Source organism: Streptomyces sp. NPDC096136 (assembly GCF_044763325.1).
Taxonomy (GTDB): Bacteria; Actinomycetota; Actinomycetes; order Streptomycetales; family Streptomycetaceae; genus Streptomyces.
In genome coordinates this window covers 441,918-498,592 of the sequence record NZ_JBIWFZ010000001.1, presented here as the reverse complement: position 1 = coordinate 498,592, position 56,675 = coordinate 441,918, and the positions used below count along the sequence as shown (strand labels likewise).

Genomic DNA, 56,675 nt, shown 5'->3' with positions numbered 1-56,675 from the left:
AAGGTACCGACCGATGCTCCAGCTCCCGACCCATCGCGCCACGTCCGTCGCCCTCGCCGCCACCGCGGGCGCGGCCGCCCTCTCCTTCGCCCTCCTCGCCGGCACGTCGGCCACGGCAGCCGCGCCGCCGTCCGTCTCCGGCAGCCCGGAAGGGGCGTTCACCCGGATCGCCGACTTCTACGGCGCCTACATCGACGCGGTCTACGACGGCGACGGCCGCACCGCGGACCAGCTGCGCTCCGCCTACCTCTCCGAGCCGCTCCAGCGGGAGCTGAGGCAGTGGGAGGAGGCCAACCACGCCGACGGGGTGCTGCGCGCGCAGAACGTTCCGCTCCGGTGGAAGGTGACCTCGGTCGACAGCGGGATGGGCAAGACCAACGCCGCGGTGGCCCTGACCTGGAGCGGCACCACCACGACCACGGTCCACGTGCAGGCCGACCTGCGGACCCGGAAGATCACCTCGATCGGGGACTGACCCCGGACGCACCGGTGGGGCCCGCCTGCGGCGGGCCCCACCCCTGTCTCACGCGCCGCTCGCCCCGAGCATCTCCTCGCGCTCGACGATCTTCACGCGCTCACGGCCCTGCGGCTCGCCCAGCGCCTTCTCCGCGGCGTCGAGCCGGTACCAGCCGTCCCAGGTGGTGTACCGGACCTGCCGCTCGGCGAGGAAGGCCTCGACCGCCTCCGGCTCGGGGGCGGCGGGGGTGAGCAGCCGCCCCTGGGCGTGGTCCTCCAGGAGGTTGGCGACGGTCTCGTTGGCGTCGCCCTTGGTGTGCCCGATCAGGCCGATGGGGCCGCGCCGGATCCAGCCGGTGACGTAGGTCGACGCCATGTGCTCGCCGCCCTCGACGACGCGGCCGCCCTCGTCCGGGACGGTGCCGGACTCGACGTCCCAGGGGAGCTTGGGCAGCTCGTCGGAGAGGTAGCCGACGGCCCGGTAGACGGACTGGACGTCCCAGGTGGTGAACTCGCCGGTGCCCTTGACGTTGCCGGTGCCGTCGAGCTCGGTGCGCTCGGTGCGCAGGCCTACGACCTTGCCGTCCTCGCCGAGGATCTCGGCCGGGGACTCGAAGAAGTGCAGGAAGAGCTTGTGCGGGCGGTCGCCGATGTCCCGGATCGCCCAGTTCTCCAGGGTCTTGGCCACCATGTCCGCCTGCTTGTTGGAGCGGCGGGTGGTGATCGAGCCCTCGTCGTAGTCGATGTCCTCGGGGTTGACGATGACCTCGATGGTGGGCGAGTGGTCGAGCTCGCGCAGCTCCATCGGGCTGAACTTCGCCTGTGCGGGGCCGCGGCGGCCGAAGACGTGGACCTCGAGCGCCTTGTTGGCCTTGAGGCCGTCGTAGACGTTCGGCGGGATCTCGGTGGGCAGCAGCTCGTCGGCGGTCTTGGCGAGGATGCGGGCGACGTCCAGGGCGACGTTGCCGACGCCGAGGACGGCGACCTTCTCGGCCTCCAGCGGCCAGGTGCGCGGCACGTCGGGGTGGCCGTCGTACCAGGAGACGAAGTCGGCTGCGCCGTACGAGCCGTCGAGCTCGACCCCGGGGATGCCGAGGGCGCGGTCGGCGGTGGCGCCGGTGGAGAAGACCACCGCGTCGTAGAAGGAGCGCAGCTCGTCGAGCGAGATGTCGCCGGGGTAGTCGACGTTGCCGAAGAGGCGGACCTGCGGCTTGTCGAGGACCTGGTGCAGGGCGGTGATGATGCCCTTGATGCGGGGGTGGTCGGGGGCGACCCCGTACCGGATCAGGCCGAAGGGGGCCGGCATGCGCTCGAAGAGGTCGATCGAGACGCCGGGGTCGGCGGCCGCCTCCGACTTCAGCAGCGCGTCGGCCGCGTAGATACCGGCGGGGCCGGCGCCGACGATTGCTACCCGCAGAGGGCGAGGCATGACTGGGTTCCCTTCGACCGACAATCTGACTGATCAAGGAAACCCTAAACTAAGGCCACCCTAACCCCCTACCCGCCTCCCGTTTATGACCTCATAAGCCGATCTTATGACTTACCAAAGCCTGACTTCTGCCTGACGGTACCCCCACGCGGGCACGGCGCCGGCCGGGTCAGCCCGCGTACTCGGTGAGGTCGATGCTGTGCAGGGTGACGGGGGCTCCGGTGGCGGGGTCGGCGGTGTCGCCGTCGTGGGCCATGCCGAGCTTGCGGATCACGTTCGCGGACTCCTCGTTGCCGACCCGGTTGACGGCGACGACCCGGTCCAGGCCGCGGTCCTGGAGGGCGAACTCCAGGGCGGCCTGGGCGGCTTCGGAAGCGTAGCCCTGGCCCCAGAAGGGCCGGCCGAGGCGCCAGCCGATCTGCACCTGGTGCCGGGTCTCGGGCAGGTCGTCGGCGGCGGACAGCCCGACGGCGCCGATCAGCTCGCCGGAGGCGAGGAGCTCGACGGCGAAGACGCCGAAGCCCTCGTCGTCCCACTCCTCCTCCCAGAGCTCGATGGCCTCGGCGGTCCCGTCCAGGTCGAGCACGGATCCGTCGCCGATCCAGCGCATGACGTCCGGGTCCGAGGTGATCTCCGACAGGGGCACGAGGTCGTCGTCGGACCAGCGGCGGAGGAGGAGGCGGGGGGTGCGGATCTCGGTCATGCCCCACATCCTGCCGAACCGGGCCCGACCAGGGGTAATCGGGGGCGGCCCGGGCCCGGGCCGGCTCAGCCGACGCTGATCTGGTCGAGCTTCGCGCGCAGGTAGGCGTGCGAGTCCACCGGCTCGTGCGCCACCCGGCCGACCGGGGCGGGCAGGGACTCCACGCGGGTGTGGGCGTCGCACTCGTAGAAGTAGACCAGCGAGACCAGTTCCTCCGCCGGGGCGTGCGCGGGCGGCGGCAGGACCCGGTGGCGGCCCGCCCGCCAGCGGTCGCCGGTCCAGCGGGCCAGCAGGTCGCCGATGTTGACGGTGAGCGCCGCCGGGTCGTAGGGGGCGTCCTGCCAGCCGCCGGCGTCGGTGTGGATCTGGAGTCCGCCCGCGCCCGGCTCCCGGTCCAGGACGGTGACCGTGCCGAAGTCCGTGTGCGGCCCGATGCGGAACTGTCCGGGCAGCGGCGTGCCGACGGTCTCGGTGCCTGGGTACCAGTTGACGTTGAAACCCCAGGTGGGGTGGCCGGTGTGGCGCGTGAAGTGGTCCGCGGGCAGGGCCAGGGCCGCCGCGAGCAGCTCCAGCAGCTCGTCGCAGAGGGCGCGCATCGCCCGCAGGTACGCGGTCACCGGCGCGCGCAGGCCCGGCACCTCGGCGGGCCAGGTGTTCGGCCGGAACCACTCGGCGTCCACCGGGGGCACGCCGGTGGGCTCGTCGGCCGCGAAGGACCAGGACTCCTTCAGGTCGGGCGGTGAGGCCGTCCCCTCGGCGTAGCTGTTGGCCTCCGCGCCGGGGCCGAGCCAGCCGCGTCCGCCGACGCCGACCGCGTAAGGCTGTTTGGCCTCGGGCGGCAGCCGGAAGAAGGAGCGCGCGGCCTCCCGGATCCCGGCGGGCAGCGACGGATCCACCCCGTGCCCGGCGACCAGCAGGAACCCGGCCGCCTGGAGGGCCCGGTCCACCCGGCCCGCGATCCGGGCCCGGTCGGCGGGGCCGCCGGTGCGCCACGCTCCGAGGTCGACGACGGGGACGACGGGGACCTGGGGGCTCTCCATGGGGGCCTGCCTTCCGCGGGGATGTGACGACAGTAGGGCCTCGGGGGCGTTCGGGGCAGGTACACGGCGGCGCGTGGTCCGGACGGGGCACTCCGCGCCCGTCGCCGGGACGAGGTCACCCTCGGCCGGCGGCTCCCGCGCAGGCCGCCCGGGCCAGGGCCACCGCGCCGTGCAGGCCGTCCCGCACCGGGTACGGCGCCAGGCCCCATCCGCGGACCCGGTCCGTGAAGCGGTCGAGGAGGGGGCCGCGCGGCCCGAGCAGGCCCCCGACCGTCACCAGGGGTTCGCCCGGCCGCGGCCGCAGCGCCGCGGTGCTCTCGGCCAGCAGGTCCGCGGCCTCGTCGAGGATCCGCCCCGCCACCGCGTCCCCGTCCGCCGCCGCCCGGACCACCAGGGGGCAGTGGCGGGCCAGCCGGAGGGGGTCGGCGGGGGCGAGCGCCCCGTCGACGAGGGCGAACCGCACCGACGCGGGGTCGTCGGCGGGCGCGCCGAAGGCCTCGGCCAGGCGGGGCGCCAGCAGGGTGGCGGGCCCGCGGCCGTCCACCGCGCGCAGGGCGCGCCGCACGCCTTCGCGGGCGATCCAGAAGCCGCTGCCGTCGTCGCCGGTGAGCCAGCCGCAGCCGTCGGCGGTCGCGGCCAGCCGGTGGCCGCGCATCCGGGTCGCGGCCGCGCCCGTGCCGGCGATCACGGCGAGGCCGTCCGGCGGGCAGCCCGGGGCGGCCGCGAAGGCGATCTCGGAGTCGGCGGCGACGCGGAGGTGCGCGGGCGCGCAGCCGTGGCGGGCCAGTGCCGCGCGCAGCGCCCGGACGGCCAGGCGCTGCCCTCCGTCGCCCGCCCGTCCCGGGACCCCCGCCCCGGCGAACCCGGCGACGACGGAGACGACGTCCGCCGGGCGCCCCGGCGGCAGCACCCGCCCCACGACCCGGGCCAGGCGCTCGGTCAGCACCGGCTCGGGCACCGACCGCACGTTGGCCGCCCCGGCCTTCGCCGTGGCCAGTGCGGGCCCCCCGCCGACGGCGGCGACGACGGCCCGCAGTCCGGACCCGCCGCCGTCGATCCCCAGGACCAGGCCCGGCCCCCGCCCCCGGCCCTGCGGCCCCTCGTGGCGCACGGTCAGCGGCCGCCGTCGCGCCGGTACGGCCGGACGGCCTCCACGGTGGCGGCCATCGCCTCGGTCGTACGGTCGTAGGTGCGCTGCGCCACGGCGACGTAGAGGACGTCGAGGACGGCCATCTGCGCGTGCCGGGCGAGGACCGCCTCGGCCCTGAGGCCGGCCGCGTGGACGCTGGTGGCGAGGACCAGTTCGGCGTGCACGGCGAGCGGTGAGGCGGGGGCGTTGGTCACGGCGATGGTGGTGGCCCCGCGCGAGGCGGCCTCCGCCAGCACCTCGCGCGGCTCGCGGGTGCCGCCGCTGTGCGACAGCACGAGGGCCACGTCGCCGTGGCCGAGGACGGCGGCGCCGGTGAGCGCCACGTGGGTGTCGCTCCACGACCAGACGGGCAGGCCGATGCGGTACAGCCGCTGCTGGAACTCGGCGGCCATGGTGGCGCTGCCGCCGACGCCGAAGAGCTCGATCCGCCGGGCGGCGGCGATCCGTGCGGCGGCGTGTTCCACTACGGCCAGGTCGAGGCCCTCGACGGTGCGGGTGACGACGTCCGAGACGGTCGCGGCCACCGACGCCGCCACCCGTGTGAGGGAGTCGTGCTCGCCGATGTCGGTGCCGATGTCCTCGCGCCAGGTGCCGCGGGCGTCGCGGTCCGCCCCCGACGCGGCGAGGGCGAGGCGCAGTCGGGAGTAGCCCGGCAGGCCGAGGGCGCGGCACAGGCGGGTGATGCTGCCGGTGGAGACCCCTACGGCTTCGGCCAGTTCGAGGATCGTCCGCGCGGCGGCGGCGTGCGGGTCGCGGAGTATGAACACGGCGAGGGCGCGCTGCGCTTCGGGCAGCTCAGGCTCCAGGGCGCGGAGTCGGTCGACTGTCTGGCTCACGGAGAACAATTCTTCCCGAGGATGGCGCGTTCCTGTCAAGGGTGCTTGACGGTCCGGCCGCACGGGCCCCACATTGCTGCCGCGGCGGACAAAAATGTTTCCCCGCAGGAGAGTTCACCCTACTTCGGAAAGCAGGGAGAGCCATGTCCTCATCCTCATCCTCGGGCGGCGGGGCGTTACGGCGCCTCGGTGTACTGGCCGCGGTCCTGGGCGTGCTGGCCGCCCCGTCGGCCGGAGCCGCGTGGGCGGGTCCCGGGGCGGGCCCGGGCCGCGGCGCCCCCCTCCCGGCGGGGGCGCCGACGCCGACGGCGGCGGACGCGCTGGCCGCCGCCGTCGACGCGGCGGCCCCGGCGGGCTACGGCGACACCTACGCGGGGGTGTCGGTCGACGCGAAGGCCGGCCGCGTGACGGTGTTCGCGACCGACGTGGGCCGGGGCCGCGCCCTGGCGTCGGCCGCGGAGCGGTCCGCGCACGCCGGCGGGCGGGTCCGCGTGGAGGTGAAGGCCGCCAAGTACAGCAGGCAGCGGCTGGAGGCGGCCCGTACCGAGCTGGAGGGCGCGGCCGACGGCTGGCGCGCCTCCGGACCCCGGATCACGATGATCTCCTTCGGCGCCGAGGGCGACGGTCTGCGGGTGGCCGCGGACGATCCCTCCCGCGCGGCCGAGCTGAACCGGGCCCGGCCCGTCCGGCAGGGGGCGGGCGCCGGGATCGATCCCGCCGACGTCCGGTTCCTGTCGGCGGCGCCGGCGGCGTTGGTGGACCGGGACGACGACGGCGCGCCCCACTGGGGCGGGGCCACGATCACCTCCTCCTCGGGCCAGTGCACCACGGCCTTCGCCATGGACGTTCCGGGCTGGGACCGGTACGTGGTGACGGCCGCGCACTGCGGCGGTCCGGGAACGCACTTCACCAGCGGCAGCCGCGACTACGGCACCGTCTTCAACACCCTGCCGGACATCGACGCGGGGATCATCAAGACCGCGGGCGGCTCCAACTCCGGCGTGTACATCGGCACCGAGGGCCGGTACTACGCGGACTGGGTCTGGTCCCGGGTCGGCCAGGAGGTCTGCCAGAGCGGCTCGGTCACGCGCTACCGCTGCGGGATCTTCGTCACGGGTGACTCCCACACCTACGAGCACGGCATCTGGGTCCAGGGCGGCATCGAGGCCTGCACCCGCGACGGCTCGACCGCCGGACGCCACGGCGACTCCGGCGGCCCGGTGTTCAACTGGCGCGCCGACGGGAAGATCACCAGCCGGGGGGTGATCAGCTACGGGTACTCGACCAGCGCGTCGAGCGGAGGGTACGACTGCATCGGCTGGTCCCAGACCGGTCATGTCCTGGCCTCCTGGCAGGCCTCCCTCGTGACGAGCTGACCACCGCCCTCCCCCGCTCCGCCGCACCCCCCTCCGGGCGGCGGGGCGGGGCCGTCGCCTACTCCGGGAGCTCCGTCCCGCAGCGGGAGCAGTAGCGGGCCGCGGTGTCGGTGGCCAGGCGGCCGCAGGCGGGGCAGACCCGGTGGAGGAGGCAGGCCGGTTCCCCGCCCTCGGCGGGGGTGGGGGCGGCGGGGCCGATGCCGAGGCCGGGGCGGCGGGTGTGGACCGTCAGGTACGCCAGGCCGTCCGGACCCGCGGTCAGGGAGCGCCGGGTGCCGCGCGGGAGCCAGCACGCCGAGTGGGCCCGCAGCGGGTGCGTGCCGTCCGGGGTGTCGAGGCGGCCGCCGCCCGACACGACGAGGAGCAGGACGTCGAGGAGGGGCTCGGCATGGTCCGCGATGGCCGTGCCGGGACGCAGCCGGATCAGGTTGGAGTCCAGGGCGCGTCCGGCTCCGGTGAGCCGCCAGAGCGCTCCGGTCGCGTCGGCGGGGGCTTCGGCGATCACCGTGTCGAGGTCCGTCGGGACCCCGGCGGGATGCGGGTGCGTCATCGTGGGTGCCGTTCCTTCCTGCCTCCGGCGTGCTTCGCCGTCCTGCACACGATCACGTCCGGGCCGGCGCGGCGGTTCGCCCGCCGTCCGCTTCGCCGGAACCCGGCGCCCGTCCGTGCGCGCATGGCCGATACACTCATGTCCGGATCGCGTCGGCCGCACACGCGCCGGCCGCGCGGCCCCGCCTTCCGGTCGACCACCGCGAGGGGTGAGGCCGCCCGCCTCCCTTCCCCGGCCCCGCACCGAAATCCTGCTCCCGCATGCCTACCGCCACCACCCGTACGCCCGACGCGCCCCCGGCGCCCGTCACGGCGCCCGGCGCCCCGCCCCGGCCCAGCGCCCTCGCGGCGTTCCACAGCATCAGCGCCGTCACGACGGTGCTGCTGGCCCTCGTCGCCATCGGCGCGGCGATCCACGAGCCGGTGCTGATACCCCCGCTCGCCGCCAGCGCCGCGCTGGTCCACAGCGCCCCCACCCTGCCCCTGGCACAGCCCCGCGGGGTGATCGTCGGCCACCTGATCGGCGCGGCCTGCGGCTACGTGGTGCTGGCGGCCGCCGGCAGCTCCGCCTGGGCGGCGGCCTTGGCGGCGGGGCTCACCCTCGCCGTGCTGACCCTCGCCCGCACCCCGCACTCGCCCGCCGTGGCCACGGCGGTGATCACCGTGCTCCAGACGCCGGAGCCCGCGCGGTTCGTCCCGCTGCTCTTCGGCTCGACCGTGCTCCTGGTCCTCACCGGCTACGCCGGCTCCCGCGTCCGCCGCACCGCACCGAGGTACCCCGCCTACTGGTGGTGATGACCTGCGGGCGCGCCTGCGCCGCGCGGAGGGGGCCTGGGCGCTACTCCTTGTGTCGTGGAGATTTCGACGAAGGACGTGTTCGGGGCCCCCTGCTGGGTGAGTCTGATGGCCCGCGACCTGGAGGCGTCCCAGCGCTTCTACGGAGCGGTCGTGGGCTGGACCTTTCGTCCGGCCCGGTTCGGCTCGGCCTTCTCGATGGCCGTGCAGGACGGGGTGCCGGTCGCCGGGATCGGGGCGCTGGCGGGCGACCTGGCGGTGGCGGTGGCCTGGACCCCGTACTTCGCCGTCGACGACGTGGACGTGGCGGCGGCCCGGATCCGCGAGCGCGTCGGCACGGTGGCGGTGGGCCCGGTCTCCTTCCCCGGCGGCGGGCGGGCGGCGCTGGTCGCCGACCCCGACGGGGCGGTCTTCGGCATCTGGCAGGGGCCCGTCACCGCGGGCTGGCGCGTCGGGCGGGGACCGGCACCCGCCTGGCTGGAGCTGCGCACCCGCAACGCCTTCGACGCGGCCCTCTTCTACGGGGAGGTGCTGGAGTGGGCGACGGGCCGCGTCGGCTGCTGCGAGGTCGCGTACGAGGAGGACCAGGTCGTCCTGCGGCAGGGCGGGGAGCCGGTCGCCCGGCTGGACAGCGGGCCGGTGGAGGTGGGCGCCTACACCCCGCACACCCGGCCGCGCTGGCACGTCCACTTCCGCGTCCCGGAGCTGGAGCCGGCCGTGGAGGCGGCCCTCGACCTCGGCGGCCGCACCGTCTCGGTGGTCACCTCGGACGGCAGGGAGCGCTCGATCATGCTCCGGGACCCGGACGGGGCCCTGTTCACCCTCACCGAGCGCGTTTCCCCGCCGGAGGGGGACGACGACGCCGACTGATCCGCCCCACCCCCGAAACCTTGCCCCCGACTCCCAGCGCCGTTACCGCACGTCTGTCACCTCGAGCACGTCAGGCCGCATGTCCGATGTCGGTCAACGGCAGCACCACCGTGAAGCGTGCGCCCCGGAGCGTCGACGGCACGGCGTCCGAGGGCAGGGCTCGGATCTCGGCGAAGTCCGGTCTGACGAGCTGGAGAATCTTCATGACGCGGGCCAGGCCGGCCCCCCGGCCCGCACCGCGCGTGGAGTATCCCTCGCGGAACACCACGCGTTCCCGTCCGCGCACTTCGGCGGGCAGGCCCGACCCGCTGTCCCGGACGTCGACAACCGCGTAGTACGCCTCCAGGGCCACGTCGACCCTGATCGTGCCGCCCTGCTGAGCCGTGAGAGCCTCGGCCGCATTGTCCAGCAGCTCGTGGAACACGACCCGGAGGGCGGCGTCGTCGACCGAGACCCAGGTGTCTTCGGGACAGCGCACGTCGACGTGCACGTCAGGGTGGACGGAAGGCAACTGCGCGGCCAGGGAGGTCAAGACGGTGTGCAGCGCGGCCGTGCCGACCGGGACGTCAGGGTCGGAGGCGGCCGTCTCGGCGAGGACGGCGCGGGCCCGGTCCAGGAGTTCCTCGGCTTTCACGCTCCCCGTCTCGGCCAGGCGCTGGAAGAGGGGATAGGAGGGTGCCAGAAGGTGGCGGTTGGCCGGCCAGCCCGTGAGCATCGCGACTTCCGGGGCGACGGCGCACTCGGCCTGGGCAGCCGTCTCCGCGGGGATCCGCTCGACGGCTTCGGCCAGTTCCGCGTCGGCCCGCTGCCACAGACGCCGCTCCAGACCGGAGTTCCGCAGCGTCAGCTCTCCCTGAGCGGCCCCTCGGAGAATGCCGTTGGCGAGCAGGGCCTCGGTGCCGGCGGCGATCGGGGCGTCGACGTTCCGGCCCTCCGCCACCGCTTCCGCGATGACCCGCATGTCCTGCGCCGACGTCGTGCCGTCCGGCCCCGCGACGACCAGCGCCGCCCAGAACGCCGCCTCGGTCTGCGGATCCGTACAACGGCCGAGCAGTTCCCGTTCCAACGCCTCGACGAGCTGGGGCTGGTCTTCCCAGGGTTCGACGCGGCGCGACCCGGACGCGGGGCCGGGCCATGCCCCGTCCGGTTTCACGGCCGCGTGCAGCATGACGAGCAGCAGCCCGGGGTCCATCCCCGTGCAGCCGGCCATGGCGTCGGCCGCGCCCGCGTCCCCGGCGCCCGTCAGGTCGAGGATCCAGCGCAGCGTCTGCCATGCGACGTCCCGGTCGGTACCCAGGACGCGCTGGAAGTCCTGGGCCGTCGGGCCCGTCAGCGCGGTGACGGGCCACTGCCGGGCAACCCGCCGCAGCAGCAGGACGGCGCGCCGCTCCCGTACGGTGGCCAGCCGCAGCAGATCGCGCAGGGTGACCACGGCCACGTTGGTGCGGCCCAGGTATCCGGAGGGCTCCAGGTCCGGGCCGATCGCGACGCAGGGCCGCTGCCCGGCGGAGTCCACGAGATCCACGGGAACGTCCCGCGTCTCCGGCCGCGCGACGAAGAGATCGATCCGTCCGGAGGTGTGGAGCCGGCGCAGCGGGAACTCGGCGAAGAGCCCGTCCAGCGAGGTGAGGAATCCGTCACCGTACGGACGGCGGTCGGCTCGGGGCACCGGGCCGCCCGAGCCGAGGAACCCGGCCAGCGCGGCGGCGAAGTCCGCCGCGGAGCGCTCGTGGTTGTGCTCGAGTCCGGCGTAGGCGTCGAGCAGTTCACGGCCGTGCCGATCGACCGGGTTCCACCGGGCGAACCCGGCGTCCCGTTGAACCGTCTCGTCGCGGATCAGTTGCAGGACGCGTTCCGGGGTGAGCTTGCCCCACTGTGCCGGCCGCAAGGACGGCACGGCCTCGGGGAACAGGGCCCCGGCGGGCTCGTGGGCGAGTCGGGAGCGCACGATCTTCAGCTGGCCGGCCTGGAGCAGCTCCTCGAGGTCCGAGCTCGTCCCGTCGGGTACCGGTGCATCGGCCTCCCCGTCGGCGGACCTGGCGGCGATGCGGGCCCGCAGTATCCGTGCCTCGTCCTCGATCGCCTGGTCGATGGCCTCGGCCCGCTCCTCCATCAGCCGCTGGGCCTCCGGCCGGCGACGACGGGCGACGACGGCGAAGCCGTCCACCTCGTCCTGCCCCATCTCCAGGCCCGCCGCCTCGGCTCGGCGCACGAGCTCCTTGCCCTCCAGCCGGACGGCGGCGTCGGCCCGCTTGCGGGCGGCCTCCAGTGCGGCCCGTCGTGCCTCGGCCGTCTCCGCCAGCTCCGCGCATGCCTGGAGCATGGCGTCCGCCGCCATGAACTCCCCCTCCTGGAGGAGGCAGTCGAACACGTCGTCGGGTCTACGGCCGCCGAGCGCGCCCAGCAGGCCGTCGCCCAGCGTCTTTCCGTCGGGGTCGGCGGTTCCGTCGGCCAGCGCGATCAGCACGGCCGGGTGACGGAAACGGCCCGGCCAGCTCGCCAGCAGGTCACGCAGCGGTGTGGTCATCGGACTCCTTCAGGGATCTGCTCAGCGGCCGCAACTGCTTGAGCAGGGCCAGGGCCGGAATCCGGTGCGGATCTCCGAGGGCTTCCGCCTCGATGAAGAGCTGATTCCAGTGTGTCGTGACGAACGCGGCCAGGGGCAGGTGACCTTCCGGAGCCGCTCTCCAGGTACTCCCCTGGTCCTCCAGCCCGGTGGTCTCCAGGATCAGCCGGCGGGCGTCCTCGACGATGCCGGCGAGCCGGTCGGCGTAGTTCAGGTGCCGGCTCCACTGGATCTGCTGCCGCTTGCGTGGGCCCGGGAGCCGAGGCATGTCGGCGACGATCTTGTCGATGTACGCCCTGATGTCCCGGTCCGGAAACAGGGCTGCCAGCTCCTCGCGCGCACGCGCCGTGCCCCCGCCGGCCAGTCCCACGCTGGTGATCCCGTGCAGGAAGCCGTCCGGAGCGCACAGCGTCTCGTGGGCGTACCGTCCGGAGGCGAAGCCGAAGCTCTGCCGGGAGGAGGCGAAGTTCTGGGCCCGCGCCGCGAGTTCCTGCCACTGGCGGGTGATCCGGTCGGCCGTCGAGAACTGCTCCTCCTCCCCCGCCAGCAGGGTCAGCGGAAGCGCCGTCAGCGTGTCCTGGTGGTACGCCACGGCCAGTTCGGCGAGTTCCGACCAGGTCGGCGGGATCCCCTCCATGGCGTCGTCGCCACCTGTCAGCTCGGTGTACGCGAGGACCCCGGACTCGCCACCGCGCAGCAGCAGCTCGGCGATCGTGCCCACCAGGGCGACGGCCCGCTCCCCCGGCGAACCTTGGCGCAGTTCGTCCACCGCGAAGAAGAGCAGCTCGCCGACGGGTCCGTGCTCCACGGGTACCGCGGCGGTGGTCAGCGCCGGTGACAGCGCGGCCGACCGTCCGATCCGGGTCGCGAGAAGGTGCGCCTCCATGAAGGCGTTCCGCCGCCAGGCGTCCCTGAGCAGCCAGTTCGCCCAGGTGTCCCAGTCGGGCCCGGGGTCGGGGTTCTCGCGGAGCGTTCTGGCGATCTCGGCACGGAGGGATTCGGGCGGGCAGAGCGGATCCCGCGCACGTGCTTCCAGGATCTTCCAGGGGAGCCGCGCCGCGGCGTCGGCACCCCTGTCCGCGGTCCGCGCCGTGGGGCGGGCGGCCGAGGCCGCGCGTTCGCGGCTCGGGAGGGTGTCCCAGTCGGGGATGCCCAGGGTGCGGGTGAAGGCGACGGCGAAGTCGGCGCCGAGAATGTGGAGCCCGATGTGTCCGCTGTGCGGATTCGACACCGACCGGGCCGTCGGCCGGCCGAGCGGGGAGTAGCTTCCGGTGAGCACCTCGTGGTCGCTGACGACCGCGCGGGCCGCCGCGCGGCCCTCGCGGTAGGTCCGTTGCCGACGGAGATCCGCGAGGAGATCGTCGTACTTCCCGGGGGCGGACACCGGAGCCGGGAGGGCGGGATGGTGGAGATGGAGCACCGCCCCGGCGTCGATCCGGGCGCGCAGCCGGCGGGCGAGGAGGTCTCCGCACACGATGCGGTCGGCGCGGTCGTCGGTGACGACGAGCCGGTCCATCGTTCCGCCGAGGGCCTGGTGGACGGCGTCTCCGTAGTCGGCGTCGTCGGTCGTGCGGACGATGGGGTCGCCGTGGTGGAGCGCGGCGACCGCGCCGACGATCCGACCATGGACGTCCTCCCACTCGGCGGCCCACACGGCGCGCGCGGCGACCTGGTCCGCCTCCCAGTTCTCGGCCGGGACGGGGAGCCGGTCCGGCACCATGACCGCCGGCGCCGGGGCGGCCACCGCGGTCTCCCGCGTCCGGCCGAAGTCCTCGTGCCGGAAGGCGATCCGCCTGCTGTCGGAGCGGTACGGGTAGACCCGCCGGGCCCACAACAGCAGGTCGACGACGCAGCGGGCGGGGCCGGCCGCGTCCGGGGCGGCCTGGACGAGGACGCTGCTGCCCGGGTCGAAGTCGAGGACGCTGCGGGTTCCGACGAAGGCCCGCTCGTCGTCCTGGACCAGGACGCAGGCCCGGGTGCTGGAGCTCCGGTCGGCGAGCAGGACCTGTTCCGGATGCCGTGCCTGCAGGTCGTAGAGCGCGTTCTCCACCTTGGAGGGCAGGGTGGCCGTGGGATCGGTCCCCCAGACGAAGACCAGGGTGACGCCCCGCGCGAGGGCCGCCTCCAGCTCGTGGAAGACGTCGTTCAGCGCCGAGTAGTCGACGGTGGGGACGGACAGGACGAGTTGGTGCCGGGCCCGGCGGATGAGCTCGCCGCGCCACCAGGTCACGTCCTCCCCCGCGGCGACCGGAGTGGCGGCGGCCCGGAAGCCGGAGAGCTGGTGGACGCGTTCGGCGATCTGTCCGGCGACCTCCGTCAGCTCCTCGTTGCGCGCGGCCATCGTCGCCGGTTCCGCGTCGGGGGCCTCCGCCACCAGGGCGGCGAGCCGGTCGGTGAGGTGGGCGAGATCGGTGCGCTCGGGGCTGGCCGGCTCCGCCTTGTTCCGCAGGGAGGTGACGAAGGGATCGGCCGGACTGCGCTCTGCGAGTGCCGCGATCTGGCTGCGAAGCCGGTCCCGGGCCGAGCGGTTCCAGCCAGAGGCCTCCGCGGGGTTCAGCGCGAGCCGGCCCGTCTCGGGGTCGATCTGGACGGTCCCGCTCACGGCGAGCCAGCGAACGCCTCCGTCGGTGCTCAGCAGCGGGTTGCCGAAGGAGACGTCGAGGATGTTGCTCCGCAGCCCCTGGTCACGCTGCTCGTGCCGGACGGTGGCGCGCACCGCGCGCAGCAGCTCGCCGCGCGGCAGGTCGTCCGCGCCCACCCCCTGGGTGATCGGGACCTCCAGGCTGTCCGGGGGCGGCTTGAGCAGGGACCGCTCGAAGACGAACACGCACCCGGACAGCGGTTCGAAGACAAACTGGCGCTGCTCCGTCTGGGTGGAGGCGTCCTCCAGGCCGCCTCCCGCCGCGATCAGGTCCCTGGCGGCGTCGGTCAGTTCGAGAAAGCCGTCGGAGAAGTCGATGGAGATGTAGCCCTTGGTCCACAGACCGTGGATCACGTCCAGCATCACGCGGTGCGGCAGGGAGAACAGGTGGGCCAGCCCTTCGACCGTGCGCCGGCCTGCGACGATGCCGCGTACGACGAGGCCCTCCAGGGTGGTCGCCCCGGCTTCGGGTCCGAGCACCAGGTTAAGGGTCACGACGTGGCAGGGCACCGCGATGTCGACGGTCCCGGTCATGCGTCCCCCGCCTCCTCGGTGCCGAGGAACGCGGGCGCGGGCACGATCGCCTTCTGGTTCCGGAAGACGTCGATGACGGTCTGCCAGTCCCTCCCGCCGTGCTTCTCGAAGTGCCGCAGGTCACCGACCACGACGAGGAGCTGCCTGGCCCGTGACAGCAGGACGTTGACCAGCTCCGGCTGGGCGACGTGGCCCACGTTCTGCCGCGGGTGCGGTCCCTGCTCGACGGAGCGCACGAGGGAGATGACGACGAGATCCGCCTCCTGTCCCTGGAAGGAGTGCACGGTGTGCACCTCGTCCTGGAGGCCCCGCTCCTCCAGGCGCTTGCGCAGCAGCTTCTTCTGCTGCGCATAAGGCGTGAGCAGGGCCAGTTCACGGGGCGCGGTCCGCTGTTGCCGCAGGGTGACGACGAGGTCCCGGATCACTGCCGCCTCGCCCGGGTTGCTCCAGTAGGGCCGGTCCTTGCAGTCGTCCCGCAGCGAGGTGTCGAGCCAGACGAGCGGCATGTCCCGCAGGAAGTCCGGCCGGCGGAGGCCGTGCAGCCTCTTGTCCGGAGTGGGGGGCGACTCGAGGAAGCTGACGGGCAGTCCCTTGTCATCCTTGATGATCTTGCCTCGCTCCGTCCGCTGGTAGAAGGTCCGCGCCACCGGCTCGGCGATCGACGGGTGCATCCGGAACTGGCTCACGAGCCGGTTGAGGGGGCGGGGTTCGACCGGACTCCGCGGCTCGGGCGCACGCCGGGGCGGGGGTGCGGGCGTAGGCCGGGGCCGCGGTTTCACGGCGCCCGCCTTCCGCGGCGTGCTGTCCCCGCCGTTCCCGTCGTCCTGGCCGGTGGCGTCCCCGGTCGGCTCCGCGAAGAGGGACCCGAAGAGTGCCATGTGGCGCAGGTATCGGTCCGTGGCCTTCACATGGCGCACGATCTCGTCACTCTTGTTCGATGCCAGTCCCGCCAGGAAGCCGGCGAGGTCCGTCGCACGGTGTGGCCCGAGCTGCCGGTGGTCGCCGATCAGGGTCCAGCGCACGCCGAGAACGAGCGGCATCATGATCTCGGTGGGCCAAGCCTTCGCCGCCTCCTCGATGATCACCCAGTCGAAGACGTCGTTCGCGTCACGGAGGCCGTCGTTCAGGGTGCCCGCGATGGAGCAGGTGGCGAGAACGATGTTGGCTCCGGCCTTGATCCGGTCCGAGATCTCGAGCTCGTTCCCGTTCACGAGCCGCGCCCACTCGTCCCTCAGGTGCTGCTCCGCGTCATTGAGCTCGGTATCGTCTTCCGCGGGGGCGGCGGTGTCGCGCGCCGCGTCGATGATCTTCGTCTTCAGCTGCTCCGTCAGCGTGGACAGGGTGTACGGCCGCAGCGCCGGCGGAAGTTCACCGGGGCCCCGGCTGTCCTGGAGTTCGCGCAGGAGCAGTACCTTCCCCTCCTCGATCTCCTCCCGCAGCTGCTCGGCCAGGCGGATGCCGAGGTGGTCGAGCGCATGGTTCGACTGAGCACTCACCAGCACCCGTGCTCCCGGCTCGGCTCGCAGGTACTGCTGTACCGCGTGGGTGGCGACCGTGGTCTTGCCGGTACCCGGGGGTCCCTGCAGCGCGTAGAAGGGGTGATAGTCGAGCATCTCGCCGATGACGCTCGTGGCGTTGCCCTTCAGGTGCTTGGTCCGTTCCTCGTCCTCGTGGCTCCACTGGCCGCGACTGAGGCGGATCGAGGACGGACTGTGCAGCGCGCGCATCAGGCCGTGCTTCTGCCGCAGCGCTTCGACACCGCGTGCCATCCGGCGCAACTGGATCTCGGTACCCCGGTCCCCTGCCGGGCGGATCCATCCCCGTTCGGGCAGCGGCTGCCCGTTCAGCGCGATGACCGTCACGGAGTCCGCGTCCGCCCTGCCCTTGATCCTGACCTCGAAGGAGTCACGGCCGAAGTGAGGTTTGCCGCCTTCGTCGCGCACCACGGTGAGCGTGCCGCCGCCCTCTTCGTGGAGCAGCGCGTCGGCGAAGTCCCCGAGGGACGGTCGGCGCGCGCGATTCCCGGCGTACGCGGTGAGCAGCGGTGAGTTGTTGATGCGTTCGCGGTCCCGTTTGGGATCGTGCTCCAGTACGTACGTCCCGCCCTCGGGGGCGTCGTCGGGCAGTCGGTAGGCGTACTGGCGGGCCCGGTGGATGACTCCCTGGTACTCCAGCATGAAGTGCATGGACTGGAGGAGTTCCTTGTTCTCCGGGTCGGGAGGTGCGCTCGCCGCCTTCACCGCTTCGGTGATCGGCACCCAGGACGGCCGGTCCCTGTGCACATCGTCGCCGAGGGCCTGCCCGATCTTGTACGGGACGAGGTCCATCCGGCCGACCCGGCGGCGCGGCCGGGCGGCGAGGACCTCCGGTGCGAACCTCCGGTCGACCACGTACTTGATCACCAGGGTGTCGTCATGGGTCTTCTTGATCTCTCCGGTGAGCTTCTCGTCGTACAGGAAGGCGCAGAACCACACGGCCCGTTCGCCGATCAGCACCCATTCCGCCTGGGCGAGCCGCTCCTCCCGCCCGGCGTACACGTAGCCCTTGGCTCCGCCGGACACCCATACCAGTTCGGCCTGTCGCAGCTCCCTTTCCAGGAAGGCCTGGAGCTCCTCCCTGCCGGCCTCGTCGACGGGGCTGCGAGAGATCCAGTGGCGCTGGCGGTAGAGGGTGTCGACCGATTGCACGGGCATGAAGGCGACGAGGTAGGGCCTCTCGGTGTCCCGCTGCCGGGACCACACCGAGCTGATGGCCTCCCAGTTCTCCTCCAGCGCCCGGGCCGCCTCGAAGGAGGAGCACCGGCCGCGCGGTTCGGGATCGAGCATGCTGAGGAGCACGTTGCGCAGCTCGCGCGGCACCTGGGCGGCGGTGTGCACGTTCAGGTGCGCACGCATCTGGGCGTGCAGTTCCCGCAGCGCCCGCGGCAGTTCCGCCGGCGCCGCCGCGGCCACGGAGGCGTACGCCTCCGGAAGGTTCTCGGCCAGCGGGCTGCAGAACAGCTCCCAGCCGAACACCCCGAGCCCGAAGACATCGGTGCTGGCCCAGTCCCGGCGCGGCGGCGCGTTGTCGGAGAAGAGCGACGGCCAGGTCTCCGGGGCGAGGTACGCCAGGTGGTGGGCGGGCTCGATGCCGTCGTGCGCCTCGAGGTACAGGTCGTTGACGAGGCTGCGGTAGTCGCTGTCCCGGGAGGGCGCGTACATGGACTGGACGAGGTTGCCCAGGAGGGCGCTCATCTCGAAGCGTCCCAGGGCGAAGGAGTAGCGGTCCTCGCTGTCGGTACGGCGGATCGTGATCGCGGCCGGTGTGACGTTGCGGTGCATGATGCGGGCGCCGTGCAGCTGGCTGAGGGCGTCGACGAGCAGGCTGTACTGGTCGAACACGACGGCCTGGTTCTGCGCCGCCCAGCCTGGGAAGTCGCCCTCGTGCCACTCCTCGCTCACCCGGTTGCCCGCCTGCCGCGTCAGGGTGAACGCCGCGCCGACTCCTTCGTCGTACCGTCCGTCGACGAATTCGGGCAGTGCGGGGTGTCCGAGCGCCTGGAGGCGCAACAGGCTGCGCACCTCGTGCTCCCACAGCTCGCCGACGATGCTCGTGACGTTCCGGAACACGCACACGTCGAAGCGTTCCGCGCCGTCGCCGGGCCGGGTGAGGGTGGCCCGGACCATGCGCCCGCCCGCGACCACGACCGGGGCGCCGTGGATGACGTACGGACCGAAAGGGGCACTGTCCCCGGTGAAGAGCGAGTCGAGGACGTCCTCGGGGGTCTCGTCGCCCGGTTCGGTCATGGTGACTCCTTCTCCCCTGGGTGGGTCCCCGGCGGGTCGAGGGCCTCCACCACGATCACTCCGTCGTCCAGTACCAGCGCGGCACGGCCGCGGTCGAGTACGGCCCGGTCGCGCAACCGGGCACCCAGTCGGTCCGGCAGCTGCGGCGGGCTTCCGGGCAGTGGCGCGGGCCTGACGTCCACAGAAGGCCGGTCGGCCCCGTCGGACGCCGCGCACACGCGCCACGTGCCGTCCGGGAACCCGAGCCGCAGGAGCTCCTCGCCGTCGGGACCCAGTGCGCGGTCGACGCCCGTCGCTCCGGCCAGTGCCTGATCCGGCGGGCCGCCGGGGGTGTGCGAGGCGCCGGGCGGGTGCGGGCTCCAGAGTCGTACGGCGCTGTCGCGTCGGGCGGCGGTGACGGGCATCGGCATCCCGTCCGGTCCGACGAAGGACTGGATCCGGACGGTCCGGGCGGACGCCCCCTCGCGGAGCACCGCGGTCCGCGTGCGACGGTCGGGGTCCCACAGGCACAGGGATCCGTCCCGGGCCGCCGTGACCAGCTGTGCGCCGCCGTCCGGCACGGTGATCGCGCCGATCGAGGTCAGTGGCGTGTCGCCGGTGTACAGCGGCTCGCCCTCCTGGGCCAGGCCGTCCTCGGTGAGGGTCCAGAAGGTCACCTCCGCCGCGGCCTTCGCATCGCCCGCCGTGTCCTCGGTGTGCGCGGAGACGAACCGCACGGCCCCGGCCGCACCCGGCAGCAGGGCGAGGGCGGTCGGGGGCGTGGCGGGGCGATGGGAGACGAGGCTCCTCGGCGCTTCGCCCGAGGCGTCCCAGAGCCTGACGTACCCGCCTTCGTCGACGGTGACCAGCCGGCGCTCCGGCACTGCGACGATGTCGCGCACGCGTCCGCCCGGCTGATCGCCCGACCGGGGCTTGCGCTCCGGCTCCGTGAGGTCCCACAGGGCGACGTAACCCTGTGTGCCGGCCAGGGCGAGCTTCGGCCGCGGTCCGGGCACGGCAGCCATCGCCGTGAGGATCGCGGGCACATCGGTCTCCGTGTGGACGGCGGGCGTGTTGCCGAGGTCCCAGACACGTACCCGCCGGTCGTTGTGGGCCACGGCGAGCCGGACGCCGTGGGCGTGGCCGGACGGGAGCGCGGCCATGGCCAGGAGGCTCGTGCGCAGGGGGGCGGGCACCGCCACGACCGGCTCGTGCCCGACCCACGGGCCCCATAGCAAGACGGTGCCGTCCTCTGCCCCGCTCGCGAGCAGGGGGATCTCCGCCCCCCAGGAGACGAGGTCCTTGACGGGCCGGACGTGGCCGTCGAGCGGCAGGTGCGGGGAATGCCGCTCCAACCGGCTCCAGCAGAGCCGCCATTCGGCGTCCGGTCCGGCCCCGGTGTGCCGACCGGTGGTGCGGGCCTCGCCGAGTTGACGCAGACCCGGCCTGTCGCCGGGTCGCGACGCGCGGATGAGGTGGGCGGAGGCGACGGTGCCCAGCACGGCGCCGGGCAGTTGTCCGGCGTCTGCGGCTGCGGAAGTCAGCGACATCCCTGCGGAGAGGACGTCCGCGGCGAGGGCGGGGAGGCCGATCCGGTCGAGCACACGGTGGTGGGCGGCCAGCTCCCGCCAGCCGACGGGACCGGTCGCGGCCGCGTGCCCCGACAGATGCCGGGCGAGGTAGCCGGGCAGCGGGGCGTCGGGGGCGTCCTCGATCCGGCGCTCCGCGAGACCCACGAGCGCGCGCAGGACGGCCTCCTTCTCGCGCGCGGCCGACCGCTCCAGGAACCGGTCCGCGAAGGTACGGTGCGCGAGCCGATAGACGGTGTGCCCGTCCTCGCCGTCCAGGAGCACGTAGGCGGCGGCACGGTGGAGCAGCAGGGCGATGTCGGCGTCCCCGGGGGCCTCCGCGCCGGGCTCGAGTGCCGCGGCGACCGTGGTCCACACCTGGCCGGCGCGGGGCAGGCCGCGCCCACGGGTGTGGGCGAGTGCCGCCAGCAGCGCGTTGGCCTGCGGGAAGCCTTCGGAGATCCGTTCCACGGCGGAGTTGTACAGGCCTCGCTGGTCGTGGGCGAGGAGCTGGTTGAGGTCGGCGAGCCGGTCCGGGCGGAGCAGCTCCGGGCGCTGCCGGATCTCCTGCACGACGAGCGAGGCCTGGAGGAACTCCCAGTCCCCGGTCGCGACCCTCTCGCGCACGATGTCGGCGACCCCGTCGACGGCCACGGCGGCGCGCCCCGCGGCCGGGGGCTCCCCGGGAGCGGTCTGGCGCAGACCTCGGGCCACGTAGCCGCGTACGGCCTCGGCGTCACGCTCCAGGACGTGCACCCGCGCATGTCCGGTGGTGCGCCCGAGTGCGTCGAGCAGTTCTTCCGAGGCCGCGGGGGCATGGCGTCCGGGAGTCGGCACCGCGTGCGTTCCGGACTCGGCCCGCGACTCGTCCGCGCGGACCGCGCCGCCCGGTGACGGGGGGCCGCTGGGGAGGGTGGATGCGGTGGGCCGGGTGGCGACGAGGAGGCGTACGCCGGACAGCGGGGCCAGCTCTCTCAACAGGCCGGCGATCAGAAGGGGTTCGCGGGCCTCGTCGAGTGCGTCGACCATGACGAAGGTGCCGGCCCTGGTCTCGACGGCCTTCCGCAGGGCGGCGATCCGCTCGTGGAGGGCGAGCCCTGGCTCCGGGAGGGCGATGCCCAGCAGGGTGGGGAGTCTGTCGACCACCTCGTCCAGGGTGGAACCTGCGAGGTGGAGTACGGCGTCGACGGCGGGGAGCCCGAGATCCGGATCAAGGCGGTCCGCGAATCCCGCGGCGTCCAACTCCTCGCCGACGGCGGGGTACGCGTGCAGCAGCAGGTTGCCGAGGAGCGCCGACTTCCCCGCCCCTGGGACGCCGGTGATGATCAGCATGCCCGGCGCGTGCGGGTCGGCGGCCCAGCGGGCGATGTCCCTGCGGTCGGCCTCCCGGCCCACGAAGCCCCAAGAGAGTTCGCTGAGACCGGTTCCGATCCCCCTGCGCAGCAAGTGCGCCATCGCACTGTCCGTCTGGGTGTCGAGGAGCCGGTGGAGCCGGTCGTAGTCCTCGACGGTCGCCGTCACGGGCAGCGGGTGTGCGGCCCTCTGTCGCAAGGGGAGCTGCCTGCTGCACCCGATGGCGCGTGCGTTCACTCCGGCCTGAGCGTTGAGGCGGTGGGCGAGCTCTCCGGGCTGGATCCCCGCGTCGTGGTCCGTGAAGCCGTCCAGGACCTCGGTCAGCTTCTCGCGAAACGTGCCGAGGTGTCCGGGGCCGAGGTAGTCGCCGGACGCGACCAGCAGCAGGGCCAGTTCCTTGTCGCCGGTATCGCCGATGCGGGTGAGCTCTTCCGCGACCCGGTCCACGAAGCCCCACGAGCTGCACGCCTCCACGACCACGAAGGCCCAGTGCGGCGCGACGCGCCGCCTCGCCTCGTCGTGGAGGTGCCACGCGAACGTCTGGGGTACGACGCGGCCGGCGCGGGTGTTCTCGGGATTCCCCGGTACGAGCAGGTGCTCCTGTCGCTCCGTCCCCTTGCCGTGTCCGATCCACAACAGGACCGCGGTGCGTTCGCCTCCCGAGGCCGCCCACTGGGCCAGCCGTTCCTCGACTGTGTTCAGGTCCCACTGAGCGGGCTGCGCGACACCCGGTGCGGCGACGGCGCCAAGACGGCCGAGGACGGCGGTGATCGCGGCGGCCTCCTCGGCGGCGGCGACGCGCGGCTGGTCGTGCACGTCGTCGAAGGTGAGCGCGTGAACGGGTAACTCGTCCACGAAACCGGTGCCGTAGAGCTCCGTCACCACGCCCCCCGTGCCCCTGTGCTAACGATCGTCAGCGACTGCCATGACCAGGTGGGACGTGGGCTCGAGGCCACCGGTGACCTCGATGCGGAAGAGTCCGGGGCCGGGCAGAGTGCACTGCCCCGACATGGTCGTCGGGTCGGCGCGATCGGGCTTGAGGACGGTGCGGGCCGAGCTCTCCGCGCCGGTGACCTCCTCCAGGGTGCAGCGCACCTCGGACGGGTCGTCGGCGCCGGTGAGACGAATGGTGAACGGCTCGCCCGGCCGCGCGGCTTCGGGGGCGTCGAGGCCGAAGTGTCCGGCGCCGAGCACGGAACCGCGCTCGGCGAGATCGCGCAGGCCGCTGAGCGCTGCGGCGGCCATCGTTCTCACCTGCTTGGAGGACATCAGGGACCCGTGCTTCCGGGCGACCGGGATCTCCGTCGCCGACCCGGTCACGGCCGCCTCGCGGAAGACCGTGCCGTCGCCCAGGGCGTCTTCGGTCAGCGCGCGGCCGCTGCCGTCACGGCGGAGCGTCCCGTCAAGCCGACGAGCCGGCAGGCTCCGGCCGGTGACGGCCTGTCCGCTCTCGATCCGCAGGCTCAGGGGGGTGGGCTGCTCGACGCCCACGATCATGCCGTGGCTGCGCAGTTCCGTGCCGGCGCCGGCGGCCTGCCAGGCCTGGGTCTCCCGGGCGAGGTCGGCGTCACCGCCGAGGGCGGTCACGTCCGAGACCGTCAGGCGCCGCGTGTCCTCACCGTCCCAGACGCAACGGTACGAGGGGAGCAGGTCGTACAGACCGGGCATCGTACGGCCGGCCTCCCGCAGCGCCTCCTTCGGCAGCCACGGAGCACCAGCCTTGCCGCTGGCCAGCACGACGGCGGCCTTGACGGAGCCGAGGAAGGGGGTGCCGGCGGTCAGCACGGCCCGTACGTCGTCGGCGGCGCCGGGAATCCTGAACAGCTCCCGGACAAGGAGTCCGCCCATCGAATGGGCGACGAAGAGGAGTTGAGCCGGGCGCTCCTCCCCAGCGTCCCTCATGTGCCGCAGGTGCTCCGGGTGGGAGCGCCAGCGTTCGAGGTGACGGTGGGCGGCGTCTGCGAGAAGGTTCGCGTTGTGCCGTACGGACAGGCGCCAGTCGTAGGGGAACGGAACGACCGCGTGCGGATGGACGGCGTACTTCCGGAGGTCGCTGACCATCCGGCTGTAGGGCTCGATGCCACCGAGATCGGGCATCCACTCGTGAACCGAGAGCAGCCCCCCGGTCCTGATCCTGCCGGTCCGACCGGCGCGTTCGTCTTCGGTCACCGCCAGCGAGCGGAGGCGGTCGGCATGCATCCGCGCGGTGTATTTGAACAGATGGGGCGCGCCCCACAGCACCTTGTCGCTCGCCGAGTCGATCAGCTCGCTGCCCATGATCCCAGGGACGACCACCACGGCGTCGTGTAGCCGCCGCCTCGGAGCCGTCCGCGCCATCCGATCCGTATAGCCGGTCACCAGATCATTATGGCAACGACCTGACGGCCGCGAACGGCACTTCACGAAAAGGGGAAGTGAGGCGCGTTCCACCCGGTCGTCGATTCGATCAGCCCAGGAAGCTCAACCGCACCTGGCGCTCCGGATTGTCGACGTTCGTGTCGACGAGGCAGACCGACTGCCAGGTCCCGAGCCGGAGCCGGCCGCCGACGACCGGCAGGGTGGCGTGCGGGGGCACGAACGCCGGCAGGACGTGGTCGCGGCCGTGGCCCGGGGAGCCGTGCCGGTGCTGCCAGCGGTCGTCGGCGGGGAGCAGGGCGCGGAGCGCGTCGAGGAGGTCGTCGTCGCTGCCGGCGCCCGTCTCGATCACGGCGATGCCCGCGGTGGCGTGCGGGACGAAGACGTTCAGCAGGCCGTCGCGGCCGGCCGCGGCCTCGGCCAGGAAGCGCTCGCAGTGGCGGGTCAGGTCGGTGACGGTCTCGGCGCGGCCGGTGGTCAGGTCGAGGACCCGGGTGGTGAATCGGTCGGACATGCGGACCATGATCGCGCACCCGGCCGTGCGGCGCGCCCGCGCCGGCCGGGGTCCGCCGCGCGCTCGCCGCCCCGCGGGTGCGCGGGGACACTGGCAGCGAGAGGAGGTCCCCATGGACCCGGTGGCGGCGCTGGACCGCATCGCCTTCCTGCTGGAGCGCGCCCAGGCCCCCGCGTACCGGGTCCGGGCCTTCCGTACGGCCGCCTCGGCGCTGACCCGGATGGGTGAGCGGGAGACGGCCGAGCGGGCCGCCGCCGGGACGCTGGAGGCGGTGCGGGGCATCGGGCCGAAGACCGCCCAGGTGGTGCGCGAGGCGCTGCTGGGGGAGGTCCCCCGGTACCTGCGGGGGCTGGAGGACGAGGCCGCGGCGATGCCCGAGGGGCCGCCGCCCGGCCCCGCCGCCACGGCGCTGCGCGCGGCGCTGCGCGGGGACTGCCACCTGCACTCGGACTGGTCGGACGGCGGGAGCCCGATCGAGGCGATGGGCCGGGCCGCGGCCGGGCTCGGGCACGAGTGGGCGGTGCTGACGGACCATTCGCCGAGCCTGAAGGTCGCCCGGGGCCTCTCGCCCGGGCGGCTGCGCGAACAGCTGGAGGCGGTGGCGGAGCTGAACGGGCGGTGGGCGCCGTTCCGGCTGCTCACCGGGATCGAGTGCGACATCCTGCCGGACGGCTCGCTCGACCAGGAGCCGGAGCTGCTGGAACGGCTCGACGTGGTCGTGGGCTCCGTGCACTCGAAGCTGCGGATGGAGTCCCCCGCCATGACGCGCCGGCTGCTGGCGGCGGTGCGCAATCCGCTGATGGACGTCCTCGGGCACTGCACGGGCCGGCTGGTGACCGGCCGGACCCGCCCGGAGTCGACGTTCGACGCCGAGGCCGTGTTCGCCGCGTGCGCGGAGGCCGGGACGGCCGTGGAGGTCAACAGCCGACCCGAGCGGCTGGATCCGCCCCGGCGGCTGCTGCGCCTGGCGGTCGGGGCGGGCGCCTTCTTCGCGATCGACACCGACGCCCACGCCCCGGGCCAGCTCGACTGGCAGATCCTGGGCTGCGCACGGGCGGCGGAGTGCGGCGTCCCGCCGGAACGGGTCGTCAACACCTGGCCGGCGCAGGAGCTGCTGGCCTGGACCCGCACCCGGCGGGCGCCCGGCTAGGCCGTGTCCTCGGGAGCGGGCCGGGCCCGCGACGCCCGGTCCGGATGGCTCGGCCTACCCCGCGCCGCGGGCCAGGATCAGCAGGACGTCGCCCGCCGCCACCGCCATCACCCCCAGGAAGGGGATCCGGCCCGCGGCCCCGCCCGTGGCCAGGAGCAGAACCCCGGTCAGGACGAGGAGGATCCAGCCGTACGGGGTGACGGGACCCGGCGGGCCCAGCAGCAGCAGGGCCGCCGAGCCCAGGACGAGCAGGGCGGCGAGCACGGCCGAGGTGCGGGCGCCGAGCCGCTGCGGCAGCCCGCGCACCCCCGTGGCGAGGTCGTCGGCGATGTCGGGCAGCACGTTCGCGAAGTGGGCGCCCGCGCCGAGCAGGGCGGCCGCGCCGGTCAGCCAGAGCGGCGGCCGGGGCGCACCGGGCAGGCCGAGCGTGACGAAGGCGGGGAGCAGGCCGAAGGCGAGGGCGTACGGGAGCCAGGAGACGGCCGTGCCCTTGAGCCGCAGGTTGTACGCCCAGGCGGCGGCGACCCCGACGAGGTGCGCTGCCCCGGCGGCCGGGCCCGCGGCCAGCGACAGCGGTACGCACAGGGCCAGCGCCGTGAGCGCGGCGGCGGTGACGGCGCCGGCCGGTACGCCGCCCGTGGCGAGGGGTTTGTCGCGGCGCCCGCTCGCCCGGTCGCGCCGCAGGTCGACGCGGTCGTTGCACCAGCCGACCGAGAGCTGTCCGGCCGCCACGGCGCCCGCCGTGAGGGCGGTGCCGGCGGGCCCCCTTCCGGCGGCGGCGGCGAGCACCGCGGCGAAGAGGGTCACGGCGGCGGCCGGGAGCGGGTGGCAGGCCCGCAGCAGTCCGGCCACCGGGACCGCCGGCGCGGACAGGACGGGAGAGGGGGCGGGCACGGCGTCACGCTACGCCGTGACGGCACGTTAATTTCATATCTTTCGCGCGCTTAGCCCGACTATGGACGCTTCTTCCCTATGTTGGGTCAATGACCCGTGTCCTTGCGGTGAGCAGCGTGTTCCCGCCCCACCTGTACCCGCAGGCCCAGATCACGGAGGCGCTGGTCCGCTGTCTGCCGCCCGGCGCCGACCCGGCCGTGCTGCGCCGGGTGCACGCCTCGGCAGGGGTCGGCTCCCGCCATCTCGCGCTGCCGCTGGAGCACTACGGGCCGGACCGCGACTTCGGCACCGCCAACGCCCTGTTCCTCCGCACGGCCCTGGAACTGGGCGCCGAGGCGGTCGGACGCGCCCTCGCCGGGGCCGGCCTGGCGGCCGCGGACATCGCCCTGGTGGTGTCGACGACCGTCACCGGTCTCGCCACCCCCTCCCTGGAGGCCCGGCTCGCCTCCCGGACCGGGCTGCGGCCCGGCGTGCGGCGCGTGCCCCTGTTCGGGCTGGGCTGCGCGGCGGGCGCCGCCGGGCTGGGGATGCTGCACGAGCAGCTGGCCGGCCGGCCCGCGCAGGCGGCGCTGCTGCTGTCCACGGAGCTGTGCTCGCTGACGCTCCAGCCGCACGACGCCTCGATGGCGAACATGGTGGCCGGGGCCCTCTTCGGCGACGGGGCCGGGGCCCTGGTCGCGGTGGGGCCGGAGCACCCCCTCCACGACGGCCCCGGCGGGCCGTCGGTGGTGGACGCGCGCAGCCGGCTCTACCCGGGCACCGGGCACCTCCTCGGATGGGACATCGGCCACTGGGGTCTGCGCATGGTGCTGGGCCCGGAGCTGCCCGACCTGGTCGGCCTGCACGTGGTGGAGGAGGTCGAGTCCTTCCTGGCCGGGCACGACCTCAAGCCCGCCGACGTCGACGTCTGGATCTGCCATCCGGGCGGCCCCAAGATCCTCGACGTGCTGGCCGGCTCCCTGGGGCTGTCCGGGCAGGCCCTCGCCGCGAGCCGCGATTCGCTCGCGGCCGTCGGGAACCTCTCCTCCGCCTCCGTCCTGCACGTCCTCGGCGCCGTCCAGGCCGCCGGGCCGCCCGCGCCCGGATCGGTCGGGCTGATGCTCGCCTTCGGTCCGGGTTTCGCCTCCGAACTCGTCCTGCTGCGCTGGTGAGGTCCCCATGCCGCTGATCCCGTCGATCCCGTCGACCCCGCTGACCTGGTACGTCCTGCTCCTCCTTCTGGTGGCCGCCGAGCGGCTGGCCGAGCTGGCCACGGCCCGGCGCAACGCCGCCTGGAGCCTGGCGCGCGGCGGCCGCGAGTACGGCCGCAGCCACTACCCGGCCATCGTCGCCCTGCACGCCGCACTCCTCGCGGGCTGCGCGGCGGAGGCCGTGCACCGGCCCTTCCTGCCCGCGCTCGGCTGGCCGGCGCTCGCCGTCGTGGCGGCGGCGCAGGGGCTGCGGTGGTGGTGCGTCCTGTCCCTCGGGCCGCGCTGGAACACCCGGGTCATCGTGGTGCCCGGGCTGCCGCTGGTGGCCGCGGGGCCGTACCGGCTGCTGCGCCACCCCAACTACGCGGCGGTGGTGCTGGAGGGGCTGGCGCTGCCGCTGGTGCACACGGCGTGGGTGACCGCGCTCGGCTTCACCCTGCTCAACGCCGTGCTGCTGCGGGTGCGGATCCGCTGCGAGAACTCCGCGCTCACCTACGCCCGTACGGCCGATCCGCTGCTGGGCCTGGTGCGGTGATCGACCTGCTCGTGGCGGGCGGCGGGCCGGCGGGGCTGGCGACCGCGATCCACGGGGCGCTGGCCGGGCTGGAGGTGGTGGTCCTGGAGCCGCGCCCGACGCCGATCGACAAGGCCTGCGGGGAGGGGCTGATGCCGGGCGCCGTCCGCCGGTTCGAGGAGCTGGGCGTGGCGGTGCCGGGCCGCGCGTTCCACGGCATCCGCTACGTGGACGGGGACACCGGGCTGCGCGCGGAGGGGCTCTTCCGGGCCGGCCCCGGGCGCGGGTGCCCCCGTACGGACCTCCAGGCGGCCCTCGCCGACCGCGCGGAGCGGCTCGGCGTACGGGTGCTGGCGCGGCGCGTCGGGGAGGTCCGCCAGGACGGGCGGCGGGTGTGCGCGGCCGGGCTGACGGCCCGGTACCTGGTGGCGGCGGACGGGCTGCACTCGCCGGTGCGGCGCGGCCTGGGCCTGGCGGTGCCGGCCGCGCCGGGGCGGCCGGCCCGGTACGGGCTGCGCCGCCACTACGCGGTGGCCCCGTGGAGCGACCTGGTGGAGGTGTACTGGGCGCGCGGCGCGGAGGCATACGTGACCCCGCTCGCCCCGGACCGGATCGGGGTGGCGGTGCTGACGTCGGAGCAGGCTCCCTTCGACGTCCAGCTGGCCCGGTTCCCGCTGCTGGCGGCCAGGCTGCCGGCGCCGCCCGGCCGGGGCGCGGGGGTGCGGGGCGCGGGGCCGCTGCGTCAGCGGGCGCGGACCCGGGTCGCGGGGCGGGTGCTGTTCGTGGGGGACGCGGCGGGGTACGTGGACGCGCTGACCGGCGAGGGGCTGACCCTGGCGGTCTCGGCGGCGGGGGAACTCGTCCGGTGCGTGCGCGCGGGCCGGCCGCAGGAGTACGAGCGGGCCTGGCGGCAGCTGTCGCGCGGCTACCGGGCCCTGACCTCGTCCCTGCTGTGGGCCCGGCGGCGGACGCCGCTGGCGGGCCGGATCGTCCCGCTGGCGGCCCGGATGCCGCGGGTCTTCACGGGGGCGGTGAACCTGCTCGCGCGGTGAGGCCCCCGGCCGCGCGGTGCGGCCGGGGGCCCTCGGGCGGGGGCCCTCGGGCGGGGGTCAGGCCCCTTGGCCGGTCCGGCGGTCAGGCGGACGGTACGTCAGCGCGAGGCCGGCCAGGAGCGCCGAGACCCCGGCGCCGAGCACCACGGCGACCCCGGCCCACGGGTAGGAGGCGCCGAGGGTGGCGTCGAGGGGGTCGAAGAACGCGACCCCGCCCACGATGTGCAACGCGACCACGGCCAGGGCGGCCACGGCCGCGCCCCGCCACACCGCCGGGGTGTCCCGGAAGGCCAGCAGGGCGCCGAGCGGCAGGCAGACCAGGGCCACCGCCAGGGGCGCCAGCCGGCCGGGGCCGGGCGGTTCCGCGAGGTTCCCCGGCAGGTGCAGCACGCCGCAGAACAGCAGGGCGGCGGCCGCCGGCCAGCGCAGGACGTGGCCCAGTACGCCCGCGCGCCGGGCCGCGCGGCCCGCTATGGCGTCGGCCGCGGCGGGGAGGGGGACGGGGACCGCGGCGCGGACCGGGACGGGCCGGGGCGCGGGGTCGGGCGGCGGGGCGGTTCCGGCCGGGGGCCGGTCGGCCCGGCCCCGCCACCCGGCCGGTCCCGCCGAAGCCGCCTGCGGGGACGCCGGGCCGGTCGGGGAACCGCCGCGGGGGGCGGTGCCGGAGGCCTCGGGGTCGAGGATGGTGGCCAGCAGGGCCACGTCCTCGATGGGCCGGCCGACGGCCGCCGCACGCAGGGCGATGTCGGCCTCGGCCCCTTCCTCGGGGTGCTCGCCGAGCAGGGCGACCATACGGCGGACCTCGTCCACGGGCCGGGCGACGGCGGCCGCCCGGAGCGCGTCGTGCCCGGGGTCGGCGAGCCGGCCGGAGTCCTTCAGGAGGCCCACCAGCGCGGTGACCTCCTCGACGGGCCGGCAGGTGGCGGCCGTCTCCAACAGGGTGCGGAGGGGCTCGGGGTGGGCCGCGGGGCCGGCGGTGCCGGGTGCCGCGGCGGGGCCGGCGGGCCCGGGCTGGTCCGCGGGAGCCGCGGGAAGGACCTGGAGCCCGCCCGGCGGCGCCACCGGGCCGGAGCCGGGCAGGTCCACGGAACCCGCAGCGAGGGGCGGCAGGCCGTCGGGGAGGGGCTGGAGGTCGGCGGGGGGTGCGGAGGGGGGCTGGGGTGCGGGGGGTTCGGGGAGGGCCGGGGGTGTCGGGGGTTCGGGGAGGGGGCCGTCGGTCGGTTCCGGGGTGGGGGTGGGCAGGCCGTCGCGGTCGCCGTGGTCCGTCGCCGCGAGGGTGCTGGGGTCATTCATGGAAAGCTCCGTCTCGCCGACGCGCGGGTCTACGCATCGCGCGCCGGTCATCGTGCGTCATGGGAAGCGCACGCTTGGTCACATTCAGCGGCACGGGTGCGCACTGCGCCATTCGGGGCGGGCAAACGGGGGGGCTCCCCCGGCGTGTCCGGGGCGCCGCCCCGACACGCCGCACCCAATCGGCCCGCGCGGCGGCGGGCGGGGCACCGTGGTCTGGTCAGGGCCCCGCTCCTGCGTGCGGAGGGGGCACGCGTCCAGGAGGGCCCGCATCCGGGAGGGGCGTCAGCCGTGCCGGATCCCGGCACCGACCGCGCCGCCCCCGGCGGCCGCACCCCGCGCACCGGCCGCCGCCGGTGCCGGGCGCGCGGGGTGTCCGGCGCGCCGTCGACAGCGCTCCCGCCCCTGCTGCTCCTGCTCTGCCACCGCTCCCGCCGCCGGGCCCGGGCGGGCCCGGCGGCTCGGAGGACTGCCTGTACCTGAACGTCACCGCCCCGGCGGCCTGCCGGAGCGCGCGGCCCTCCCCTTCGGGGCGGCGCACGGCTTCGGACTGCCGTACCCGTTCACGACGGCGCCCCTGACGCCTCCTCAGCGGCGGCGCGCGGAACGGATGACCGGGTACGGGGCCCGGTTCGCCCGCACCGGCTCGCCGGACCTCCCGGGGGCGCCGCCCCGGCCGCGGTTCGGCGGCCGGCGGTGCCGGCCGCGGGTGCCTCGGGGACCCGGCCGGTGCACGCGGCGGCCGCGCACCACTGCGCGCTGGGGGACGGCCCGTCCTTCACGGACACGGGTCCCTGACGGGGTCCCCTCGGCGGGCTACAGCCGGACGTCCCAGCCCGCGGTGGAGGACAGGGTGCGGGCGATCGCGGGGTCGCGGACGGCGGGGGTGGCGTCCTCGGCGGTCACCGACAGCCGGTGGGTGCGCAGGTCCAGCAGCCACAGCTCGGCCACCCGCACCTCGGTCCGGCCCGCGAACCGCTTGAGCTCGCGGCCGTCGAGGTACCAGCGGACCGTGGGCTGGCGCCCGTCGGGCGTGGCCAGGTGCGGAACGGCCGCCTTGGCGGTGTGCCGCAGCCGCAGGACCCGGTCGGTGGGGGTGAGCGGGGTGACGAGGCTCGCGTGCCGCCGGAAGCCGGCGATCATCGCCTCCACTCCGGGGAGGTTGAAGGGCTTGCCCAGCACCCGCATGATCGAGCCGTCGGTGGGCCGGTTGAGGCCGGTCACGTAGTAGCCGCCGCCCTCGTAGGCGCCGACGGTGCCCCCGTCGGGCGAGGTCTCCCCCAGCCAGCGGTACCACTTGGTCCGCTGCGCGGCCATCGCGCCGGCGTCGAGGGTGGAGGTGTTGGCGTCGGCGGGTTCGGGGCCGGTGTACTTCTCGTAGTCGGGGACGCCCGGGTAGAAGTACTCGTCCGCGAGCTTGCCGAGGGAGTGGCCGGTCTCGTGGATGGCCACCTGGCCGGACTTGGGGTGACCCGCGGAGGCGGTGGAGATGCCCTCGTAGCCGAGGGTGGGGCTGGGCTCGTTGTAGCCGGCGCCGCCGTACTTGGCGCTGTTGGCGAGGACGACGACGAGGTCGGCGGCGGGGGCCTTGGCCACGTAGGCGTCCACCTTGGGCTGGTCCACGCAGAGCAGCCGCTCGATGGACCCGCACCAGAAGTACGAGCCGAGGGCGGTGTCGCGGACGGTGTCCGGGCCGGGGTCGCCGGAGACCCCGGACTGGGCGGACACGGCGTCCACGGTCCACACGTTGAAGAGGTCGCGGTAGGTCGTGTAGGGCTCGACGGCGGTGATCTCGGCCCATTTGGCGCGGACGTCGGCGTGGTAGCGGTCCAGCTCGGCGGCGGTGTAGCCGTCGCCGACGAAGACCACGTCGAGCCGGTCCGCGGTGGGTCCGTTGTCGACCGTCTTGGTGACCGCCCCGTCGGCGGCCCGGGCGGACCCGGAGAGGCCGGGTGCGGCCTTCGCCCGGCCGGCGGCGGGTACCCGGGTGTGGCCGGATCCGGCTTCGCCGCCGTGCTCCGGCCCGGGTATCTCGACCTCGACGCCCGGGCGCGCGGTCGGCCCGGGCGGCGGCGCCGCTCCGGCGGGCGCGGCCGACGCGGCCAGGAGCGCGGCGCCCGCGCAGGCGGCGGCGAGTGCCGCGCGCAGGGACGATCGGATGGTTCTCTTCATGAAGTCCTCCGCCGGGGCCGGGAGTTGAGGGGGGTTAAGTAATCGGTTAACTCGACTGAACCGGCTGCTTAAACTAGGGGGCGCCCGAGGACGTGCGCAATGGGTGACTCCCCGCGGATACTGGGGAGTTGAGGAAACCTCGTGGACAACAGGGGGAGTTCATGGACGAACCGGCCGAGATCGGACGCCGGGTGCAGCGGCTCCGCGCCGAACGGGGCCTGACCCAGCGGCAGTTGGCCGAGCCCGCGTACACCCCCGCGTACGTGTCCACCCTGGAGGCGGGCAAGGTGCGCCCCTCGGAGACCGCGCTGCGGTTCCTCGCCGGGCGGCTCGGCACCTCGTACGAGGAACTGGCCACCGGGCGCCCCGCCTCCCTGGCCACGGAGCTGCGGCTGGCCCTGACCGACGCCCAGCGGACCCTCGCCACCGGCTCGGCGCGGGAGGCGGCCGGACCCTTCCGGCGGCTGCTGGAGGAGGCGGAGCGGCTGGGGCTGCCGGACGAGCGGGCGGAGGCCCTGCTGGGGCTCGGGGACTGCGCGCTGGAGGCGGGCGAACTGGCGGAGGCGGCCGGGCACTTCGAGGCGGCGGAGCTCCTGCTGGCCGACCAGCCGCTCCCCCGCCGGGCCCGCCCGATCCGCGGCCGGGCCGTCGCGCACCTGCTGGCCGGGGAGCTGCGGTACGCCTGCTACCTGCTGGAGTCGGCCATCGACGGCCTCAACACGGGCGGGCTGGCCGACCCGGAGGCCCTGGTGCTGCTGTACTCGGCGGTGATCGGCCCGTACATCGACATGGGCGCGCACGCCCGCGCGGCGCACGCGGCGGAACTTGCGCTGGCGCTGGCGCCGCAGGTCGGGGACCCGGCGCTGGTGGCGGGGATGCACCGGCAGGTGGCCCGCACGTTCCTCGCGGAGGGCCGGGTGGCGGACGCCGACGCCTCACTGGCGAAGGCTCAGGCCGTCTACCGCCAGCTGCGGCTGCGCACCGATCTGGCGCACTGCCACTGGATGCGCGGCTACGTCCAGGCGCAGCACGGGGAACTGGCGGCGGCGGAGCGGGAGCTGCGGATCGCCCGGGAGATGCTCACGGCCCGCCGGGCGGCCCTGTACACCGCGCAGGTGGAGGTGGAGCTGGCGGACGTGCTGCGACGCCTGGGCCGGTACGACGAGGCGGCGGAACTGGTGTCGGGGCTGCTGGCCGAGGGGTCGGGCCCGGGCGCGGTGCACGCGGGCGGGGCGCACCGGCTGCTGGGGCTGATCGCCGAGGAGCGCGGGGAGGCCGAGGCGGCCGAGGAGCACTACGTACGGGCCCTCGCGCTGCTGGAGCGCAGCGGGGCGGGCGGTGACCTGGCGGACCTGTGCCGGCTGCTGGGCGACCTGCTGCGGCGGGCCGGCCGCACGGAGGCCGCGCTGGACGCCTACCGCACGGGGCTGGGCCACCGCGCCGCCCCCGGCACCACCACCCTGGGCCCGGCCCCGGCGGCTCCGGCGTTCCGCTGAGCCGTGCCGCTGCGAGGAGGCCCGCCCCGCCCTTCCGCCGCTGCGCGGGCCCTGCCCGGACCCGCGCCCCGAACGCCGGCGGGGCTGCGAACGGCCCCGCCGGCGTTCGGGGCGGCGGGCGGGGAGACGGCTACGGTTCGCCCGGGGTGCGGGCGCGGGCGCCCTCCCGGGTGCGGCCCGAGGCGGGGGCGCGCTGCGGGTGGCGCCGGAGGTACTCGTCCTCCAGTTCCCTCAGCCGCTGCGTGTGCGTGGCCAGCGCGTCGTCCGAGCCGTGGAGCAGGGTCTCGTGGCGGGTGCGGTGGATGGTCTCCAGTTCCCTCAGCAACCGGCCGTCCTCGAGATCGCGCGGCGCCGCTCCGCCGGAGCGCTCTGCCATGGCAACCACCTCCACGTCCTACGGTAGACGCGTCGCGGCGGTTCAGCCGTCCGGCCCGGACCCCACCTCCGGCGGGGGTTCCGGCGGCGGCAGGGGCGGGGCGGAGGCGGCGTGCGCGCGCAGGGCGCAGCGCACCGACCAGGTCACCGAGACCAGCGGCACCGCCACCACGGCGCCGACGACCCCGGCGGCGATGGCCCCGGCGACCACCGAGACGGCCACGACCAGCGGGTGCAGCGCCACCGCCCAGCTCATCACCAGCGGATGCAGCAGATGGCCCTCGATCTGGCCGATCACCACGATGAGGGCGAGCACCACGGCCGCGATGAACGGCCCCTTCGCCGCCAGCGCGACCACGGTGGCGATCGCGAGTGCGACCGGGGAGCCGATCAGGGGGATGAAGGCCGCGAAGAACTCCAGCAGGGCCAGGGGGAGGGCCAGCGGGACCCCGAGGAAGTAGAGCGCCACCCCGACCAGGATCGCGTTGGTCGCCGCGACCAGGAGGATCCCGTGCGTGTAGCCGGTGAACGTGCGCCACGCCGCGCGGCCGGCGAGGCCCACCCGCTCGCGCGCCGCCTCGGGCAGCTGGGCGCAGAACCAGGCCCACTGCCGGTCGCCGCCGTGCAGGAAGAAGACGGAGGAGAACACGGCGAGCGCGAGGACGGTGAGCCACTGCACCACCTGTCCGGCGCCGCTGACGGCCGTGTTCAGCAGGGCGGAGCGGTGGGAGGACACGTACTCCCCGATGCGGGCCTGGAGGTCGGAGAGGGCCTGCGACCCCAGGCGGAACGGCGGGCGCGCCAGCCATTCCTGGATGCTGACGAGGCCCTCGCGGAACTCCCTGACCAGGCGGTCGCTCTCCCCCGCCACCGCCTCCCCGACGAGTGCGAGCACGCCCATCAGCAGGATCGCGCTGCCGATGAGGCTGACGGCCACCGCCATCGAGCGGGGCACCAGCCGGGCCAGCCTGTGGGACAGCGGCGACAGCAGCGCGGTGACGACCAGGCCCAGGAACAGCGCCACGCCGATCTCGTGGAAGCGGCCCAGGACCGCGAAGACCGCGTAGACGGCGCCCCCGACGACCAGCAGCCGCCAGGCATAGGACGCCGCCGTGCGCAGGAACGGGGACACCGGGGGCATGACCCATGGGTGCCACCGGGGGCGGCCGCTGCCACGCGCCGGGTCCCGTTTTGACCCGTCCGGGCCGAAAATCCGTTGCCGGGGGGCGCGGCCCGCCCGCACGATGGCCCGTTGTGAGTAGCTCCCGTCTGTCCTCCGTACTGCCCGACCTCTCCCCCTGGCGTTCCAGCCGCGACTTCCGGCTCCTCTTCTTCCAGGGCACGGTCACCTTCTTCGGCTCGTTCATGGCGATGATCGCCCTGCCGCTCCAGATCAAGCACCTGACGGACTCGCCGCTGGCGGTCGGTGCGATGGGGGCGGTGGAGCTGGTTCCGCTGGTGGTGTGCGGGCTGTACGGGGGCGCTCTGGCGGACGCGGTCGACCGGCGGCGGCTGATCCTGCTGACCGAGGCCGGGCTCGGGGTGCTGGCGCTGGTCCTGCTGGTCAACGCGCTGCTGCCGGAGCCGATGCTGTGGCCGCTGTACGTGGTGGCGGCGGGGGTGTCGGCGCTGAGCGGCCTGCAGCGGCCGGCCCTGGACTCGCTGATGGCGCGGATCGTGCCGCACGACCAGCTGACCGCCGCCGCCGCGCTGAACGCGCTGCGCTACCAGTTCGGTGCGATCGCCGGGCCGGCGCTGGCCGGGGTGGTCGTCGCGTACGCCGGGTACGCCCCGGCGTACGGGGTGACCGTCGTGGGCTTCGCGGTCTCGGTGGTCCTGTGCGCGCGGCTGCGCCCGGCCCCGCCCGCGGGCGGCGGGGAGCGGCCGTCGCTGCGCGCGATAGCCGAGGGGGCGCGGTACGCGTGGAGCCGGCCGGTGCTGCTGGGGACGTACGCCGTGGACCTGGCGGCGATGTTCTTCGCGTTCCCCAACACGATCTTCCCGTTCCTCGCGGACGAGCTCGACGCCGAGTGGGCGCTGGGCCTGATGTACGCCGCGGGCGCGGTGGGATCGCTGGTTCTGGGTCTGACCAGCGGCTGGGTGTCGCGGGTGCGCAGGCACGGGCTGCTGGTGGTCTTCGGGGCGGCCGCGTGGGGGCTGGCGATCGCCGCGGCGGGCTGGTTCTCGAACATCTGGTTGGTGCTGGTGTGCCTGGCGGCGGCGGGCGCGGGCGACATGCTGAGCGCCCTGGGCCGCTCCACCATCTGGAACCAGACGATCCCGGAGGAGCTGCGGGGGCGGCTGGCGGGCATCGAGGTGCTGTCGTACAGCGTCGGGCCCCAGCTCGGTCAGGTCCGGGCGGGCACGATGGCGGGCTGGACCGGGACCCGGCCGGCGTTCTGGAGCGGGGGCCTGGCCTGTGTGGCGTCGGTGGCGCTGCTGGCCGCGATGCTGCCGAAGCTGATCTCGTACGACGCGGACACCGACGAGGACGCGCTGCGCCGCCGGGCCGCCCGGGAGGAGTCCGCCGCACAGGCGGATCCGGCGGGCGCGGCGGCCTGATCCGGCGGCCTGGTCCGGCGGCCTGGTCCGGGGTCCGGTTCGGGCGTCCGCGCCGGGCGCCCGAACGGCGGTCCCCGCGGTGCGGGGGCGGGCCGGCGCCGGGAGGGTGACGGCATGGGCGACTGGTGGTACCGCAACATCGTGGAGCCGGGGAAGCTGCCGCTGCTCCTCGCGCTGGCCTCGTTCGTCGTCACCTTCGCGGCGACCCGGGTGGTCACCCGGATGATCCGCGCCGGGAGGGGCCCCTTCCGCAACGTCACTCCGGGCGGGCTGCACGTGCACCACTGCGTGCCCGGGGTGGTACTGATGACCGTGGGCGGCTTCACCTCGATCGCGGGCGGCCGGGCGGGGTGGGGCGCCGGGCTGGCGGCCGTGCTGTTCGGGATGGGCGCGGGCCTGGTGCTGGACGAGTTCGCGCTGATCCTGCACCTGAGCGACGTCTACTGGAGCAAGGAGGGAACGCTCAGCGTGGAGGTCGTCCTGCTGACCACGGCGCTGGCGGCGCTGCTGCTGTGCGGGTTCCTGCCGCTCGGGGTGGACGGCCTGACCGACGAGCAGACGGAGAACCGGTGGTTCGTGATGGGCACGGTGCTGCTCAACCTGCTGCTGGCGGTCGTCGCCCTGTTCAAGGGGAAGCCGCGGCTGGCCGTCCTCGGGGCCGTGGTCCCGCTGATCGCCCTGGTCGCGGCCGTGCGCCTGGCCCGGCCGGTGTCCCCGTGGGCGCGCCGGTTCTACACCCGCCGGCCCCGGACCCGGGCGCGGACCATCCGGCGGGCCTACCGGCACGACCGGCGCTGGAGCGGGCTCCAGCGCCGGATCGGCTACATGATCGGCGGCGCGCCCAGCCGGTGAGGCCAGTCCGGGCCCCCGGGAGGGTGCTCAGGCCGAGGTGGGGGCCCCGTCGAGCTCCCAGGCGTGGCGCTTGAACTCCTTGCGGAAGTCGGTGTGGTCCTCCCACTGCCGGGCGATTCCGCGCAGCACGTCCCAGTGGTGCTCGACCGACTGGTCGATGACCTTGCGCACGAGCGGCTCGGCCGTCTCGCGCGTCGCGATGAGCCCCTTGACGGCGGAGGCCTCCAGCACGCTGTTGCGCAGCGCGCGCAGGGCCCGGGAGGTGTCGTCCATGGCGAAGCCGCGCTCACTTCCGGTCTCCGCGTCGAACAGCGGGGTGAGCCGCGCCTCGATGAACGCGGTGATCCGCTCGAAGTGCTGCACGTCCATCAGGGTTCTCCCGTTCCCGCCGGTCCGGCGCGGGGCGCGGCACGGCTCGTCTCTTCGAAGCTGCTCGGGGGTGAGCTCGGGTGCAGGATACGAGGTCACGGGCGCCCGGGGTGACGGCGGGCGGCCGGGGCCGCCCGGCTCAACGGCTCAACGCCGCAGCGGGTCCGGTGCCGTGACGGCGAGGAGGGGCGGGGCCGGGGAGCCGTGGCGGTGCCCGCAGGGCTCGAAGACCAGGAGCACGGGCTCACCGGGCCGCTGGCGCCAGGAGATCCGCCGCGGCGGGGCCGCGCAGCGGGGACAGTCGGGCAGGGGGCCCGGCTCGGTCCGGCACTCGGGGGCGGCCGTCAGCAGGGGCGGCACGGCGTGCGGGTCGGGCATGGGGGCTCCCTGGTCCGGAGGTTGCGCTCCTGGCACTGTGCCATGGGGGGTACCTCCTGCGCACGGGTGAACCGGCCTGCGTTCCGGCTGGTCAGGGCCGCTTCGGTGGGTGAAATCGGGCCGTCTGCGGGCACTTGGTGCTCAAGTGGTCCTCCGTTCGGCCTCCACCAGCCCCGATTCGTAGGCGGCGATCACCGCCTGCGCCCGGTCCCGTACCCCCAGCTTGGCGAAGACGCCGGTGATGTGGTTCTTGACGGTGGAGACGCTGATGTCCAGTTCCGCGGCGATCTCGGTGTTGTCGAGCCCGCGGGCGAGCAGCCGCCAGATCTCCCGCTCGCGCGGGGTGAGCCCGGCGGGGTCCGCCGGGGCGGGCCGGGGCTCGCGGGCCGCGGCCCGTACGTAGGTGGAGATCAGCCGGGTCAGCAGCCTGGGGGCGACGGCGGCCTCTCCGGTGTGGACGGTGCGGACGGCGGCGATCAGCTCCTCGGGGGAGACGTCCTTGGGCAGGAACCCGTAGGCGCCGGCGCGCAGGGCGGCGACCACGTACTCGTCCATGTCGAAGGTGCTCAGGGCCAGGACCCGGGACCCGGGGTGGGTGCGGGCCAGCTCCCCGGTGGCGCGGACCCCGTCGAGGACGGGCATGCGGATGTCCATCACCACCACGTCGGGGTGCAGCCGCCCGGCGAGCGCCACCGCCTCGGCGCCGTCCCCGGCCTCGCCGACGACCTCGACGTCCGGGTGGGGCGCCAGGATCAGGCTCAGGCCGCGCCGCACCAGCGGCTGGTCGTCGGCTATCAGTACGCGGATCATCGGCGCTGTTCCTCTCCTCGTGCCCCGTCCGACGCCCCGTCCGACGCCCCGTCCGACGCCCCGGCGGCCGCCGGGACCGGCAGGCGGGCCGCGACCCGGAAGCCGCCGTCCTCCCGGGGGGCGGCCTCCAGGGTGCCGCCGTGCAGGGCGACGCGTTCGCGCATGCCGATCAGACCGTACCCGCCGCGGCCCGGGTGCCGCGAAGCCGAGCGGCGCGGGGGCCCGTCGCCGGGGCCGTCGTCGCAGACCTCGACGGCCACCTCCTGCGGACGGTACGTCAGCCGGACCCGGGCGCCCGCGTTCCCGGCGTGCTTGCGGGCGTTGGTCAGGGCCTCCTGCACGACCCGGAACACGGTCAGGCCGACGGTGGGCGGCAGCGGGCGGACCGTTCCGAGCACGGTGAACTCGGTGTCCATGCCCGCCAGCCGGGACTCCGCGACGATCCGCTCCAGGTCGGCGGTCCCGGGCTGCGGGGCGGGCGGGGCGGGCTCCGCCTCCTCCCCGGCCCGCAGCACGTCCAGGAGCTGGCGCATCTCGCCGAGGGCCATCCGGCCGGAGTCCTCCATGACCACCAGGGCCTCGCGGGCCGCGCCGGGGTCGTGCGCGAGGTTGGCTCGGGCGCCGCCGGCCATCAGCTGCATGGTGGTGATGTGGTGGGCGACGATGTCGTGCAGCTCGCGGGCGATCCTGCGGCGCTCCTCGGCCACCGCGCGCTCGGCGAGCAGCAGCCGGTTGGCCTCGACCTCCCGCTGCCAGCGGTTGGCGGCGACCGCGCCGCCGACGACCAGGGCGCCGGCGATCGCGTTGGCGAGGAGGTTCCAGCCGGAGGGGAGCAGGGAGCCGTCCAGGCCGGCGGTGGCCAGCGGCACGGCGGCCAGGCCCGCGGCGGTGACCACGGCGGGCCGGCAGCGGCGGGCCACCGTGAAGAGGGCGACGGTCAGGGCCAGGCCGAAGTGCGGCGGGGCCGGGGTGACGACGTTCACCACCAGGCCCAGGGCCAGCACCGCGCCGAGCACCGGGACCGGGTGCCGGCGCCGGAAGAGCAGGGCCAGCGCGGCGAGGACCAGGCCGAGGGCGGCGGTGACCGTGAAGGGGGTCCCGTCCACCTGGGCGCTGAGGGAGAAGCCGGTGAGGTCGGTGGCCGCCGCCCCGACGGCCACCAGTCCGTCGCCCCGCGTCCACTCCAGGCGCTCGGCGCGCGTGCCCATCGGTTCCCGCCTCCTCCGCGGGCCGCTCCCGCCCGGCCGGTCCGGGCGGCGCGCGGCCGTCGCGCGGAATCCCATTCTGACAAAAGCCCCTGGTCCGGGCACCGTCCCCGGGTCGGGGCCCGGACCAGGACCAGGGTCCTGGTCCGGGCCCGGAGCCGGACCCCGGTCCCGGTGGGCGGATCCTCCCCCGCCCGGACGCGCGGGGCCCGGCCGGCTGATGGTCTGGAAGCCCGTCGGCGGTGCGCCGGCGGTGGACGTCGCAGAGACCGGAGGAGAGAAGTGATCCGCGCCCTGACGGGATGTTCGACGAGACACGCGTGGAAGGTGATCGCCGTCTGGGCGGTGGTGGGCATCGCGCTGGCGATCCTGGGCCAGGCGTTCGTGCACCGGGCGACCCAGTCCGGCAACGGCGGGTTCCTGCCCGAAAGCTACGACTCGGCCGCCGCGCTGCGGATCGCCGAGGAGGACTTCGGGATCCGGCCGGACGCCGACCCGCTGACCGTGCTCGTGGCCCGCGCGGACGGGGCGGCCCTGTCGGCCGCCGACGAGCGGCGGATCGGGGAGGTGGCCTCGCGGCTCGCCCGGCAGCGGGTGGTCATGCCCCGGTCGAAGGACGACCCGCCGCTGATGCAGGACCACTCCCAGGTGCCCCGCGTCGGCGCGGGGGCCACGGCCCCGGACCGGGCCTTCCGGCTGCTGCCCGTGGAACTGACGGGCAATCCGCAGGACCCCGGGGTGCAGGGCACCTACCGGGCCTTCCGGGAGCAGGCGCGCGCCGCCTTCCAGGAGGCGGGGCTGCGGACCGGGTTCACGGGCGGGCTGGCGACGACCGTGGACACCGTCGACGCCGAGGAGACCCGCACCATGGTCGTCGGCCTGGTGATGACCGGGCTGATCGTGCTGCTCCACGTCCTGGTGTTCCGCAGTCTGGCGGCGGCCCTGCTGCCGCTGGTGACGGTGACGATCGTCGGCGGGGCGGCGACGGGCGCGGTGGTCGGCGCGGCCCTGCTGACCGGGATCGACCTGGCCCCGTCCACGCCCGGACTGATCAACGTGGTGCTGATCGGCATCGGCGTCGACTACTTCCTCTTCCTGCTGTTCCGCTTCCGCGAGCAGCTGCGCGCCCATCCCGCGCAGTCGGGCCGCGAGGCGGCGGCCGAGGTGGCGGGCCGGGTGGGCACGGCGGTCGCCTCGGCGGCGCTGACGATCGTCGCGGCGTTCGCCACGCTCGGGATCGCCTCCTTCGGCCAGTTCAGGGTGCTCGGCCCGGCCATCGCGGTGGCGGTGCTGGTGATGCTGCTGGGCAGCCTGACGCTGATGCCGGCGCTGCTGGCCGTGACGGGCCGCCGGATGTTCTGGCCCTCCCGCTCGCTGCGGCGGGCTCCGCGCCCGGGTGCGGCCGGGCGGCTGGGCGAGCGGATCGCCCGGCGGCCGGTGGCCCACGCCGTGGCCGCGGTGGTGGTCCTGGGCGCGCTGACGGCGGGGGCCGCAGGGGTGCGGATGGACTACGGCCAGGGCGGCGACGGCGGTGAGCCGACCGCCGCCGTGCGGACGGCGCAGGAGATCGCCCGGTCGATGCCGGCCGGGGCCTCGGACCCGGCGACCGTGTTCGTCCGGGCGCAGGACGGCGCCCCGATGACCGCCGAGCGGGTGGCGGGGCTGGCCGGGGCGCTCGCGCGGGTGCCGGGGGTGGGGCAGGTCGCCCCGACGGTGCTGAGCGAGGACCGCCGGGCGGCCCGCATCGACCTGGTGCTGGCGGCCGAGCCGGGCGGACAGCGGGCCCGCGACCTGGTGTCCGGTCCGGTGCGCACGACCGTACGGGCGCACGTGCCGGCCGGGGCCGAGGCCCACGTCGGGGGCACGGCCGCGGTCTTCGCCGACATCGCGGTGGCGGTGGGCGGGGACCTGGAGGTGATCTTCCCGGTGGCGGCGGTGCTGATCGCGCTGATCCTGCTGGTGCTGCTGCGCAGCCTGCTGGCGCCGGTGGTGCTGATGGTGGCCGTGGGACTCGGGTTCACGGCCACGCTGGGTGCGGCCACGCTGGTGTTCCAGCACGCGCTGGGACGGCCCGGGGTGGACTTCACCCTGCCGCTGGTGCTGTTCCTGTTCGTGGTGGCCCTCGGCACCGACTACAACATCCTGATCGCCGACCGGATCCGGGAGGAGATGGAGCGCCCCGGCCCGGCGCGGGCCGCCGTGGGCCGGGCGGTCCGGCACACGGCGCCGGCGATCGCGGCGGCGGGCCTGGTGCTGGCCGCCTCCTTCGGCAGCCTGGCGGTCAGCCCGCAGCCGGGCCTCCAGCAGACCGGTTTCGCGACGGCGGTGGGCATCCTGCTGTCGGCGTTCGCCCTGTCGGTGGTACTGGTCCCCGCGCTGGCGGCCCTGCTGGGCCGCTCCCTGTGGTGGCCGGTGCGCCCCCGCCCGAAGGAGGCGGCGCCCTCGGCGGAACGTCCCGAGCCCGGGCGGATCCCCGTCGGCTGAGGCGCCGCGGCCGGGGCCGGGCGGCGGCAGGCGGTACGGCCCCGCCAGGCCCTCCGGGTCGCCCGGCGGGGCCCGGCCCCGCCGGGCCCCGGTGCCCGGCGGCCCCGGGGGCGGACCGCCGCCCCCGGGGTCTCAGCTGACGCGGAAGGCGATGGCCTCGGGCTCCCGGTGGAAGGTGACCCGGTCCCAGGCCGGGAAGGCCAGGTCGGTGACGGCGACCAGCCTGCCGGAGGCGTCGTGCACGGTGCGGCGGACCGAGAGCCCGCAGGCGGGGGACACCGCGGCCGGGTGGCTGGTGCGGGTCATCGTGATGGTCTCGGCGGTGCGGCCCCGGGCCGCGGCCCGCTCCAGCCAGCGGTGCAGGGGCCGCAGGTCCTCCTCGCGGGCGGCCGCCGGCCGCTCCAGGTAGGCGGCGAGCCGCGGGGTACGGGCGACGGTGCGCGGGTCGAGGTAGGTCACGGTGTGCTGGAGGACGCGGCCGTCGGAGCCGTACACGCGGTGGTGGTGGACCAGGGTCCGCTCCCCCGCGCCCGTCCCGAGCAGCGCCGCGAGCGCGGGCGGCACGGTGGCCAGGGCGAGGCGGGCCCGGGCGTGCGCGGCGGTGTGCGCGGCGGTGTGCGCCGGGCCCGGGGCGCCCTGCCGGCCGGCGGGCCGGGGCGGCCGCCGGGGCTCCTGGGGCGGGGCGGCCCGGGTGCCCCGGCGGCCGGTGACGACCAGTCCGTCGGCGCGCAGCTCCTGGAGGGCGGCGCGGACGGTCTGCCGGTTGACCTCGTAGCGGGCGGCGAGGGTGCGTTCGGAGGGCAGTCTGCCCCCGGCGGTCCGGGCGGCGTGGTCCAGTTCGTCCCGCAGCGCTGCGGCGATCCGCTGGTACTTGGGCACGGCGGCGGGGCCGATGCCCCGCGAAGGGGAGGGCATGGCTTCTCCTCTGACGGGTGGTCAAGGATGGCGCGGTCTGCCCCACCAACCTAGCATTGGTCTATACCTTTAGAAACGGGATCCCCGCCGACCAGCGCCACCTTGGCCGGATCCGGCTCCGCCGCCACCCCCGCGCCCTACCCCCGCAGCGGGTTCGGCAGCTCCAGGTAGCGCGCGTCCGCGCCGTCCGCACGGGTCCAGCGCAGCAGCAGGTTCGTCTTGGCCGGAAGCGCGGGGGCCTCCAGGAGCCGCGCGACCTCGGGCAGGCCGTGCTCGGCGTCATAGCGCAGCAACTCCTCGCGGACCGCCGGCCACACCCGGCCGGCCAGCTCCGGACGGTGCTCGGCCAGGGTCCCGGCCACCTCCGCCAGATGGTTGACGACCAGGCAGTACACGAGCCGTTCCCAGGCCGCCTCCCGCGGCACGTCCTGCGGCAGTTTGACCCCCTCCGCGTCGCGGAAGAGGGCCTGCACGGGCGTGCCCCGCCCGTCGACGGCCACGAGGCAGTTCTGGAGGTGGGCCTCCAGCACGATCCCGTGCCGCGCGAACAGGTCCAGCACCGGGGGCACGACCTGGCGCAGGTACGCCCGCCACCATTCCCACGGATCGGGCGCGGCCTCCAGCGGGCTGCCGGGGAAGCCCTCGGCGAGCGCCGCGCACAGCAGCGGCGTCGCCCCGGGGAGCACCCGCCCGCGCAGGCCGTCGCGGACCAGGACGGCGAGTTCCTCGAAGGCGAAGGCGGCGGTGCGGTAGCCGCGGTCGCACAGCCAGACCGCCTCCGCGCCGGTCCGGCGGCGCAGATCGGCGAAGCCCTCCTCGACGGCGGCGTCGGTGCGGCGCAGCTTGAGCAGGTCGTGGCGCCACAGCCGGCGCACGTCGTTGGTGATCCGCACGTCGAGGCTGAACTTCGCGAACAGGTCGGCGTCCGGCCCGGCCGCGTGCACGGTGCGGATCGAGGCGGTGGGCCGCACCGGCAGCCGGGTCGGGCCGAGCCGCAGCAGGCGCCCGTCGGCGAGGGCCTCGCGCACCTCCCGCCGGCCGGCGACCAGGTCGAGCTGCCAGGGGTGCGCGGGCAGCGCCCGGTAGCCGGCGGGCGGGCGGGGGCCGTCGAGGATCCCGGCCAGCGCGTCGACCGCCGCGGCGGCCTCCGGCCCGCCCTCCTCCGCCACCTGGTCCTCGCGCAGCCCCAGCATCACGAGCGGGAAGCCGGCGTGCGCCTCGGGGGCGTACGGCAGCCAGCTCGCGGCGGGGCCGCCACCCCGGGTCTTGGGCGCGGGGTGGTGCGGGTGGCCCATGATCAGGGCCTGCTCGGAGCGGACGTACGGGTCCTGCGGCACCTCGGCGGCGGCCCGGGCGGCCAGCAGCGCGGCGACGGTGTCGCGGCTGTCGGCCATCTCCACCGGCAGCTCGTCGTTGGAGACCCCGGTGTGGCGGAGCAGTTCGTCGGAGGCGAGCTTGACGAGTTCGGCGTGGCTGAGCGGGTGCCAGCCGTCCGCGGTGCGCAGCTCGGGGTCCGCGGGCCGGCGGCCGCCGGAGACCCGCAGGAGCCGGCCGCTGCCGCGCAGCCGGTGGACGCCCGCGCCCTCGGCGTCGGCCACCTCCCGCAGCAGGCAGTTCAGGAGCGGTGCGGCGGCGTAGGCGTCGGCGGCGGCGTTGAGGTCCACTGGATCCATTCGGGGCTTCGGTGCTTCGGTGTTTCGGTGGTCTGTGCTTCTGTGCGCCGGGGTCCGCGGGTGGGGCCACCGGCCGCGATCTTCAGTATCCGGGATGATGACTTGATCATCGGGTAGAGCCCTCAGTCAGCAGCCATCCGAAAGGAACGGGACCCTGGACCGCAGCACGCACGTTCCCCCGCCCGACCCCCGGCCCTCCCCGGCGGGCGCCGCCGAGGAGGCGGTCGCCGCCGCGCTGGCCGGCGTACGGCCCGGGCTCGGGTCCGCGTACGAGGCCGCGCTGGACGGCGCCCGCTCGGCCGTGCTGACCCGCCTCTGGCGGGCGCTGGCCTTCGAACCGCTGCCGTGGGTGGTGGGCCGGGAGCAGGGGCCGGACTCGCTCAGACTGCTGCTGGCCGGCGGCGGACGGCTGGAGGGGCCGCGCCCGGACCCGTACGCGACGGAGGCCTACGTCACCGAGGTGCGGCTCGACGGACGGCCGTACCGGCAGGCGGCCCGGCTGGTCGGGGCGCTGCGGGTGCCGCACGGCGCCGCCGGGCCCCTCGGGGCCGCCTTCGCCTCCTTCGCCGCCGAGCTCGACGACAGCACCGCCTCCCTCGCCCTGTCCCGTGCCGGGCAGCCGCCCGGGGTGCGGCCGGAGCCGCGCACCACCTGGGAGTGGGAGCAGCGGGTGGTCGACGGGCACCCGTACCACCCGAACTGCCGCTCCCGGCCCGGGTTCTCGGTCGCGGAGCAGCTGGCCTACGCGCCGGAGCACGGGCCGCTGGTGGAGCTCGGGCTGGTCCCCGTGCGGGCGCGGGAGTGCCTGGTCGCCGGGGACTGGCCGGAGCACCTGCGCGACGGGGACCGGATCCTGGTCCCGGTGCACCCGTGGCAGGCCGAGCACGTCCTCAAGGGCGAGGAGCTCCTGCCGGGACCGGCCGCCCACCCCCTGATGGCGCTGCGCACGCTCGCCCCGGCGGCGGGCGGCCCCCATGTGAAGACGGCCCTGAGCACGCGGCTGACCTCCTCGGTGCGGGACATCTCCGCCTACTCCGTCGAGACGGCCGCCGTGGTCTCGGACTTCGCGCACGCGCTGGCCGGACGCCTGGACGGCCGCCTGCACATCACCCGCACCCTGGGGGCGGCCACCGCCTACAGCCCGGACCTGGCGGCGGTGCTCCGCGAGCCCCCGGAGGCGTACGCGCGGGCCGGGGAGCGGGTCGTCCCGGTGGCGGCGCTGGCGGGGACCGCGCTGGCCCGGTCGGCGGACTGGCAGGCGCGGTTCGCCCGGCTGGCGCTGTCGGTGTGCCTGCGGGTGCTGGAGCTGGGGGTGGCGCTGGAGGCCCATGGGCAGAACCTGCTGGTGGTCCTGGCCGCCGACGGCACCCCGCTGCGGCTGGTCTACCGCGACCTGGCCGACATCCGGATCAGCCCGGCCCGGCTGGCCCGGCACGGGCTGCCGGTGCCGCCACTGTCGGGCCGGCTGGTGACGGACGACGAGACGGTGCTGCGGCGCAAGACGTTCGGCTCTCTGGCCGCCGGGGCGCTCGCCGCTACGGCGGGCTCGCGGCGGGCCTTCGGGGCGGCCCTGGCGGCCGGGCTGGACGGGCTGGCGCCGACCGCCGACTCGGAGGTGCTGCGGGGGCCGCTGCCCGTGAAGGCGCTGACCCTGATGCGTCTGAGCCCGGGGGTGCCCGGGTACCAGTGGACGCGGCTGCCCAGTCCCCTGTCCGGGGCGTGAAGGAGGGGGCGGGCACCGGTGAATCCGGCCGCCCGTCCCACTAATGTGCAGGAGCATGACAGCAACCTCGCGTCACCACGCCGTACGGGCGTCCCCTGACCGCGACGCCGTCGGCCGCGCCCGGACGCTTCGGGACGATCCGGCGGTGCGGCCCCTGGACCGGGCGATGCTGGACGCCTTCGCCGCGTACGCGCGCGCCGGGGGCGGGGCGGTCGCCGACCTGGGCTGCGGTCCGGGCCGCACGACGGCGTACCTGGACCGGTGCGGCGTACGGGCCTTCGGCGTCGACCTGTCCCCGGCGATGGTGGCGGCGGCCCGCCGCGCGTATCCGGGGCTGCGGTTCGAGGTCGGGCGGATCGCCGGGCTGGACGTGGCCGACGGGGCGCTGGGCGGTGTCCTGTCCTGGTACGGGACCGTCCGCACCCCGCCGACGGAACTCCCGGAGCTCTTCGCCGAGTTCGCCCGGGTGCTGGCGCCCGGCGGCTACGCCCTGGTCGCGTTCGAGGCCGGGGAGGGGGAGGGCGCCGGGGACGCGCGCTCCCCCGCGCGTCCGGTCGACCCCGACGTGTACACGACCCCGCCCGGGCTGATCGCGGGCCTGCTGGCGGGGGCGGGGCTCGCGGAGACGGCCCGCATGGTCCGGGAACCGGACGCAGGGGAACCCGGCCCCCGGGGCTTCGTCCTGGCCCGCAGACCACCGGGACCCTGACGCGGGGCCGGCCTCCGCCGGGAGGGCCGACGGGGCTGCCCGGAGGACCGGGTGGGGCGGAACCGGGCGTCGGTGAGGGGTGACGGTGCGGCACGGCCCGCAGCCCCGACCGGCGTTCGGCCTCCACCGGTGCGCGGGCGCCTGGGTGCCGGACTGACGCGGCGCCACCGGTCGGGCGACCGACCGGGATTCCGCCGTTCGGGGGACAACTCGGCTCCGGCGGGCCCGCCTTCGACTCGATCGGGGCGGGCGGTGGCAGGAAGGAAGTATGAATTTCCCACGCCGCCGGGTCCTCGCGGGTGCGGCCGCCGCCGTGCTCGGCGCCGCCGGGGCGGGCCCGTCGGCCGCCTCGCCCGCGCCGGCCGCCGCCCGTGCGCGCGCTCGGCGGGCCGGCGCCGCGGCCGGGCCGGACTTCGGGGCGCTGGCCCGGGCGATGGACGGGCGGGTGGTCCTTCCCGGGGACCGCGACTACGCCGAGGCCCGGCAGTCGTTCCAGCCCCGCTACGACTCCGTCGCCCCCGGCGCCGTGGCCTATCCGCAGCACGCCGGCGACGTGGCCGTCTGCCTGGACTTCGCCCGCCGCTCGGCCGCCGCGGTGGTGCCGCGCGGCGGCGGGCACAGCTACGCGGGCTGGTCCACGGTGGCCGCCGGACTCGTGGTCGACGTCGGGGCCATGGCCCGGGTGGCGGTCGAGGGGGACGAGGTGCGCGTCGGCGCGGGCGCCCGGCTGGCCGACGTCCACGCGGCCCTCGCCGGGCGCGGCCTGGGCGTCCCCGCCGGGCTGTGTCCCTCCGTCGGCATCGCGGGCCTCACCCTCGGCGGCGGCCTGGGCCTCTCCTCCCGGGCCCACGGCACCACCTCCGACCGGCTCACCGGCGCCCGGGTGGTCACCGCCGACGGGGTGGTCCGCGAGGCCGGCCCGGACCGGGACCCGGAGCTGTTCTGGGCGCTGCGCGGCGGCGGGGGCGGCAACTTCGGGGTGGTCACCGAGTTCCGCCTGCGCACCCACCCGGTCGGCGACGCCGCCTTCGCCGAACTGCACTGGTCCGGCGCGGACTCGGCGGCGGTGGTGCGCGGCTGGCAGCGCTGGCTGGGCGCGCTGGCGGACCCGTTCTGGAGCCAGGCCGAGTTCACGGTGGAGGCCGGCTCGGCCGCCGCCCTGGCCGTCCGGGCGGTGTGCCTCGACGGGCGGGCGGAGCTGGAGCGGGAACTGGCCCGTCTGACGGGCCTGGTGGGACGGGAGCCGCGGGACGACTGGATCTCCGTGCGCGGTTACGGGGACACCGTGCGGGCCATGGCGGGCTGCCCCGAGGGCGGCCCGGAGCTGTGCCGGCTGCCGGGTCGGCTGCCCGGCCGGGACCCCCGCGGCCGCCTGGGCCGGGACTCGTACGCGGCCCGCTCCGACTTCTGGGACGGGGCCGGGCTGCCGGACGCGGCGGTCGGCACGGTCCTGGACGCACTCGGGCGGTACGGGCGGGCGGTGCCCCCGGGCGGGCGGGGCGTGGTCCAGTTCGACGGGGTGTGCGGCGGGGCCGTCAACCGGGTGCCCGCCGGCGCCACCGCCTTCGTCCACCGCGACAGCGCCTTCCTGGCCCAGTACCTCGCGTACTGGCCGCCGTCCGCGGACGCCGCCGGGGCGGCCCGGCACCAGGACTGGCTCGACGGGCTGTGGCGGGCCCTGCGCCCGTGGGCGGGCGGCCGCGCCTACCAGAACTACGCCGACCCGAAGCTGACCGGCTGGCGGGAGGCCTACTACGGGCCGAACCTCCCCCGCCTGGAGCGGGTCCGGCGCACCTACGACCCCGACCGGCTGCTGCGTTTCCCCCAGGCCGTCTAGGCCGTCACGAACAGGAACGAGACATGCTGCGAACGTTCACACTGGCGGCGGCGACCGCCGCCCTGCTGCTGCCGGGCGCGCCGCTGCCCGGAGCCGGATCCGGGAGCGCCGAGGCCTCGGCCGGACGCTGGACCGCGCGGGAGGCCGCCGCGTTCTGGACCCCGGCGCGGATGGCCGCGGCGGTCCCCGTACCCGACCCGCCGGCACCCGGCGCGGCGGCGCCGGCCGCGGCGGCACCCGGGACGGCGGCGCCGGGTGCGGCGGTACCCGGCAGCGCGACACCCGGAACGACGACGGCCGACGCCGCGGTACCCGGATCAGCGGCGGCCGGCTCAGCGACACCCGGGACAGCGGCACCCGGCGCGGCGGTGCCCGGAACGCCTACACCCGGCAGCGCGACACCCGGCGCAACAGCGCCCGGCGCAACAGCGCCCGGCGCAGCGACACCCGGCACGGCGGCGGCCGGCGCCGCGGCACCCGGCGCGGCTGCCGCGCCGACGGCGGCCACCCCCGCCGCACCCGCCGCGCCCCCCGTTCCGGAGGCGCCCGCCGCTTCCGCCGCCGCCGCGACGGCGCTGCCCGCGCCCGCACCGGCGGCGAGCACCCTGCCCGCCCCCGTGCCCCCCGCCCCGAGGCCCACGGCGGCGCCCGGGGCGCCCTCCACGCTGCCCGCCCCGGTGCTCCCGACCGGCCCGGCCGGGGTGGGACAGGACTTCGACGGGATCCCCGTCGTCGGCCGGATGTTCGTCATGAAGGGCGCCGGCGCCTACTTCTGCACCGCCAGCGTGGTCTCCTCCCCCGGCCGCAACATGGTGCTCAGCGCGGCGCACTGCCTGCTCGGCAGCGACACCCGCCAGATCGCCTTCGTCCCGCAGTACACGCGCGCCAACCCGCGCCCGTACGGGATGTTCCCCGTCCTGCGGGACGCGGCGGGCCGCTCGAAGGTGTGGATCGCCTCCCGCTACCGCACCGAGGGCGCCGCGAAGGCCGCCACCCTCGACGTGGCCTTCGCCCAGGTCGGACCGGACACCGCGGGCGAGGACGTCGAGGACGTGGTCGGCGGGAACCGGCTCGTCACCGGGGCCGCCTTCAACCACCCCAAGGTCGTCCTCATCGGCCACCCGGCACCGTCGCCGCGCCCGCGCGTGTGCGTCAACAAGACGACCAAGTTCACCAGCACCGACCCGGGGAGCCCCGGATCGTTCCTGCGGATCGACTGCACCGGCTACCCGGGCGGAACCAGCGGCGGCCCCTTCATCACCCGCTTCGACGAGGACACCGCGACGGGGGACGTGGTCGGGGTGATCGGCGGCTGGGAGACCGGCGGGCCCACGGCCGACACCTCGTACAGCGCCTACTTCGGCGCGGAGGTCAGGAAGCTGTACCAGTCGGCGGTCGCCGGGGTGCGGGCGGAGTGAGCACCCGCACCCAGCGGGTCCGGCGCGGGTTGCCGACCGTCCGCGGGGTCACCGGCACCCCGTCGGCGGTCAGCGCGTCGGCCGGGGGCAGCTCCAGCTGACGGCGCAGGTCGGCGAGGGCCGCGTGCACGGGCGCCAGGATGACCTCGGCCCTCGGGTGGACGTGCGCCAGGGCGTGCGCGGTGGTCTCGATCGCCTCCGCGGCGTCCTCTGCGGCGGTCCGGCTCCACCCGCCCGGGCCGCCGCCGTTCCAGGGCGCGACGGCGTCGTAGAGGTGGCAGGCGGCATCGGCCGCGGCGTCGGCCCGTTCGCCGACACCCGGCGCCGCGATCATCGGCAGCAGCTCCATGACCGGTCAACGAGCGGAGCCCGCCGGGGGAACGAGCCGCCGGCGGGGCACTACGAGGCGACGGTCTGGAGCCAGAGCGGCAGCAGCAGGAGGGAGACCACCGAGCTCTTGATCACGACGGCGGCGGAGAGGTCGACGCCGATGTCGTAGCGCTGGGCGAAGATGAAGAGGTTCTGCGGGGTCGGCATCGCGGCGATCAGGACGAGGTACGCGAGCCAGGGGCTGCCTATCCCGAAGAGCCCCCCGCACACCGCCCAGGCCAGCAGCGGGAAGGCCAGGCACTTGAAGGCGATCAGGGCGGCCTCCTCCCGGGTGGTGCCGCGGACGTCCAGGCCCACGGCGCCGAGGTGCAGGCCGAGCGCGAACAGGGCCACCGGCGAGGCGCTGTCGCCGACGAACGCGGCCCCGTCCAGCAGCACCTTCGGGACGTGCACCGAGAGCAGGTTGAGCAGGATGCCCGCGTTGCAGGCCAGGACGAGCGGGGTGGCGAGGGAGGCGGCCAGAGCGCGGGAGAGCCGGGTGCCGGGGCCGCCCGGCCCCGCCCGGCCCAGCTCCATGAGGGCGATCACCACGAGCGAGAGCACGCACACCTGGAACAGCAGCACCGGGAAGATCGGGGCCGCCGTCCCGAAGAGGGTGATGAAGACGGGGACGGCGAAGTAGGCGGTGTTGACCTGGACCCCGGCCATCACGCGCAGCGCCACCGCGCGGGGCTCCCGCACGCCGTACGCGGCGGCGCCGAGGGCCACGGCGAGGACGGCGACGGCGGCGGCCGCCGCGTAGCCGCCGATGGCCCGCCAGTCGAACAGGGTGCCCAGGTCGGCGGCGTAGATGTTGCCGAAGAGGTAGCAGGGGACGGCGAAGAGGAAGGCGTAGTCGGAGAAGGCCTTGGAGGCCTCCGCCGGGACGGTCTTGCGGCGGGCGAGCAGGACCCCGCCCCCGAAGGCCAGCAGGACCGGGACCAGCTTCTCGAGTGCGGCTGCCCCGCCCATGTGCACCGGCTCCCTCGTTCGATTTTCGGACGGCGTGCAGCCTATCCGCCCGCGCTGCGATCCCCCGCGGACGCCCCGGCGCATAGGCTGGCGGATCATGAGGTTCACACCGCGCGTCCCGGGCCGTGCCCGGAAGGATCCGGCCGCCCGCCCGGCCGACACCGCCGGCCGGTTCGCCCAGCTGGCGGTGGCGCTGCGCACCCCGGCCCGGGCGGGCGAGCCGCTGCTGGCGCGGGCCCCGCGCCGCTGGCAGCGGACGGCGCCCTTCGCCGTCGCGGCCGTCTTCGTGGTCGTGCTGATCCCCGTGACCATCGCGGTGCTGACGAACGACTACCGGGTGGGCGGCGGCTGGGCGGGGGCGCTGGGCGTGGCGCAGACGGTGCCGCTGCTGCTGGCGGTGACCCGGCCGGTGCCGGCTTGGGCGGCGGTGCTGGCCGCGGACGTGGTCGGGGCCGTGCTGCTGGTCTCCGCCGACGGGGTGGCGGGCCGCCCCTGGCCGTGGACGCCGATGGGGATCGTCGGGTACCTGGTGCTGATGGCCTGCCTGGGACTGCGGGAGTCCGTGCGGACCCTGGTCGGGGTGTGGCTGGCGACGGGGGCGGCCGGGGTGGTGCTGGGCTTCTTCGCGCCGGCCGGGGTCGTCGACACGGTGGCCCTGCAGTTCGTGCTGGCCGGGGTCGTGCTGGCGCTGACCGGTGCGCTGCGCGGGCTGGGCGACGCCCGGCAGCGGATCGCGGAGCAGGAGAGCATCAGCGGGGCGGAGCGGGCGCGGCGCACGCTGCTGGAGGAACGGGCTCGGATCGCCCGGGAGTTGCACGACGTGGTGGCCCACCACATGTCGGTGATCACGGTGCAGGCCGACTCCGCCCCCTACCGGCTGCCGGGCATGGAGGAGCCGGTGCGCGAGGAGTTCGCGGCGATCGCGGCGAGTGCGCGCGAGTCGCTGGGCGAGATGCGGCGGCTGCTCACGGTGCTGCGCGGGGACGGGGCCGGCGACGGGATGAGCGGCGGGGAGCGGGCGCCGCAGCCGGGCGTCGGACGCATCCAGCAGCTGGTGGAGGCGACCGTGCGGGCCGGGCAGCCGGTGGAGCTGTCGCTGGCCGCGGGCGTGGCCGAGGCGGCGCGGGCGGTGCCGGCCGTGGACCTGTCGGCGTACCGCATCGTGCAGGAGGCCCTGGCGAACGTGGTGCGGCACGCCCCGGGGGCGCGGACGCGGGTGTCGGTGAGCCGTTCCGCCGGGGACGGCGAGGTACTCGTGCTGGTGGTCAACGGCCCCGCGGAGAACGGCGCGGTGGCGCTGGAGGCAGCGGGCACGGGGCACGGTCTGGTGGGGATGCGCGAGCGCGTACGGTTGACCGGCGGGACCCTGGACACGGGCCCGCTGCCCGAGGGCGGCTTCCGGGTCGCCGCCCGGCTGCCGCTCGACTCCCGGACCGAGGAATCCAGTTGACCATCCGAGTGATCGTCGTCGACGACCAGGCCATGGTGCGGGCGGGGTTCGCCGCGCTGCTGTCCGCGCAGGCCGACATCGACGTGGTGGGCGAGGCCCCCGACGGCCGCGAGGGCGTACGGCTCTCGCGCACCGTGCACCCGGACGTGGTGCTGATGGACGTACGGATGCCGGAGCTGGACGGGCTCTCGGCGGCCCGGGAGCTCCTGGACCCGCCCGCGGGGGTGGTGCACCGGCCGAAGGTGCTGATGCTGACCACCTTCGACATCGACGACTACGTGTACGAGGCGCTGCGCGCGGGCGCGTCCGGGTTCCTGCTGAAGGACGCCCCGCCCGCCGACCTGATCGCGGCGGTCCGGGTGGTGGCCTCGGGCGAGGCGCTCCTGGCGCCCTCGGTGACGCGGCGGCTGATCGCGGACTTCGTGCGGCAGCGGCCCGCGCCGCGCAAGGACCCGGCGCTGCGGCTGAACGGCCTGACCCCGCGGGAGACGGAGGTGCTGGAGCTGATCGCGCGGGGGCTGTCGAACCAGGAGATCGCCGCGCACCTGGTGCTGGCGGAGCAGACGGTCAAGACCCACATCGGGCGGGTGCTGGGCAAGCTGGACCTGCGCGACCGGGCGCAGGCGGTGATCTTCGCGTACGAGGCGGGCCTGGTCCGCCCCGGCGACCCCGCCTGAAGCCGGCCGGCCGCGCGCAGGCCCGGGCGGCCCTCTTCCGGCGGGGGCTAGACTGGCCGGATCGTACAGTGCGGCAAGAGAGGCCAGAGGTCGTGACGGACGACAGCCCCGACCACGGCGCCTGCGGGAAGCGGGCCGCGGAGCAGGAGAAGTGGAAGGCGAAGGGCGTCGCCCTGCGCGCCTTCTTCTACATCGCCGGCACCCACGTGTTCGCCGCGTTCGTCATGCTGCTGTTCTACCTGGGGCAGCACGCCCAGAAGTGAGGCGTCTCCCGGCCGCCCGCCGGGAGGGGCTCGCGCACGCGTACCCGGGGGCCGTGCCCCTCCTCCACCCCCTACCGGGGTATGACATCGGGCTTGGCTCCCCGGTCCGACGCGCCCGCGGACACCTCCTCCCTACCTTCCCCTCCGTCACGAGGAGAGAGGGGAAGGGCCATGGGCCGCTTCGGGAGGACGATCGTCACGGCCGCACTGGCGGTGGCCGTCGTCGCGGGAACCGCCGGCTGGGCCTGCGGCGACAGCCAGAGGCCGGTCACCGGGCCGCCGCCCGGAGCCGCGGACTGGCGGGCCGACACGGCCCGGGGCCGGCCGCTGCCCGATCCGGCGGACGCGGACCCGCACGAGGTGGCCCGGTTCTTCGCCGGGCTGGACGGGGCGGCGCGGCGGGAGCTCGTACGCGCGCACCCGCTCGTGGTCGGCAATCTGGACGGGGCTCCGCTCCCCCTGCGGTACGAGGCCAACCGGCTGGCCGTCCTCGCCACGGGTGAGGCCCGCTACGCCTCCCTCGCGGACCCGGGCCGGCGGATCCTGGTCTTCGACCCGCGCGGGCGGGGCCAGGTCGCCGAGGTGTTCGGGGACTTCGAAGGGGCGGCGCACGTCGCGGTGGTCGTGCCCGGCTCCGACAACGACGCGCTCTCCCACGACGCCCCGCGCAGGCCGGACACCGGCCCGGCCGGGATGGCCCGCGCCCTGTGGGCGGCGGCGGGCGGGGCCGCCGGGGACACCGCCGTCGTCGCGTGGACGGGGTACACCACCCCGGTCGGGGTCGGCCTGGACGCGGCGGGCGGGCGGCTGGCGCAGGCCGGCGCGGTCCGGCTGGCCCGGTTCACGGCCGGGCTGGACGCGGTCGGCGCTCCCGACCCGGTGCTGCTCTGCCACAGCTACGGCTCGGTGGTCTGCGGGCTGGCGGCCCGGCACACCGACGCCCGCGACATCGTCGTCCTCGGCTCCCCCGGGATGCGCGCGGACACCGCCGCGGACCTGGGGACCCGGGCCCGGGTGTGGGCGGCGCGGGGCCCCTCCGACTGGATCGCCGACGTGCCGAACGTGGAGGTCGCGGGCATCGGGCACGGCGCCGACCCGGCCTCGCCGGCCTTCGGCGCGCGCCGGGTGCCCGCCTCCGACGTGGTGGGGCACACCGGGTACTTCGCGCCCGGCACCCGCTCGCTGGCCGCCTTCGCCGCGATCGCGAAGGGGGAGGTCCGGTGAGCGCCGCGGGCGTGCTGCGGCGGGCCGCCGCGCGGATCGACCGGCGGACGCCGGCCCACCGGGACCGGGCGCTCGACGGACTGCGGGCGCTGGCCCTGCTGGCGGTGCCGACCGGCCACTGGCTGCTCGGCGGCTTCATCCTCGACGCGGAGG

Annotated in this window: 46 protein-coding genes (1 of these 46 only partly in view); 21 read left to right on the top strand and 25 right to left on the bottom strand. The window is 75.6% G+C overall.

Features of this window, described 5'->3' with window-relative positions:
- The first annotated feature begins 13 nt into the window (after positions 1-13).
- Positions 14-475, top strand: coding sequence for a hypothetical protein (locus ACIRBY_RS02195; RefSeq protein WP_403894737.1), 462 nt, complete (start codon positions 14-16; stop codon positions 473-475).
- A gap of 48 nt (positions 476-523) precedes the next feature.
- Here ACIRBY_RS02195 and ACIRBY_RS02190 read toward each other — a convergent pair whose 3' ends face one another.
- The 5 genes from ACIRBY_RS02190 to ACIRBY_RS02170 all read right to left on the bottom strand — a co-directional run bounded on the left by ACIRBY_RS02190 (position 524) and on the right by ACIRBY_RS02170 (position 5,614).
- Entirely contained in the window at positions 524-1,885 is a 1,362-nt protein-coding gene (locus ACIRBY_RS02190; RefSeq protein WP_403894734.1) for an FAD-dependent oxidoreductase, read from the bottom strand.
- A 169-nt stretch (positions 1,886-2,054) separates the two neighbouring features.
- Positions 2,055-2,588, bottom strand: a complete 534-nt coding sequence (locus tag ACIRBY_RS02185) for a GNAT family N-acetyltransferase (protein ID WP_403894731.1) — start codon at positions 2,586-2,588, stop codon at positions 2,055-2,057.
- Positions 2,589-2,653: 65 nt separating this feature from the next.
- Positions 2,654-3,628 (bottom strand): isopenicillin N synthase family dioxygenase, encoded by a 975-nt coding sequence (locus ACIRBY_RS02180; protein ID WP_403894728.1) that lies wholly within the window; start codon positions 3,626-3,628, stop codon positions 2,654-2,656.
- Positions 3,629-3,743: 115 nt separating this feature from the next.
- A complete protein-coding gene (locus ACIRBY_RS02175; protein ID WP_403894725.1) occupies positions 3,744-4,739 on the bottom strand; it encodes an N-acetylglucosamine kinase in 996 nt (331 codons plus the stop codon).
- A gap of 2 nt (positions 4,740-4,741) precedes the next feature.
- A complete protein-coding gene (locus ACIRBY_RS02170; protein WP_403894723.1) occupies positions 4,742-5,614 on the bottom strand; it encodes a MurR/RpiR family transcriptional regulator in 873 nt (290 codons plus the stop codon).
- Between the two features lie 143 nt (positions 5,615-5,757).
- On the opposite strand from ACIRBY_RS02170, the gene ACIRBY_RS02165 reads away from it, so the two are divergent.
- Entirely contained in the window at positions 5,758-6,990 is a 1,233-nt protein-coding gene (locus ACIRBY_RS02165; RefSeq protein WP_403894721.1) for a hypothetical protein, read from the top strand.
- A 58-nt stretch (positions 6,991-7,048) separates the two neighbouring features.
- On the opposite strand, the gene ACIRBY_RS02160 is transcribed toward ACIRBY_RS02165, so the two are convergent.
- A complete protein-coding gene (locus tag ACIRBY_RS02160) occupies positions 7,049-7,540 on the bottom strand; it encodes a hypothetical protein (protein ID WP_403894718.1) in 492 nt (163 codons plus the stop codon).
- A 260-nt stretch (positions 7,541-7,800) separates the two neighbouring features.
- Here ACIRBY_RS02160 and ACIRBY_RS02155 point away from each other — a divergent pair, with 260 nt between their 5' ends.
- Entirely contained in the window at positions 7,801-8,334 is a 534-nt protein-coding gene (locus tag ACIRBY_RS02155; protein WP_403894715.1) for an HPP family protein, read from the top strand.
- 108 nt (positions 8,335-8,442) lie between these two features.
- Positions 8,443-9,204: a VOC family protein gene (locus ACIRBY_RS02150; RefSeq protein ID WP_403895245.1), complete on the top strand. Its 762-nt coding sequence runs from the start codon at positions 8,443-8,445 to the stop codon at positions 9,202-9,204.
- Positions 9,205-9,274: 70 nt separating this feature from the next.
- On the opposite strand, the gene ACIRBY_RS02145 is transcribed toward ACIRBY_RS02150, so the two are convergent.
- The 6 genes from ACIRBY_RS02145 to ACIRBY_RS02120 all read right to left on the bottom strand — a co-directional run bounded on the left by ACIRBY_RS02145 (position 9,275) and on the right by ACIRBY_RS02120 (position 24,499).
- Complete coding sequence (locus ACIRBY_RS02145; RefSeq protein ID WP_403894712.1) at positions 9,275-11,731, bottom strand: sensor histidine kinase; 2,457 nt, start codon at positions 11,729-11,731, stop codon at positions 9,275-9,277.
- Complete coding sequence (locus tag ACIRBY_RS02140) at positions 11,712-14,945, bottom strand: hypothetical protein (RefSeq protein WP_403894709.1); 3,234 nt, start codon at positions 14,943-14,945, stop codon at positions 11,712-11,714. The genes ACIRBY_RS02145 and ACIRBY_RS02140 overlap by 20 nt, the downstream gene beginning before the upstream one ends.
- Complete coding sequence (locus tag ACIRBY_RS02135; RefSeq protein ID WP_403894705.1) at positions 14,942-18,730, bottom strand: AAA domain-containing protein; 3,789 nt, start codon at positions 18,728-18,730, stop codon at positions 14,942-14,944. Before ACIRBY_RS02135 ends, ACIRBY_RS02140 begins: the two co-directional genes overlap by 4 nt.
- Positions 18,727-22,512 (bottom strand): hypothetical protein, encoded by a 3,786-nt coding sequence (locus ACIRBY_RS02130; RefSeq protein WP_403894703.1) that lies wholly within the window; start codon positions 22,510-22,512, stop codon positions 18,727-18,729. Before ACIRBY_RS02130 ends, ACIRBY_RS02135 begins: the two co-directional genes overlap by 4 nt.
- 21 nt (positions 22,513-22,533) lie before the next feature.
- Positions 22,534-23,907, bottom strand: coding sequence for a hypothetical protein (locus ACIRBY_RS02125; protein WP_403894700.1), 1,374 nt, complete (start codon positions 23,905-23,907; stop codon positions 22,534-22,536).
- Positions 23,908-24,076: 169 nt separating this feature from the next.
- Entirely contained in the window at positions 24,077-24,499 is a 423-nt protein-coding gene (locus ACIRBY_RS02120; RefSeq protein WP_403894697.1) for a YjbQ family protein, read from the bottom strand.
- 112 nt (positions 24,500-24,611) lie between these two features.
- On the opposite strand from ACIRBY_RS02120, the gene ACIRBY_RS02115 reads away from it, so the two are divergent.
- Positions 24,612-25,649, top strand: coding sequence for a PHP domain-containing protein (locus ACIRBY_RS02115; protein ID WP_403894694.1), 1,038 nt, complete (start codon positions 24,612-24,614; stop codon positions 25,647-25,649).
- Between the two features lie 54 nt (positions 25,650-25,703).
- Here ACIRBY_RS02115 and ACIRBY_RS02110 read toward each other — a convergent pair whose 3' ends face one another.
- The gene (locus tag ACIRBY_RS02110) at positions 25,704-26,543 is read right to left on the bottom strand and encodes a UbiA family prenyltransferase (protein ID WP_403894691.1); all 840 of its coding nucleotides are present in this window, start codon (positions 26,541-26,543) and stop codon (positions 25,704-25,706) included.
- An 89-nt stretch (positions 26,544-26,632) separates the two neighbouring features.
- Between ACIRBY_RS02110 and ACIRBY_RS02105 the strand changes: the two genes are divergently transcribed.
- From ACIRBY_RS02105 to ACIRBY_RS02095, 3 genes are read left to right on the top strand one after another with little or no spacing between them, the layout of a single operon-like run.
- Positions 26,633-27,694, top strand: coding sequence for a type III polyketide synthase (locus tag ACIRBY_RS02105; RefSeq protein WP_403894688.1), 1,062 nt, complete (start codon positions 26,633-26,635; stop codon positions 27,692-27,694).
- A 40-nt stretch (positions 27,695-27,734) separates the two neighbouring features.
- Entirely contained in the window at positions 27,735-28,268 is a 534-nt protein-coding gene (locus ACIRBY_RS02100) for an isoprenylcysteine carboxyl methyltransferase family protein (RefSeq protein ID WP_403895242.1), read from the top strand.
- Positions 28,265-29,299 carry an NAD(P)/FAD-dependent oxidoreductase gene (locus tag ACIRBY_RS02095; protein ID WP_403894685.1) on the top strand — a complete coding sequence of 345 codons (1,035 nt, stop codon included), beginning with the start codon at positions 28,265-28,267 and terminating at the stop codon, positions 29,297-29,299. Before ACIRBY_RS02100 ends, ACIRBY_RS02095 begins: the two co-directional genes overlap by 4 nt.
- A gap of 57 nt (positions 29,300-29,356) precedes the next feature.
- Here ACIRBY_RS02095 and ACIRBY_RS02090 read toward each other — a convergent pair whose 3' ends face one another.
- Together ACIRBY_RS02090 and ACIRBY_RS02085 are read right to left on the bottom strand one after the other, a co-directional pair.
- On the bottom strand, positions 29,357-30,592 hold the full coding sequence (locus ACIRBY_RS02090) for a hypothetical protein (RefSeq protein ID WP_403894682.1): 1,236 nt from the start codon (positions 30,590-30,592) through the stop codon (positions 29,357-29,359).
- An 813-nt stretch (positions 30,593-31,405) separates the two neighbouring features.
- Positions 31,406-32,761, bottom strand: a complete 1,356-nt coding sequence (locus ACIRBY_RS02085) for a M64 family metallopeptidase (RefSeq protein WP_403894679.1) — start codon at positions 32,759-32,761, stop codon at positions 31,406-31,408.
- Positions 32,762-32,922: 161 nt separating this feature from the next.
- On the opposite strand from ACIRBY_RS02085, the gene ACIRBY_RS02080 reads away from it, so the two are divergent.
- The gene (locus tag ACIRBY_RS02080; RefSeq protein ID WP_403894677.1) at positions 32,923-34,257 is read left to right on the top strand and encodes a helix-turn-helix domain-containing protein; all 1,335 of its coding nucleotides are present in this window, start codon (positions 32,923-32,925) and stop codon (positions 34,255-34,257) included.
- A gap of 130 nt (positions 34,258-34,387) precedes the next feature.
- On the opposite strand, the gene ACIRBY_RS02075 is transcribed toward ACIRBY_RS02080, so the two are convergent.
- Both ACIRBY_RS02075 and ACIRBY_RS02070 read right to left on the bottom strand, forming a co-directional pair.
- Positions 34,388-34,633: a DUF6158 family protein gene (locus tag ACIRBY_RS02075; RefSeq protein WP_403894674.1), complete on the bottom strand. Its 246-nt coding sequence runs from the start codon at positions 34,631-34,633 to the stop codon at positions 34,388-34,390.
- A 42-nt stretch (positions 34,634-34,675) separates the two neighbouring features.
- Positions 34,676-35,773 carry an AI-2E family transporter gene (locus ACIRBY_RS02070; RefSeq protein WP_403894671.1) on the bottom strand — a complete coding sequence of 366 codons (1,098 nt, stop codon included), beginning with the start codon at positions 35,771-35,773 and terminating at the stop codon, positions 34,676-34,678.
- Between the two features lie 128 nt (positions 35,774-35,901).
- On the opposite strand from ACIRBY_RS02070, the gene ACIRBY_RS02065 reads away from it, so the two are divergent.
- Together ACIRBY_RS02065 and ACIRBY_RS02060 are read left to right on the top strand one after the other, a co-directional pair.
- On the top strand, positions 35,902-37,194 hold the full coding sequence (locus ACIRBY_RS02065) for an MFS transporter (protein WP_403895239.1): 1,293 nt from the start codon (positions 35,902-35,904) through the stop codon (positions 37,192-37,194).
- 114 nt (positions 37,195-37,308) lie between these two features.
- Positions 37,309-38,046 (top strand): hypothetical protein, encoded by a 738-nt coding sequence (locus ACIRBY_RS02060; protein ID WP_403894668.1) that lies wholly within the window; start codon positions 37,309-37,311, stop codon positions 38,044-38,046.
- Positions 38,047-38,073: 27 nt separating this feature from the next.
- Here ACIRBY_RS02060 and ACIRBY_RS02055 read toward each other — a convergent pair whose 3' ends face one another.
- From ACIRBY_RS02055 to ACIRBY_RS02040, 4 genes are all read right to left on the bottom strand, one after another.
- Positions 38,074-38,415 (bottom strand): hypothetical protein, encoded by a 342-nt coding sequence (locus ACIRBY_RS02055; RefSeq protein WP_403894665.1) that lies wholly within the window; start codon positions 38,413-38,415, stop codon positions 38,074-38,076.
- A 147-nt stretch (positions 38,416-38,562) separates the two neighbouring features.
- Positions 38,563-38,793 (bottom strand): hypothetical protein, encoded by a 231-nt coding sequence (locus tag ACIRBY_RS02050; protein WP_403894662.1) that lies wholly within the window; start codon positions 38,791-38,793, stop codon positions 38,563-38,565.
- Between the two features lie 141 nt (positions 38,794-38,934).
- Complete coding sequence (locus ACIRBY_RS02045; protein WP_403894660.1) at positions 38,935-39,603, bottom strand: response regulator; 669 nt, start codon at positions 39,601-39,603, stop codon at positions 38,935-38,937.
- Positions 39,600-40,811, bottom strand: a complete 1,212-nt coding sequence (locus tag ACIRBY_RS02040; protein ID WP_403894657.1) for a sensor histidine kinase — start codon at positions 40,809-40,811, stop codon at positions 39,600-39,602. Before ACIRBY_RS02040 ends, ACIRBY_RS02045 begins: the two co-directional genes overlap by 4 nt.
- 324 nt (positions 40,812-41,135) lie before the next feature.
- On the opposite strand from ACIRBY_RS02040, the gene ACIRBY_RS02035 reads away from it, so the two are divergent.
- Positions 41,136-43,292: an MMPL family transporter gene (locus ACIRBY_RS02035; protein ID WP_403894654.1), complete on the top strand. Its 2,157-nt coding sequence runs from the start codon at positions 41,136-41,138 to the stop codon at positions 43,290-43,292.
- A gap of 132 nt (positions 43,293-43,424) precedes the next feature.
- On the opposite strand, the gene ACIRBY_RS02030 is transcribed toward ACIRBY_RS02035, so the two are convergent.
- Positions 43,425-44,207 carry a GntR family transcriptional regulator gene (locus ACIRBY_RS02030; RefSeq protein ID WP_403894651.1) on the bottom strand — a complete coding sequence of 261 codons (783 nt, stop codon included), beginning with the start codon at positions 44,205-44,207 and terminating at the stop codon, positions 43,425-43,427.
- A 137-nt stretch (positions 44,208-44,344) separates the two neighbouring features.
- Positions 44,345-45,880, bottom strand: coding sequence for an IucA/IucC family protein (locus tag ACIRBY_RS02025; RefSeq protein WP_403894648.1), 1,536 nt, complete (start codon positions 45,878-45,880; stop codon positions 44,345-44,347).
- Between the two features lie 154 nt (positions 45,881-46,034).
- Here ACIRBY_RS02025 and ACIRBY_RS02020 point away from each other — a divergent pair, with 154 nt between their 5' ends.
- The 4 genes from ACIRBY_RS02020 (at position 46,035) to ACIRBY_RS02005 (ending at position 51,567) form a co-directional block, all read left to right on the top strand.
- Positions 46,035-47,603 (top strand): IucA/IucC family protein, encoded by a 1,569-nt coding sequence (locus tag ACIRBY_RS02020; protein ID WP_403895236.1) that lies wholly within the window; start codon positions 46,035-46,037, stop codon positions 47,601-47,603.
- Positions 47,604-47,658: 55 nt separating this feature from the next.
- Entirely contained in the window at positions 47,659-48,312 is a 654-nt protein-coding gene (locus ACIRBY_RS02015) for a class I SAM-dependent methyltransferase (RefSeq protein WP_403894645.1), read from the top strand.
- 268 nt (positions 48,313-48,580) lie between these two features.
- Entirely contained in the window at positions 48,581-50,149 is a 1,569-nt protein-coding gene (locus ACIRBY_RS02010; protein WP_403894642.1) for an FAD-binding oxidoreductase, read from the top strand.
- Positions 50,150-50,172: 23 nt separating this feature from the next.
- Entirely contained in the window at positions 50,173-51,567 is a 1,395-nt protein-coding gene (locus ACIRBY_RS02005) for a hypothetical protein (protein WP_403894639.1), read from the top strand.
- On the opposite strand, the gene ACIRBY_RS02000 is transcribed toward ACIRBY_RS02005, so the two are convergent.
- Entirely contained in the window at positions 51,521-51,916 is a 396-nt protein-coding gene (locus ACIRBY_RS02000; protein WP_403894636.1) for a hypothetical protein, read from the bottom strand. The two genes, ACIRBY_RS02005 and ACIRBY_RS02000, sit on opposite strands and share 47 nt — an antisense overlap.
- 50 nt (positions 51,917-51,966) lie before the next feature.
- A complete protein-coding gene (locus ACIRBY_RS01995; RefSeq protein ID WP_403894633.1) occupies positions 51,967-52,908 on the bottom strand; it encodes an AEC family transporter in 942 nt (313 codons plus the stop codon).
- A 97-nt stretch (positions 52,909-53,005) separates the two neighbouring features.
- Here ACIRBY_RS01995 and ACIRBY_RS01990 point away from each other — a divergent pair, with 97 nt between their 5' ends.
- The 5 genes from ACIRBY_RS01990 to ACIRBY_RS01970 all read left to right on the top strand — a co-directional run.
- On the top strand, positions 53,006-54,358 hold the full coding sequence (locus ACIRBY_RS01990; protein WP_403894630.1) for a histidine kinase: 1,353 nt from the start codon (positions 53,006-53,008) through the stop codon (positions 54,356-54,358).
- Positions 54,355-55,035 carry a response regulator gene (locus ACIRBY_RS01985; RefSeq protein WP_403894627.1) on the top strand — a complete coding sequence of 227 codons (681 nt, stop codon included), beginning with the start codon at positions 54,355-54,357 and terminating at the stop codon, positions 55,033-55,035. The genes ACIRBY_RS01990 and ACIRBY_RS01985 overlap by 4 nt, the downstream gene beginning before the upstream one ends.
- 92 nt (positions 55,036-55,127) lie before the next feature.
- Entirely contained in the window at positions 55,128-55,298 is a 171-nt protein-coding gene (locus ACIRBY_RS01980) for a DUF6126 family protein (RefSeq protein ID WP_403894625.1), read from the top strand.
- A gap of 171 nt (positions 55,299-55,469) precedes the next feature.
- A complete protein-coding gene (locus tag ACIRBY_RS01975) occupies positions 55,470-56,522 on the top strand; it encodes an alpha/beta hydrolase (protein ID WP_403894622.1) in 1,053 nt (350 codons plus the stop codon).
- Positions 56,519-56,675, top strand: the beginning of a protein-coding gene (locus ACIRBY_RS01970) for an acyltransferase (RefSeq protein WP_403894619.1). The gene runs 1,067 nt beyond the window's last position; 157 of the gene's 1,224 nt are visible here — the first part of the coding sequence; the start codon lies at positions 56,519-56,521; its stop codon lies off the right edge, out of view. The genes ACIRBY_RS01975 and ACIRBY_RS01970 overlap by 4 nt, the downstream gene beginning before the upstream one ends.

Bases quoted from the DNA above. Each gene is read 5' to 3' on its own strand.
- ACIRBY_RS02060 (WP_403894668.1), top strand. From the start codon at position 37,309: ATGGGCGACTGGTGGTACCGCAACATCGTGGAGCCGGGGAAGCTGCCG.
- ACIRBY_RS02075 (WP_403894674.1), bottom strand. From the start codon at position 34,633: ATGGCAGAGCGCTCCGGCGGAGCGGCGCCGCGCGATCTCGAGGACGGC.
- ACIRBY_RS01990 (WP_403894630.1), top strand. From the start codon at position 53,006: ATGAGGTTCACACCGCGCGTCCCGGGCCGTGCCCGGAAGGATCCGGCC.
- ACIRBY_RS02090 (WP_403894682.1), bottom strand. From the start codon at position 30,592: ATGAATGACCCCAGCACCCTCGCGGCGACGGACCACGGCGACCGCGAC.
- ACIRBY_RS02120 (WP_403894697.1), bottom strand. From the start codon at position 24,499: ATGTCCGACCGATTCACCACCCGGGTCCTCGACCTGACCACCGGCCGC.
- ACIRBY_RS02160 (WP_403894718.1), bottom strand. From the start codon at position 7,540: ATGACGCACCCGCATCCCGCCGGGGTCCCGACGGACCTCGACACGGTG.
- ACIRBY_RS02080 (WP_403894677.1), top strand. From the start codon at position 32,923: ATGGACGAACCGGCCGAGATCGGACGCCGGGTGCAGCGGCTCCGCGCC.
- ACIRBY_RS02050 (WP_403894662.1), bottom strand. From the start codon at position 38,793: ATGCCCGACCCGCACGCCGTGCCGCCCCTGCTGACGGCCGCCCCCGAG.
- ACIRBY_RS02010 (WP_403894642.1), top strand. From the start codon at position 48,581: ATGAATTTCCCACGCCGCCGGGTCCTCGCGGGTGCGGCCGCCGCCGTG.
- ACIRBY_RS02025 (WP_403894648.1), bottom strand. From the start codon at position 45,880: ATGGATCCAGTGGACCTCAACGCCGCCGCCGACGCCTACGCCGCCGCA.
- ACIRBY_RS02150 (WP_403895245.1), top strand. From the start codon at position 8,443: ATGGCCCGCGACCTGGAGGCGTCCCAGCGCTTCTACGGAGCGGTCGTG.
- ACIRBY_RS02180 (WP_403894728.1), bottom strand. From the start codon at position 3,628: ATGGAGAGCCCCCAGGTCCCCGTCGTCCCCGTCGTCGACCTCGGAGCG.
- ACIRBY_RS02040 (WP_403894657.1), bottom strand. From the start codon at position 40,811: ATGGGCACGCGCGCCGAGCGCCTGGAGTGGACGCGGGGCGACGGACTG.
- ACIRBY_RS02070 (WP_403894671.1), bottom strand. From the start codon at position 35,773: ATGCCCCCGGTGTCCCCGTTCCTGCGCACGGCGGCGTCCTATGCCTGG.
- ACIRBY_RS02115 (WP_403894694.1), top strand. From the start codon at position 24,612: ATGGACCCGGTGGCGGCGCTGGACCGCATCGCCTTCCTGCTGGAGCGC.
- ACIRBY_RS02125 (WP_403894700.1), bottom strand. From the start codon at position 23,907: ATGGGCAGCGAGCTGATCGACTCGGCGAGCGACAAGGTGCTGTGGGGC.
- ACIRBY_RS02105 (WP_403894688.1), top strand. From the start codon at position 26,633: ATGACCCGTGTCCTTGCGGTGAGCAGCGTGTTCCCGCCCCACCTGTAC.
- ACIRBY_RS02030 (WP_403894651.1), bottom strand. From the start codon at position 44,207: ATGCCCTCCCCTTCGCGGGGCATCGGCCCCGCCGCCGTGCCCAAGTAC.
- ACIRBY_RS01995 (WP_403894633.1), bottom strand. From the start codon at position 52,908: ATGGGCGGGGCAGCCGCACTCGAGAAGCTGGTCCCGGTCCTGCTGGCC.
- ACIRBY_RS02155 (WP_403894715.1), top strand. From the start codon at position 7,801: ATGCCTACCGCCACCACCCGTACGCCCGACGCGCCCCCGGCGCCCGTC.
- ACIRBY_RS02135 (WP_403894705.1), bottom strand. From the start codon at position 18,730: ATGACCGAACCGGGCGACGAGACCCCCGAGGACGTCCTCGACTCGCTC.
- ACIRBY_RS02015 (WP_403894645.1), top strand. From the start codon at position 47,659: ATGACAGCAACCTCGCGTCACCACGCCGTACGGGCGTCCCCTGACCGC.
- ACIRBY_RS02140 (WP_403894709.1), bottom strand. From the start codon at position 14,945: ATGACCGGGACCGTCGACATCGCGGTGCCCTGCCACGTCGTGACCCTT.
- ACIRBY_RS02045 (WP_403894660.1), bottom strand. From the start codon at position 39,603: ATGATCCGCGTACTGATAGCCGACGACCAGCCGCTGGTGCGGCGCGGC.
- ACIRBY_RS02185 (WP_403894731.1), bottom strand. From the start codon at position 2,588: ATGACCGAGATCCGCACCCCCCGCCTCCTCCTCCGCCGCTGGTCCGAC.
- ACIRBY_RS02055 (WP_403894665.1), bottom strand. From the start codon at position 38,415: ATGGACGTGCAGCACTTCGAGCGGATCACCGCGTTCATCGAGGCGCGG.
- ACIRBY_RS02190 (WP_403894734.1), bottom strand. From the start codon at position 1,885: ATGCCTCGCCCTCTGCGGGTAGCAATCGTCGGCGCCGGCCCCGCCGGT.
- ACIRBY_RS02165 (WP_403894721.1), top strand. From the start codon at position 5,758: ATGTCCTCATCCTCATCCTCGGGCGGCGGGGCGTTACGGCGCCTCGGT.
- ACIRBY_RS02145 (WP_403894712.1), bottom strand. From the start codon at position 11,731: ATGACCACACCGCTGCGTGACCTGCTGGCGAGCTGGCCGGGCCGTTTC.
- ACIRBY_RS02195 (WP_403894737.1), top strand. From the start codon at position 14: ATGCTCCAGCTCCCGACCCATCGCGCCACGTCCGTCGCCCTCGCCGCC.
- ACIRBY_RS01975 (WP_403894622.1), top strand. From the start codon at position 55,470: ATGGGCCGCTTCGGGAGGACGATCGTCACGGCCGCACTGGCGGTGGCC.
- ACIRBY_RS02005 (WP_403894639.1), top strand. From the start codon at position 50,173: ATGCTGCGAACGTTCACACTGGCGGCGGCGACCGCCGCCCTGCTGCTG.
- ACIRBY_RS02000 (WP_403894636.1), bottom strand. From the start codon at position 51,916: ATGGAGCTGCTGCCGATGATCGCGGCGCCGGGTGTCGGCGAACGGGCC.
- ACIRBY_RS02085 (WP_403894679.1), bottom strand. From the start codon at position 32,761: ATGAAGAGAACCATCCGATCGTCCCTGCGCGCGGCACTCGCCGCCGCC.